Source organism: Caldalkalibacillus uzonensis, assembly GCF_030814135.1.
Classification (GTDB): Bacteria; Bacillota; Bacilli; order Caldalkalibacillales; family Caldalkalibacillaceae; genus Caldalkalibacillus; species Caldalkalibacillus uzonensis.
The window spans coordinates 345,900-403,570 of the sequence record NZ_JAUSUQ010000001.1 but is presented as its reverse complement, the minus strand read 5'-3'; the positions used below and the strand labels follow the sequence as shown (position 1 = coordinate 403,570).

At 48.6% G+C, this 57,671-nt stretch carries 51 protein-coding genes (2 of these 51 cut by a window edge); 43 read left to right on the top strand and 8 right to left on the bottom strand.

Annotation, left to right across the window (positions count from 1 at the left end; genetic code table 11):
- The 8 genes from J2S00_RS02035 to J2S00_RS02000 form a co-directional block, all read left to right on the top strand.
- Nucleotides 1–562: the end of a CCA tRNA nucleotidyltransferase gene (locus J2S00_RS02035; RefSeq protein WP_307334878.1), read on the top strand. It extends 653 nt beyond the left edge of the window; 562 of the gene's 1,215 nt are visible here — the last part of the coding sequence; its start codon lies off the left edge, out of view; it ends in the stop codon at nt 560–562.
- On the top strand, nt 555–1,529 hold the full coding sequence (locus J2S00_RS02030) for a biotin--[acetyl-CoA-carboxylase] ligase (protein WP_307334877.1): 975 nt from the start codon (nt 555–557) through the stop codon (nt 1,527–1,529). Before J2S00_RS02035 ends, J2S00_RS02030 begins: the two co-directional genes overlap by 8 nt.
- Nucleotides 1,530–1,867: 338 nt before the next feature.
- Complete coding sequence (gene panB / locus J2S00_RS02025) at nt 1,868–2,719, top strand: 3-methyl-2-oxobutanoate hydroxymethyltransferase (RefSeq protein WP_307334876.1); 852 nt, start codon at nt 1,868–1,870, stop codon at nt 2,717–2,719.
- Nucleotides 2,716–3,597 carry a pantoate--beta-alanine ligase gene (panC, locus tag J2S00_RS02020; RefSeq protein ID WP_307334874.1) on the top strand — a complete coding sequence of 294 codons (882 nt, stop codon included), beginning with the start codon at nt 2,716–2,718 and terminating at the stop codon, nt 3,595–3,597. Before panB ends, panC begins: the two co-directional genes overlap by 4 nt.
- Nucleotides 3,590–3,973, top strand: coding sequence for an aspartate 1-decarboxylase (panD, locus tag J2S00_RS02015; RefSeq protein WP_307334872.1), 384 nt, complete (start codon nt 3,590–3,592; stop codon nt 3,971–3,973). The genes panC and panD overlap by 8 nt, the downstream gene beginning before the upstream one ends.
- A 102-nt stretch (nt 3,974–4,075) precedes the next feature.
- A complete protein-coding gene (locus J2S00_RS02010; protein WP_307334870.1) occupies nt 4,076–5,260 on the top strand; it encodes a tetratricopeptide repeat protein in 1,185 nt (394 codons plus the stop codon).
- Nucleotides 5,261–5,349: 89 nt separating this feature from the next.
- Nucleotides 5,350–6,147 carry a ComEC/Rec2 family competence protein gene (locus J2S00_RS02005; RefSeq protein ID WP_307334869.1) on the top strand — a complete coding sequence of 266 codons (798 nt, stop codon included), beginning with the start codon at nt 5,350–5,352 and terminating at the stop codon, nt 6,145–6,147.
- A 79-nt stretch (nt 6,148–6,226) separates the two neighbouring features.
- Nucleotides 6,227–7,531 carry an amidohydrolase gene (locus J2S00_RS02000; RefSeq protein WP_307334867.1) on the top strand — a complete coding sequence of 435 codons (1,305 nt, stop codon included), beginning with the start codon at nt 6,227–6,229 and terminating at the stop codon, nt 7,529–7,531.
- Nucleotides 7,532–7,597: 66 nt separating this feature from the next.
- On the opposite strand, the gene J2S00_RS01995 is transcribed toward J2S00_RS02000, so the two are convergent.
- Complete coding sequence (locus J2S00_RS01995; protein WP_307334865.1) at nt 7,598–7,777, bottom strand: hypothetical protein; 180 nt, start codon at nt 7,775–7,777, stop codon at nt 7,598–7,600.
- 223 nt (nt 7,778–8,000) lie between these two features.
- Between J2S00_RS01995 and J2S00_RS01990 the strand changes: the two genes are divergently transcribed.
- The 8 genes from J2S00_RS01990 to nth all read left to right on the top strand — a co-directional run bounded on the left by J2S00_RS01990 (nt 8,001) and on the right by nth (nt 15,468).
- A complete protein-coding gene (locus J2S00_RS01990) occupies nt 8,001–8,771 on the top strand; it encodes a hypothetical protein (RefSeq protein WP_307334863.1) in 771 nt (256 codons plus the stop codon).
- A 17-nt stretch (nt 8,772–8,788) separates the two neighbouring features.
- The gene (locus J2S00_RS01985) at nt 8,789–9,262 is read left to right on the top strand and encodes a hypothetical protein (RefSeq protein ID WP_307334862.1); all 474 of its coding nucleotides are present in this window, start codon (nt 8,789–8,791) and stop codon (nt 9,260–9,262) included.
- Between the two features lie 110 nt (nt 9,263–9,372).
- A complete protein-coding gene (locus J2S00_RS01980; RefSeq protein ID WP_307334860.1) occupies nt 9,373–9,897 on the top strand; it encodes a hypothetical protein in 525 nt (174 codons plus the stop codon).
- A gap of 6 nt (nt 9,898–9,903) precedes the next feature.
- Nucleotides 9,904–11,403, top strand: a complete 1,500-nt coding sequence (locus J2S00_RS01975; RefSeq protein ID WP_307334858.1) for an AAA family ATPase — start codon at nt 9,904–9,906, stop codon at nt 11,401–11,403.
- 72 nt (nt 11,404–11,475) lie between these two features.
- A complete protein-coding gene (locus J2S00_RS01970) occupies nt 11,476–12,651 on the top strand; it encodes a pyridoxal phosphate-dependent aminotransferase (protein ID WP_307334856.1) in 1,176 nt (391 codons plus the stop codon).
- 102 nt (nt 12,652–12,753) lie between these two features.
- Nucleotides 12,754–14,043 (top strand): asparagine--tRNA ligase, encoded by a 1,290-nt coding sequence (gene asnS / locus J2S00_RS01965; RefSeq protein WP_370875810.1) that lies wholly within the window; start codon nt 12,754–12,756, stop codon nt 14,041–14,043.
- A gap of 27 nt (nt 14,044–14,070) precedes the next feature.
- Entirely contained in the window at nt 14,071–14,808 is a 738-nt protein-coding gene (locus tag J2S00_RS01960) for a DnaD domain-containing protein (protein ID WP_307334851.1), read from the top strand.
- Nucleotides 14,809–14,814: 6 nt separating this feature from the next.
- Nucleotides 14,815–15,468 (top strand): endonuclease III, encoded by a 654-nt coding sequence (gene nth, locus J2S00_RS01955; protein ID WP_307334850.1) that lies wholly within the window; start codon nt 14,815–14,817, stop codon nt 15,466–15,468.
- A 95-nt stretch (nt 15,469–15,563) separates the two neighbouring features.
- Here the strand turns inward: nth and J2S00_RS01950 are convergent, their stop codons facing one another.
- The 3 genes from J2S00_RS01950 to J2S00_RS01940 all read right to left on the bottom strand — a co-directional run bounded on the left by J2S00_RS01950 (nt 15,564) and on the right by J2S00_RS01940 (nt 17,724).
- Entirely contained in the window at nt 15,564–15,962 is a 399-nt protein-coding gene (locus J2S00_RS01950; protein ID WP_307334848.1) for a hypothetical protein, read from the bottom strand.
- Between the two features lie 70 nt (nt 15,963–16,032).
- The gene (gene ispG, locus J2S00_RS01945; RefSeq protein ID WP_307334846.1) at nt 16,033–17,127 is read right to left on the bottom strand and encodes a flavodoxin-dependent (E)-4-hydroxy-3-methylbut-2-enyl-diphosphate synthase; all 1,095 of its coding nucleotides are present in this window, start codon (nt 17,125–17,127) and stop codon (nt 16,033–16,035) included.
- A gap of 213 nt (nt 17,128–17,340) precedes the next feature.
- The gene (locus J2S00_RS01940) at nt 17,341–17,724 is read right to left on the bottom strand and encodes a hypothetical protein (RefSeq protein ID WP_307334844.1); all 384 of its coding nucleotides are present in this window, start codon (nt 17,722–17,724) and stop codon (nt 17,341–17,343) included.
- A gap of 301 nt (nt 17,725–18,025) precedes the next feature.
- Here J2S00_RS01940 and parE point away from each other — a divergent pair, with 301 nt between their 5' ends.
- Nucleotides 18,026–20,002 (top strand): DNA topoisomerase IV subunit B, encoded by a 1,977-nt coding sequence (gene parE / locus J2S00_RS01935; protein WP_370875809.1) that lies wholly within the window; start codon nt 18,026–18,028, stop codon nt 20,000–20,002.
- A 1-nt stretch (nt 20,003) separates the two neighbouring features.
- Nucleotides 20,004–22,274, top strand: coding sequence for a DNA topoisomerase IV subunit A (parC, locus tag J2S00_RS01930; RefSeq protein ID WP_307334842.1), 2,271 nt, complete (start codon nt 20,004–20,006; stop codon nt 22,272–22,274).
- 201 nt (nt 22,275–22,475) lie between these two features.
- On the opposite strand, the gene J2S00_RS01925 is transcribed toward parC, so the two are convergent.
- Entirely contained in the window at nt 22,476–24,557 is a 2,082-nt protein-coding gene (locus tag J2S00_RS01925) for a thioredoxin domain-containing protein (RefSeq protein ID WP_307334840.1), read from the bottom strand.
- 282 nt (nt 24,558–24,839) lie between these two features.
- Here J2S00_RS01925 and J2S00_RS01920 point away from each other — a divergent pair, with 282 nt between their 5' ends.
- Nucleotides 24,840–25,877, top strand: a complete 1,038-nt coding sequence (locus J2S00_RS01920; RefSeq protein WP_307334838.1) for a DUF4062 domain-containing protein — start codon at nt 24,840–24,842, stop codon at nt 25,875–25,877.
- 210 nt (nt 25,878–26,087) lie between these two features.
- Here the strand turns inward: J2S00_RS01920 and J2S00_RS01915 are convergent, their stop codons facing one another.
- Nucleotides 26,088–27,290 (bottom strand): GNAT family N-acetyltransferase, encoded by a 1,203-nt coding sequence (locus J2S00_RS01915; protein ID WP_307334836.1) that lies wholly within the window; start codon nt 27,288–27,290, stop codon nt 26,088–26,090.
- A 349-nt stretch (nt 27,291–27,639) separates the two neighbouring features.
- Here J2S00_RS01915 and aceB point away from each other — a divergent pair, with 349 nt between their 5' ends.
- From aceB to spoVAE, 15 genes are all read left to right on the top strand, one after another.
- A complete protein-coding gene (gene aceB / locus J2S00_RS01910) occupies nt 27,640–29,247 on the top strand; it encodes a malate synthase A (protein ID WP_307334835.1) in 1,608 nt (535 codons plus the stop codon).
- A gap of 134 nt (nt 29,248–29,381) precedes the next feature.
- Nucleotides 29,382–30,068 (top strand): FadR/GntR family transcriptional regulator, encoded by a 687-nt coding sequence (locus J2S00_RS01905; RefSeq protein WP_307334834.1) that lies wholly within the window; start codon nt 29,382–29,384, stop codon nt 30,066–30,068.
- A 36-nt stretch (nt 30,069–30,104) separates the two neighbouring features.
- A complete protein-coding gene (locus J2S00_RS01900; protein WP_307334832.1) occupies nt 30,105–31,412 on the top strand; it encodes an FAD-binding oxidoreductase in 1,308 nt (435 codons plus the stop codon).
- Nucleotides 31,413–32,822, top strand: a complete 1,410-nt coding sequence (locus tag J2S00_RS01895; protein WP_307334830.1) for a (Fe-S)-binding protein — start codon at nt 31,413–31,415, stop codon at nt 32,820–32,822. It abuts the gene before it with no gap.
- A 2-nt stretch (nt 32,823–32,824) separates the two neighbouring features.
- Nucleotides 32,825–34,270, top strand: coding sequence for an FAD-binding oxidoreductase (locus J2S00_RS01890; RefSeq protein WP_370875808.1), 1,446 nt, complete (start codon nt 32,825–32,827; stop codon nt 34,268–34,270).
- A 165-nt stretch (nt 34,271–34,435) separates the two neighbouring features.
- Nucleotides 34,436–36,244: an L-lactate permease gene (locus J2S00_RS01885; RefSeq protein ID WP_307334829.1), complete on the top strand. Its 1,809-nt coding sequence runs from the start codon at nt 34,436–34,438 to the stop codon at nt 36,242–36,244.
- A gap of 257 nt (nt 36,245–36,501) precedes the next feature.
- Entirely contained in the window at nt 36,502–38,253 is a 1,752-nt protein-coding gene (locus tag J2S00_RS01880; protein WP_307334827.1) for an ABC transporter transmembrane domain-containing protein, read from the top strand.
- A 3-nt stretch (nt 38,254–38,256) separates the two neighbouring features.
- Nucleotides 38,257–40,074 (top strand): ABC transporter ATP-binding protein, encoded by a 1,818-nt coding sequence (locus J2S00_RS01875; protein ID WP_307334825.1) that lies wholly within the window; start codon nt 38,257–38,259, stop codon nt 40,072–40,074.
- A gap of 128 nt (nt 40,075–40,202) precedes the next feature.
- Entirely contained in the window at nt 40,203–40,412 is a 210-nt protein-coding gene (locus tag J2S00_RS01870) for a DUF1657 domain-containing protein (protein WP_307334823.1), read from the top strand.
- 104 nt (nt 40,413–40,516) lie between these two features.
- Nucleotides 40,517–42,541, top strand: coding sequence for an electron transport protein (locus J2S00_RS01865; protein WP_307334821.1), 2,025 nt, complete (start codon nt 40,517–40,519; stop codon nt 42,539–42,541).
- Between the two features lie 5 nt (nt 42,542–42,546).
- Nucleotides 42,547–42,753, top strand: a complete 207-nt coding sequence (locus J2S00_RS01860) for a DUF1657 domain-containing protein (protein WP_307334819.1) — start codon at nt 42,547–42,549, stop codon at nt 42,751–42,753.
- Between the two features lie 43 nt (nt 42,754–42,796).
- The gene (locus tag J2S00_RS01855; RefSeq protein WP_307334817.1) at nt 42,797–43,657 is read left to right on the top strand and encodes a DUF421 domain-containing protein; all 861 of its coding nucleotides are present in this window, start codon (nt 42,797–42,799) and stop codon (nt 43,655–43,657) included.
- Between the two features lie 13 nt (nt 43,658–43,670).
- Nucleotides 43,671–44,147: a stage V sporulation protein AC gene (gene spoVAC / locus J2S00_RS01850; RefSeq protein ID WP_307334815.1), complete on the top strand. Its 477-nt coding sequence runs from the start codon at nt 43,671–43,673 to the stop codon at nt 44,145–44,147.
- 3 nt (nt 44,148–44,150) lie between these two features.
- Nucleotides 44,151–45,176, top strand: coding sequence for a stage V sporulation protein AD (gene spoVAD, locus J2S00_RS01845; protein ID WP_307334813.1), 1,026 nt, complete (start codon nt 44,151–44,153; stop codon nt 45,174–45,176).
- Between the two features lie 5 nt (nt 45,177–45,181).
- Entirely contained in the window at nt 45,182–45,538 is a 357-nt protein-coding gene (gene spoVAE / locus J2S00_RS01840; protein ID WP_007505546.1) for a stage V sporulation protein AE, read from the top strand.
- A gap of 13 nt (nt 45,539–45,551) precedes the next feature.
- Here spoVAE and J2S00_RS01835 read toward each other — a convergent pair whose 3' ends face one another.
- A complete protein-coding gene (locus J2S00_RS01835) occupies nt 45,552–45,920 on the bottom strand; it encodes a DUF4363 family protein (RefSeq protein ID WP_307334810.1) in 369 nt (122 codons plus the stop codon).
- Between the two features lie 23 nt (nt 45,921–45,943).
- Nucleotides 45,944–46,675, bottom strand: coding sequence for a DUF421 domain-containing protein (locus tag J2S00_RS01830; protein WP_307334808.1), 732 nt, complete (start codon nt 46,673–46,675; stop codon nt 45,944–45,946).
- 186 nt (nt 46,676–46,861) lie between these two features.
- Here J2S00_RS01830 and J2S00_RS01825 point away from each other — a divergent pair, with 186 nt between their 5' ends.
- The 9 genes from J2S00_RS01825 to J2S00_RS01785 form a co-directional block, all read left to right on the top strand.
- Nucleotides 46,862–47,596: a YetF domain-containing protein gene (locus J2S00_RS01825; RefSeq protein ID WP_307334806.1), complete on the top strand. Its 735-nt coding sequence runs from the start codon at nt 46,862–46,864 to the stop codon at nt 47,594–47,596.
- Between the two features lie 277 nt (nt 47,597–47,873).
- On the top strand, nt 47,874–48,419 hold the full coding sequence (gene pyrR / locus J2S00_RS01820; protein ID WP_307334804.1) for a bifunctional pyr operon transcriptional regulator/uracil phosphoribosyltransferase PyrR: 546 nt from the start codon (nt 47,874–47,876) through the stop codon (nt 48,417–48,419).
- Nucleotides 48,420–48,512: 93 nt separating this feature from the next.
- A complete protein-coding gene (locus J2S00_RS01815) occupies nt 48,513–49,763 on the top strand; it encodes a solute carrier family 23 protein (RefSeq protein WP_307335214.1) in 1,251 nt (416 codons plus the stop codon).
- A gap of 310 nt (nt 49,764–50,073) precedes the next feature.
- Nucleotides 50,074–51,048, top strand: a complete 975-nt coding sequence (locus tag J2S00_RS01810) for an aspartate carbamoyltransferase catalytic subunit (RefSeq protein ID WP_370875807.1) — start codon at nt 50,074–50,076, stop codon at nt 51,046–51,048.
- On the top strand, nt 51,014–52,300 hold the full coding sequence (gene pyrC, locus J2S00_RS01805; RefSeq protein ID WP_307334801.1) for a dihydroorotase: 1,287 nt from the start codon (nt 51,014–51,016) through the stop codon (nt 52,298–52,300). The genes J2S00_RS01810 and pyrC overlap by 35 nt, the downstream gene beginning before the upstream one ends.
- Before the next feature lie 35 nt (nt 52,301–52,335).
- Nucleotides 52,336–53,460, top strand: coding sequence for a carbamoyl phosphate synthase small subunit (locus J2S00_RS01800; protein WP_307334799.1), 1,125 nt, complete (start codon nt 52,336–52,338; stop codon nt 53,458–53,460).
- The gene (carB, locus tag J2S00_RS01795; RefSeq protein ID WP_307334797.1) at nt 53,450–56,674 is read left to right on the top strand and encodes a carbamoyl-phosphate synthase large subunit; all 3,225 of its coding nucleotides are present in this window, start codon (nt 53,450–53,452) and stop codon (nt 56,672–56,674) included. The genes J2S00_RS01800 and carB overlap by 11 nt, the downstream gene beginning before the upstream one ends.
- Nucleotides 56,667–57,494 (top strand): dihydroorotate dehydrogenase electron transfer subunit, encoded by an 828-nt coding sequence (locus J2S00_RS01790; protein WP_307334795.1) that lies wholly within the window; start codon nt 56,667–56,669, stop codon nt 57,492–57,494. The genes carB and J2S00_RS01790 overlap by 8 nt, the downstream gene beginning before the upstream one ends.
- Nucleotides 57,491–57,671, top strand: partial view of a dihydroorotate dehydrogenase gene (locus tag J2S00_RS01785; protein ID WP_307334793.1) — the 5' portion only. 764 nt of this gene lie beyond the right edge of the window; only the first 181 of its 945 coding nucleotides appear in the window; it begins with the start codon at nt 57,491–57,493; the stop codon falls past the right edge of the window. Before J2S00_RS01790 ends, J2S00_RS01785 begins: the two co-directional genes overlap by 4 nt.

Here is a 57,671-nt window from a genome sequence, read left to right as displayed (position 1 = left end):
CAGCGGAATAACTCGTGATGTTTCTCCTTTTCATTATCTGCATAAAGGATTAAGGGAAATCTTGAGCTTTTCGATACAGGCCTTAACCGAACGGGAGCGCTGGGTATTGCTTTTATACCATATGGATGAGCAGTACAGGGCTTCCTTTCTGCACGCCTTGCGCCTCCCAAAAGCATTTGTGAAAGAAATCAAGCGGCTTCTGCGCCACCTGGAACACTATGAACACGTCATTGATGTAGAAGACATTCCTGCTTATGACCTGATCCGTCTGGGAGAAGAGGATTTTGTTTCTTTATTAAAGCTAAACCAACTGATGCTCAACCGCTCGGTGGCCACTGACCTGCGACAACAAATCAGAACTGTGCTGGATAACTTGCCCATTCGTCATCCCCAGGAATTGTGTGTCAATGGCAAGGATTTACAGTTGTTTAGGAAACGTTCTCCCGGCCCTTGGATCCAAGAGGAGCTGGACCGTTTGGTTAAAGCCGTCGTCGAAGGTAAAGTGCCCAATGAACGTGAAGCGATCCGGGCTTTTGTGATGGAGGATGAGAAACATGAATGAGATTCGCAAACAACTGCTGCAGGCATTGCTTGCAAGCCGTGGTTTTGTTTCTGGAGAGGAGTTGAGTCAACAGCTCAGTGTCTCCCGTACGGCGATTTGGAAACATATTGAGGAACTGCGTAAAGAAGGATATCAAATCGAAGCCGTACGCAAACAGGGCTACAGGCTGGTAGCAGAACCCAATACATTGTCCCCTTCTGTCATTGCCTCCCATTTGCGTACCAAGTGGCTGGGACACGATCTTCATTACTTTGATGAAGTGGAATCGACCCAGACGATTGCCCACCGTCTGGCCAGGGAAGGGGCTCCTGCTGGAACTGTCGTGCTGGCTGATCATCAGCAGGCAGGAAAAGGAAGATTGGGACGGACATGGTTTTCGCCCAAAGGGACGGGGTTGTGGATGAGTTTGGTCGTCCGGCCCCATATCCCCTTAACCTCGGTTCCCCAACTGACGTTATTGACAGCAGTGGCCGTGCTGAGGGCCGTCAAACAAACCACCTCCATTGCTCTGTCCATTAAATGGCCCAATGATTTGTTATATGGCGGGCAAAAAGTAGCCGGCATCTTGACTGAATTAAACGCAGAAGCAGACAGGGTCAATTATGTGGTCATTGGCGTTGGCCTTAACGTTAATCAAGAGGCGGAAGATTTCCCTCCTGAACTTAGCAGTAAAGCCATCTCATTAAAACTGGCGGCCCAGAAACCAATTTCACGCAAAGACCTGGTTGTTGCCATTCTTCAGGAGTGGGAGAATGTGTATAACTTGTACCAGCAGCATGGTTTTGGTCCGGTCAAAACATTGTGGGAAGCCCATACTTGTTCCTTGGGGCAGCGCATCGTGGCCAGAACTCCCCATGGCCAAGTGGAAGGCGTCGCCAGAGGCATCACCGACGAAGGTGCGTTGCTGCTGGAAGACGGACAGGGCCATGTACACAGAATTTATTCAGCAGATATCGAGACATTATAGTCTGCTTCTGGTATAATAAACCTAAGCCTAAGAGGAATGGTGAAGAGATGGCATCTATCGGGAGCCATACTCATCTTTCAGTGTGACACATGCTGAACAGCATTGGATAAGGTGGATGCAACTGCATATAGTCAAACGAGCTCCGCGATATTCTGCCTTGAACCGTCATGGACAGGGACAGAGGGATCGTTAGGGACATTAACGGAAAGGTTCCGTATGTCTTTTTTGCCTTCTGCACCTGCAGAAGGTTTTTTTGATCGTTTTTAATGAACGATTCCTCCCTGATCCGCAGGTTACCCGTGATCAATGAAATGAAGATAAAAAGGGGAGGATCCTGAATGGGTAAAACAACAACTGCCACTTTACGACAAATGAAAGGCGAAGAACGGCCCATCACCATGATAACGGCCTACGATTATCCTACAGCCAAGCTGGTAGATGAGGCGGGTATTGACGTGATTCTGGTCGGTGATTCACTGGGCATGGTTGTATTGGGCTATGACTCGACCATACCTGTCACGATTGAAGATATGTTGCACCATACGAAAGCGGTTACACGAGGGGCTAAGCACGCGTTAGTGGTGACTGACTTGCCGTTTTTAACCTATCACGGCTCTTTTGACCGCACCCTTGATGCCTGCCGCCGGTTGTTGCAGGAAGGCGGTGCTCAAGCTGTCAAGCTGGAGGGTGGACAGGAAGTGGCTAACCTTGTTCAGCGCTTGACAGATGCTGGTGTGCCGGTTATGGGTCATCTTGGCTTAACACCCCAGTCCGTTTACCAGCTCGGCGGCTATAAGGTTCAGGGCAAGGATGAGTTCACCGCCAAAAAATTGATCGCTGATGCCAAGGCTCTGGAAGAAGCAGGTGTGTTTGCCATTGTTCTGGAATGTGTGCCCGCTGCTCTGGCTAAACAGGTGTCAGCTATGTTAGAGATTCCCACCATCGGCATCGGTGCCGGTGTCCACTGCGATGGACAAGTGCTTGTTTTTCATGACCTGGTTGGTTTCGGCAGTGAGCTTCAGCCCAAATTCGTCAAACAATATGCCCAGGTTGGGTGTGAGGTGGTGGATGCGGTGCGGCAGTATGTGGCTGAAGTGCGGGAGCGCCGCTTTCCCACTGCTGAACACAGCTACAAGATGGATGACAGCGTGTTAGCCAGGCTGTACGGTGGGGAGGTGGATGGCCGGTGAAAACCTTGCGCTCTATTGAGGAGTGGAGAAGAGAATATGTCCGTTTGAAGGAGCAGAATTATCATTGTAAAATTGGCTTGGTGCCTACCATGGGTTATTTGCACGAAGGACACCTCAGCCTGGTGAAACAGGCCAGAGTGGAATGTGACATCGTTGTCATGAGTATATTTGTCAATCCTCTCCAATTCGGAGTGAATGAGGATTTTGATCGTTATCCCCGCGACCTTAAGCGAGATCAAGCTCTGGCGGCTAAACTTGGGGTGGATGTCCTGTTTGTACCGGAGTTAGGTGAAATGTATCCCCAAGAACCGTTAACAGCGGTGACAGTGTCCGGCATCACCGAGGTGATGTGCGGTCAGTCACGGCCTGGACATTTCACAGGAGTGGCCACCGTTGTGACGAAGCTGTTTAATATTATCCGGCCCGATTACGCCTATTTTGGGCTGAAAGATGCCCAGCAGGTTGCTGTCATTCAGCAAATGGTACACGATCTGAATATCCCCGTGATCATTAGACCTTGTCCCATTGTCCGGGAAGAGGACGGGCTGGCCATGAGTTCCCGCAATGTGTATTTGTCAGCTGAAGAGCGCCAGCAGGCCCTCGCTTTAAACAAAAGCCTGCAAGAGGGCAAGGCTTTGATTAAACAGGGAGAACGGGACACAGACAAGATAAAAGAACACATGAAAGCAATGTTGCTCAGCCAGCCTTTGATTGAACTTGATTATATTGACATCCGTTCATTCCCCGGGCTTAAGGCCCTTGAGTCGCTGGATGGGGTCAAGGGACAGGTGATCGTCGCAGTGGCGGTCAAAATCGGCCGTACCCGCCTGATTGATAACGTGATCATTGACATGGGGGAGGAGAGAGTGCATGTTTAGGCACATGATGAAAGCGAAACTTCACAGAGCAACGGTGACGGAGGCCAATCTCAACTATGTAGGCAGCATTACCATTGATGAAGCTTTGTTGGAAGCCGTTGACATTCTGCCTCATGAAAAAGTTCAGGTTGTGAATAATAACAACGGTGCCCGCTTGGAAACCTATGTGATCCCAGGTCCACGAGGGTCTGGCACCATTTGCCTCAACGGAGCGGCTGCCCGGCTGGTCCAGCCTGGTGATACTGTAATTATTATTTCCTATGCCCTGGTTGCCGAGGAAAAGCTGGCTGATTTTAAACCGAAAGTGGCCATTATGGACAAGGATAACCGGATTCAAGATCTAATTGAGCAAGAAATTCATGGGACAGTAAGCTAAGGCTGGCCCGACCTTCCAAGCTGTAGAACCATCCATTATGTGTTGCATACCTAGCCTTGCTGTGAGAAACACTACAAACAAACATAATGGGTGGGTTTTTTTATGGAAATAAAAACGTATTTTGAGCAGCTTCACAAAAGATTGATGGATTTGTCTCATCAATATGCCAAAGGCTTAGTGCCAAAAGAAGTGTATGAGGATGAGCTGGCTGCTTTGCAGAAGGAAAGCGAACTGATCTTGGAAGAGTGGATCAAATTTGAGGAGGCTTTGTCCCAAATTGATTTTGTTCCCGGCGGAACAGACAACATGATGCACGGTCAACCGGGCACTGTCCCGTTAAATTCAGCTGTAACCCAGTCATCTGCTTGGAAACAGGCCAAAGCCTTTTACGATTTAATGATGTTTGAACAAGCCATTCCGCATTTTTGCCATGTCGTGGGCAAACATCCTGATTTTGAGCAGGCCCGTCTGTTTTTGGCCCATGCCTATTTGGCCACCAATCAACTGGAAAAAGCAAAGTATCACTTGCAATTTTTGCTTGACACAACACAAAAAGATGATCTTTATCATTTAGCGGCTCACGGTCTGGCTTGCCTGCAAGGCACCTTAAAGGCCTATGAGCAGGCTCATTATTATTTTGAAAAGATTAATTTAGAGCAGGTCCGTGACGAATGGAAAGGCATTATTACCTTTAATCATGCCCAAACATTATATCAGCTGCAATGGTACACTCAAAGTCTGGAGAAATTTAAGACATACGTTGCCCTGGAACCTCATGACTGGCGCGGCCCTTATATGATCGGTCAAGTGTATCTGCAACTGGGTGATGAGGAGGCAGGATTGGCTTACTGGTTCGAAGCCATGCAAATGGAGGAAAATCCTGAGCTGTTAAAGCGGATGGCCAAGCATTTTGAACAAAAAGCGATGTATCAGATGGCCATTCAGTGCTATCAACGTATATTAAAACACAATGAAAAATGCCTGGATCCCGAAGTGTGGGCCGGATTAGCTTGGAACTATGGTCTGGTCAGAGATATGGAGCACAGCCAGCCCCTGTTCATAAAAGCATTATCCCTTTTTCCCCAAGAGTTGGACATTCAGCTCTCTTATACCTGGATGCTTTTGTTTTGGAATCGGAAACAAAAGGCACAGGAAGCCATTTCCCGTCTTGAACAGCTGGCACACGCTCATCCCCTTGTTGAGGGGTTAAGGGAGCTTTACAACGGTCAATATCCCCAGGTTGTTGACACAGTAGCGTATCAGCATCTCTCACAGGAAGATGAATGACAAGGTGGCGGATGATAATGATCCATTTGACCCGCAGCTGGTACAGGTATTTGTATATATTCCTGGTGGTTACCCTGCTTTGTCTCAGTATGGGAGGACCCTCAAGCGAAGCATTTACTCCCAAAAACTTACGGAAAATGATTCCTGATGAGGGAATGAAAGTATACTTTATTCAACTTAAGAGCGGTGAAGCCACCTTTATTCAACTGGAAAATGGTGAAGGCATGCTGGTCGATACAGGCAGCAAAACGTCACAAAAGGAATTAATCCGCTTTCTAAGTGAACAGCAGATTGAACATATCCATCATTTGGTTATTACCAGCCAACAGGAAGAATTTATGGGAAATTTTGAGCTGATTGCTGACCTATATGAACCTCAACATCTCTATTACCCCTTTTATTTGGACGACCTGTTTACATCTTTGGAACTGACAGCACAAGCTGAGCTGCATCCTTTAATCGAAGGGGATCAAGTTACCCTGGATGAGGCATGTGCAATTAAAGTATTTCATCCCCAGCCCCGCTTGTCCCTTTCTTTGCAGGACAACTCTCTTGTTTTTCAGCTCGTTCATGGTGACCAATGTTTTTTATTTACCGGAACGGTCTCCAAAAAAGTTGAAAAAGAATTAATCAAACGGCATGATTTACGCTCTCACATATTAAAAGTGAGTGACTTTGGCAGCACAAATGCTTCCAGTGAAGCTTTTTTAGAAGAAGTAGATGCCCATGTGGCCATTATTTTTTACCGGTCTGCTGACACGATAGAACCAGAAGTGATGGAGCGGCTGGAATCATCCTGGATGGACGTCTATCCGGTGAAAAAACATGGACACATTCTGGTGGTCAGCCAGAAGGAGGATTACCGGGTATTTGTTTTGCCCAGCTAAGCAGGAATTTAAACCGACGGAAGAGAATAAAGGAAGAGAATAGAAATGAGGAAAAGCATCATAGCAAAGGATGAGCACAATGAAAACACTATTTAAAAATGGTGTCATTATTACGGCCAATGAACAGAACGAGTGGTTTCGGGAAGGCTATCTGCTGGTTGAGGGCAAAACCATTACCGCAGTTGGTTCAGGGCAACCTGACACGGAATCAGAAGCCGAAGCGGATCAGGTGATCAATCTAAAAGGACAATGGTTGATGCCCGGCTGGGTAAATACCCATGGACATGCGGCCATGTCTGTTTTACGAGGCTATGCAGACGATGCCCCCTTAAAAGAATGGCTGGAGGAAAAGATGTGGCCCATGGAAGCCCGCTTTACAGCTGATACAGTACGCTGGGGGACGGCTTTAGCTGTTGTAGAGATGTTGAAATCAGGCACGACTTGTTTTGTGGATATGTATGATCATATGGATACGGTGGCGGAAGTGGTGGAAGAGGCTGGTATCCGGGGGGTGTTGGCCCGCGGCATTATCGGCCTTTGCCCCGAGGAAGAACAGAAAGCCAAACTGAATGAGGCCACAGCGTTTGCCCAAAGATGGCACCAGCAGGCCGGAGGGAGGATCACGACCATGATGTCTCCCCATGCGCCTTACACCTGTCCGCCTGCCTATATTCACCGTATAGTGGAGCGGGCTCAGCAGCTTGATTTGCCTGTGCATATTCATTTATCGGAAACGGCAAAGGAAGTCCGTCAAAATATTCGCCATTACGGCCAGCGTCCGGTGCCCCATTTGCGTGATATAGGGGTTTTTGAGCGGCCCACCCTTGTGGCCCATGCCGTTCATCTGGAAGAAGAGGAAATGGATATCTTACAGGAGTATGATGTCAAAATTTCTCACAATCCGGCCAGCAACCTGAAATTAGGTTCAGGTATTGCCCAGGTTCCCCGTTTGCTGGAAAGGGGCTTCCGCTTGTCCATCGGCACTGACAGCGCCGCCTCCAATAACAATTTGGACATGTTTCAGGAAGTGCGTTTGGCTGCACTTATACACAAAGGGGTTCACCAGGAGCCCACCGTTGTCCCGGCTGAGGCAGCCCTAAAAATGGGGACGAAGTGGGGGGCTGAATGTGCCTTTGTTCCCCATGTAGGCTCTCTGGAAAAAGGTAAGGAAGCAGATTTCATCATCATCAACCCGGGGCAGGCCCATTTGCAGCCGGTACATGATCCAGTCTCCCATATCATTTATGCTGCAAGCGGTTCTGATGTGCGCCATGTTTATGTCCAAGGCAAACAGGTCGTCAAAGATGGCCGCTGCATCACCCTTGATGAGGAAAAAGTGATTTATGAAGCTAACCGGGTCTGGCGGGAACTGAGCCGGAATTAATACGGTTCATGGCTGGTATGTAAGCTCAACCATGACGGTTGAGCCGGTGTAGGGTAGGGGATATTTTTAAATCTGATGCGGGAAAAAAATGTGGCGATAGGCCAGATCGGTAAGACAGTTTTTCTCCACGGCAGCATGCGGGCGATACCACTCTTTTGTTTGTTCAAACAGGATGGGGTTATAGCGGGCATCCCAGGTGCTTGGCAACGAAGATGGCACTGACTTGTCCAGCTGTTCGCTGTGCATGTGACTCGCCCTCCTTCAAGAGCGTACGTTTAGTATGAGTCAAACTGCTCCCGCTATGAGTAACAGTATTTAGCCGGAGGTTATGGATTTGGCACCCCCTCCACTCTTTACGAAGTATATCCCTCAGACATATACGGCTGCAAAAAGGATATACATGTAGTAACAGGGATTAAACTTGGAACGTTAACTGCTTTAGGTTTGTCTTCAAAAGGAGGGGCGGAGTGTGAGTAAAACTCTGGCAGTAACAGCCCTCTTCATCCTGTTGAGCTTAACGCTTTTAACTGCCTGCCAAGGAGAGCAAGTAAGTACGCCTCCATCTCGTTCAGAACCGGCTTTGACAGATGAGGAGAGTAAGCTTAACAAACACAGCACTTGGATGGCAACATGGGAAAAGGCCTATGAGGATACAGAACTGCTCAAAGTGTTGTCTGAAATGTTGACTGCCTGGATGACAGGTGATGGAAAAGAACGGGCTTATGTGATTGAAGAACGCGGTGAAGAGAAGCGGCTGTATACCGTTCGTTACCACAATGTTGATCACTGGGAGCTCAAGGCCGTTGAAAATGACGAACCGCTGTTTATAGTGGAAAATAACAATGAAAATGTGAACTTGAAACATGACGGTAAAAAGCGCCGCTTATCACAGGGAGAAGTGGACTTTTTGCTTCCTGTGTACCATTTTCAACTCTTAAGTGAAGGTGTTAAGCAAAAAACATATGAGCAAGTAGCGTTAATGCCTTCTGACGGAGAGTGGCATGTACAAGTATTGATGCCTGGTGAGACAATAATGGATCTATTTAGTGGCTTTTTAGCCCAGCACGTTCAATCCCTTCGGCAGGTTCCCTTGACTGATTTCAGCCTGATGTATGAGTTATTGATAAAAGAAGATGATGATCGTTGGCGTATCAGCGGTTTTACGTTCCAATTGCAAAAACATGGTGATGTGTTGGAAGAATTGAACTTTGATTTTGAGAAGGAGATCAAATCTGAATAAGCAGAGGAAAGAGACAAATGAAGAAGTGGCTGATTGCAAGTAGTTTGTGTATTGGTCTAATCATATGGCTTATGGTCAATATCGGCCTTTCCCTGAAGCAAGACCAACATGCTGGTTTCGTTGAGGCGAGAGCGGTGGCAGAACAGGAAACAGGCGGAGAGGTGCTAGAGCAGTTCCGTTTTCATGGAGAGCAAACTTATTTTATTTTCACTATAGAAGATGACAGTGAACAGAAGTTTTATGTGGTTGTTGATGAACAGGGACAGCTGAAATCCTTTCCTGCGGCAGAAGCCCGTTTAACTCAAGAAGATGTGGCTCAAATGGTGTCCGCAGAATATGCGGATTGGACAGTAAAAGCGGTCAGGCCTGCTTATGTTAATCAGCAACTGTGCTGGGAAGTGTTGGCCGTTGATGATCAAGGACGTATGATTTATGCCTATTACACGATGGCCGATGGGCAATTTATCAAAAGCTATACCTTGGAACACTAACCTCCGTCTTGGCAGCGGAGGTTTTTGTTTGGCAAGATGTGCCAGGGAAAAGTATATCAAAATGTGATATACTCAATTATGCATTTAATCACGAGGAAGGAAGAGGTTCAATGCAGCAACTAAAATGGAAAACAGTCCTTCTTTCCTGTCTGTTGACCGCCTTAGTGTTATTTGGCGGCTGGTTTATATACCAATATTTAAATACGGAAAAACCAATCCAGGCGTGGTTTGAGCATAAACAGGGCATTGAATTGGTACACATGGAGAATAGCCGGGGTCTGACGGAAGTGACGGTCCGTTTCCATGATCCTAAACAATTTTACCGCTTATATGCTGAATTGGATCGTTTTTTACAAGGAATGGGTCAGCCATACGTGATTGCCATTGCTCGGGAACAAGGAGAATATCACCCCTTATGGCTGAAGCATTCGGCTGAGTTTGCCGAAGCGATTCATCACCGTCAGTTCAGTGCCATTGAACAGCATATTGAAGAGCTGAAAGCACAGCAAGAGGTAGAGGATGGTTATGTGTTAGTCACCAGCCAGGGTGTGTTCATCTATCTTGCGCCTTCCTCTGCTGAAGAGGTGTATCTCCATTTTCCCTTGCCTGACGAGCTGGCAGTGAAAGGAGGGTGAACCGGCATGACTAAAGAATGGCTGATCGGTGCAGTTCCCATTCTGGTTCTGTTTCTGATTTACTTGGGCTATAACGTAGGGCCGATTTTATTCCTGGGCTTGATTGTGTCTGTGGTCGCCTATCTTCTGCACCGGCAAGGGGCTTTGCCTGTGGGCAGAAGCAAGCGGAAGCACGCCCGTGAAGTGAATGAGACGGGGGTCACCTTTGATGATATTGGCGGGCTGGACAAGCCCAAACAGGAGCTGAAAGAAGCGATTGATCTTCTGAAGGAAGATGAGCGGGCTCGGAAGTATGGCATTCGCCCCTTAAAAGGCATTTTGTTAACGGGACCTCCTGGAACAGGGAAAACTTTAATAGCCAAGGCGGCAGCCAATTATGCTGATGCGGCATTTGTGGCCGCTTCAGGCAGTGAGTTTGTTGAGATGTATGTGGGTGTGGGCGCCAGCCGGATCAGGGACTTATTTAAAGAAGTGAAACAGCTGGCAAGGGAAAAAGGCCTTTCCCGCGGCATCATTTTCATTGATGAAATTGATGTGATTGGCGGCAAACGTGACGGCCAGCAGCAAAAAGAATATGACCAAACGCTAAATCAGCTGCTGACGGAAATGGACGGGATCAGCACCACGGATCAGCCACGTATTCTGCTGATTGCGGCCACCAACCGTGTGGACATGCTTGACCCTGCCCTCTTGCGTCCAGGACGTTTTGACCGCCTGATTCGTGTTGATCTGCCTGACAAAAAGGCGCGCAGACATATTCTCCAGCTCCATTTCAGCAGGAAGCCCTTGGCCGACAACGTCAACCTGGACGATGTAGCCAAAGATACGTATGGCTTTTCGGGAGCCCAGTTGGAAAGTGTGGCTAATGAAGCGGCCATTTATGCCTTCCGATCAGGTGACTCATCCATCGACCGCGCACACATTGCCCAGGCCATCGAAAAAGTAATGATGGGTGAACAAACAGATAAGGAGTCAACAGAGGAAGAAAAGCGGCGGGTGGCCTATCATGAGCTGGGGCATGCCATTTGCTCCGAGGTGCTGCGTCCCTACTCTGTCAGTCAAGTGGTGTTGATCCCCAGAGGTGGTGCCCTCGGGTATGTGCGTCAATCTCCCCCTACGGAACGCCATTTATACACCAAATCCTACATTGAAGAACAGATTATGATTTGTCTGGCCGGTGCAGCAGCAGAGGAGATCTATTTCGGGGAACGGAGCACAGGTTCCAAAAATGATTTTGACCAGGCTTTAGGCTATGTGCAGCAAATGATTGAGACTGGTTTGTCCCGCCTGGGAATTGTCTCAGTAGAACATGTACCCAAAGCACGCCTGCAGGAAGAGATGACCTTCATCTTTGACCAATTGTATGAACGAACCAAGCAACTATTGCTGGAGCATAACGACGTTTTCACAAAAGCTTGCGCTATTTTGCTCCAAGAAGAGCGTTTAAGCGGCGATGCCTTTCGCCAATTGTTAACGCAGGAAGGCAAAACAAAAGAAATTTCTTAACCCCCTTTGGAGATGAGGGGGTTTTTTGTATAATAAAAGAATAATGTGATTAAACGAGGAGGACTTAGACGTATGCCGTTAGCAAACCGTGTCTCAAATTTGACACCTTCATCTACACTGGCCATTACAGCTAAAGCCAAAGCACTGCGGGCCGAAGGGCATGATGTGATCGGCTTGGGTGCAGGTGAGCCAGATTTTAACACACCGGAGCATATTATTGAAGCAGCGTACCAAGCGATGAAAGAAGGACATACCAAATATACGCCTGCCGCTGGTATCCCTCAGCTGAGAGAAGCCATTATACATAAGCTGAAACGGGATAATGCTTTGACATACACGGTGGATCAGGTGGTTGTTTGCACCGGAGCCAAACATGCTTTGTATAACATCTTTCAAGTCCTGGTCAATCCCGGAGATGAGGTGATTATTCCAACCCCATATTGGGTTAGCTATCCGGAACAGGTTAAATTGGCGGAAGGAGTTCCGGTGTTTGTGGAAGGCAAGGAAGAAAACCAGTTTAAGATCACTCCGGAACAGCTGGAGGAGGCCATCACACCAAAAACCAAAGCCGTTATTCTTAACTCGCCCAGCAATCCAACCGGCAGCTTGTATCAAGAGCGGGAGCTGGCTGCCCTGGCTGAGGTTTGTCTGCAACATGGTATCTTCATCATATCTGATGAGATTTATGAAAAGCTGATTTACGGCGAAGCTGAGCATGTCAGCATAGCCTCACTTTCCGATGAGGTGTTTGCCAAAACGTTTGTGGTGAATGGTATGTCTAAACCATACTCCATGACCGGATGGAGAATCGGCTATGTGGCCGGCCCCCAGCCCTACATGAAAGCGATTGCCGACCTGGCCAGCCACAGCACATCCAACCCCACTTCGGTGGCCCAGTACGCCGCTTTGGCTGCCTTGGAAGGCACCCAGGAACCATTGGAACAGATGAAGAAGGCCTTTAAAGAACGGCGCGATCAAATTTATGCCCAACTGATTGAATTGCCGGGTGTGAGCTGCGTCAAGCCTGAAGGGGCTTTTTACCTGTTCCCTAATGTGCGGCAAGCCGTGAATCACAGTCCCTATTCAACAGTTGATGAATGGGCCAAAGCCTTACTGGAAGAAGAGAAAGTAGCCTTGGTGCCTGGCAGCGGCTTTGGTGCACCGGACAACATTCGCATTTCTTATGCCACCTCTTTGGAGGCCTTGGAAGAAGCGGTCAAACGGATCAGACGTTTTTTGGAAAAATAAAAGGCCCTTGCTTTTCTCACCGGCCATAACCATGTATAATGTTACGGTGAACCGTTTTACACATGCAGCATAAGACATCAATCATTGCTGGAGGGAATGGCGTTGAAAATCACGATTGCAGAAGTGGGACGATATGTCGGCCAGGAAGTCACCATTGGCACATGGTTATATAACAAGCGGTCCAGTGGTAAAATCCAGTTTCTACAATTGCGCGACGGAACAGGATTTATTCAAGGTGTGATGGTGAAAAAGGAAGTGCCCCCAGAGGTATGGGAGGCAGCCAAGGAATTAACCCAGGAAAGCTCCCTGTATGTGACAGGTGTCGTACGGGAAGATGAACGTGCGCCGAGCGGCTATGAATTATCTGTCACCGACATCGACGTGATTCAAATCGCAGAGAATTATCCCATTACACCCAAAGAGCATGGCACTGAATTCCTGATGGATCACCGTCATTTGTGGATCCGTTCCAAGCGGCAGCATGCCCTGTTAACCATTCGCCATCACATTATTCAGGCCATCCATGACTTTTTCAACAAAGAAAACTTCGTCAAAGTGGACCCGCCGATCTTAACGCCGACGTCGGCAGAAGGAACGACTTCCCTGTTCCATACCAAGTATTTCGACGAAGATGCCTACCTGTCCCAAAGCGGCCAGCTCTACATGGAAGCAGCGGCAATGGCTTTTGGCAAGGTCTATTCGTTCGGGCCCACGTTCCGGGCGGAAAAGTCTAAAACCCGCCGCCACCTGATTGAGTTTTGGATGGTAGAACCGGAGATGGCCTTTGTCGATCACGAGGAGAATCTTCAGATCCAGGAGCGTTTTGTCACGCATATCGTGCAAACGGTACTGAAAAATTGCAGACAGGAACTGGCGGTGCTTGAACGGGATACGACGCTATTGGAAAAGGTGGAAGCCCCGTTTCCGCGCATCACTTATGACCAGGCCATTCAACTCCTGCAAGATAAAGGGCACGACATCAAGTGGGGAGAAGACTTTGGTGCACCTGATGAAACAGCTATTGCCGAAGAGTTTGACAAGCCGGTGTTTATTACCCGTTATCCTACAGAAATTAAAGCTTTCTATATGAAACCGGACCCTGACCGTCCTGAAGTGGTGCTTTGTGCTGATCTGATTGCCCCCGAAGGGTATGGCGAAATTATCGGCGGCAGCCAACGCATTGATGATCCTGTTCTGCTGGAGCAACGTTTTGAACAGCACCAACTCTCGCGGGAGGCTTACCAGTGGTATTTGGATCTGCGTCAGTATGGTACCGTGCCCCATTCAGGATTTGGGCTGGGCCTGGAGCGGACAGTGGCTTGGATTACCGGAACGAAACATGTCCGGGAAACCATTCCGTTCCCGCGTTTATTAAACCGTTTATACCCGTAAACTTTTGAGCCGGGGAGGAGAGAGGCAGTGATTTCAGTACATGAATGGGCAAAATGGATGAACAAAGGTAACGCCTCAATTCCTCATCTGCTGCTGGAAAACTATAAAAAACTGCATTTGTCTGATACCGAAATGATGTTGTTAATCCATATTCACGCTTTTGTGAGTGAGGGTATTTCTTTCCCCAGCATTAAACAGTTGGAGGAGCGGATGACCTGTTCACAGGCGGAATTAACCAGAATGCTGAACCGCTTGCGAAAAGAGAGGTTTCTGGACATTCGCTCAAACCTGGATGAAAACAACCGTGTGGTGGAACATTTCTCCCTTGAACCGTTATGGGAGAAACTGTGCCGGTATTTGACCATCAATGTGGAGGAAGTTGCAGCAGCGAAAGAGCGGGATGTTTGGCCGGCTGAAGTGGAACGTCCTGAAGCGGCGGAGGGGCTCATTTTCAAGCGTTTTGAGCAAGAGTTTGGCCGGCCCCTGAGCCCCATGGAGTGTGAAACCATTACCACTTGGCTGGATGAAGACCAGCTTGATCCACACATTATTTTGCTGGCCTTAAAAGAAGCCGTTATCGCCAACAAACGCTCTCTGCGCTATATTGATAAGATCCTGCTCGACTGGCAAAAAAACGGATTAAGATCCGTGGAAGCGGTACGTGATCATATTAAACAGTTTCGTCGCCAACAAGCATCAAAAACAGGTAAAACAGAGTATAATGAAACGGTTGAGTTTCCGTTTTATAATTGGCTTGAAAGGTGATTAATCTTGCTGACCAAAAAACAAGTTCGCCATGTGCTGGATACTATCGCTGAGATGTTTCCTGATGCACATTGTGAATTAAATCATTCCAATCCGTTTGAATTAACCATTGCGGTGATGCTTTCGGCCCAATGCACAGACCAAATGGTCAATAAAGTGACCAAAGATCTGTTTAAAAAATACCGCACACCGGAAGATTATGTGCGTGTTCCGTTGGAGGAATTGGAACAGGATATCCGCCAAATCGGTTTGTACCGCAATAAGGCCAAAAATATAAAAAAGATGTGCCAAATCCTGATTGAAAAATATAATGGTGAAATCCCCCGTTCCCATGAGGAATTGATGCAATTGCCCGGCATCGGCCGCAAAACCGCCAATGTGATTATGTCCACAGCTTTTGGCTATCCGGCTATCGCCGTGGATACCCATGTGGAACGGGTGACCAAGCGCCTGGGGATTTGCCGCTGGAAAGACAGCCCCTTGCAGGTGGAAAAAACACTGATGAAAAAAGTGCCCAAAGAGGAGTGGGCCATTACTCACCATCGTCTCATTTTTTTTGGGCGGTACCATTGCAAGGCGCAAAATCCCCAATGTGAGGTATGTCCTTTGTTCGATATGTGCCGTGAAGGAAAGAAGCGTTTTAAACAGAAATGTGTCTGAGTGGCTATTATGGAAGGCATAAGAACAGCGGGGAATGCATCCCCGCTTATTGTATACCTGATAGCCCTTGTCTATTGTTTGTCTGCCTGTTCGGTTTAGAAAGGAGCCACAAAGCCGTTGTCCTGCATCATGGTAAACTCTCCGACAAAGTAAACCAGTTCTTCCTCAATGTCTGAGGGCACATCATCCATGAATTCCTGCAGACGGTCACTGATTTTTTTGGCAAAATCGGTGTACAGCATCGGCTCGCTCCACGGCAAACCATCGTTGTGAATGGCGATTTTCTCAAAGCTGCGGATTTCATGAATGATGGCAAACGGACCTAATGAGCCTATATATGTTTCAGTATTTAAGGATGATTTTTCAAATTTTTTTAAGGTGGACAACACATCACCTGCCACATCACTTGGCATGACCACAAGCAAAGGCTGGGGATGATCATGATGAATGTACAAAACGAGCGCATGATATCCGCTTTTTTTTGAAAAAAACATGATTCTCCTCCTGAATCAACTGCTTAAATCCTTCATACAACGATTAAATAGTGAGTTGAGGTACAGCGGGTTATTGGATTTGTTCAGCTTTTTGCTTCTTAAAGTACTCTTCAGCCAGCTTATCCACTTCTTTTTTAAGCTCTTCCACCATGGTTTCTTCCGGCACTTTGCGGATGATTTCACCGTGCCTGAACAAGAGGCCTTCTCCGCGGGCCCCGGCGATACCGATGTCCGCTTCCCTGGCTTCACCCGGTCCATTAACTGCACAGCCCAGAACAGCGACTTTAATCGGAGCCTTGATTTTGGCAATATACTCTTCAATTTCATTGGCAATAGATATCAGGTCGATTTCAATCCGGCCACAAGTGGGGCAGGAGATCAGCGTGGCTGCATTCGCCGCCAAGCCAAAGGTTTTTAACAGTTCACGGGCCACCCGGACCTCTTCAACCGGATCGGCACTTAAAGAGACGCGAATGGTGGAACCGATGCCCTGGGCCAAGAGAGCACCCAATCCAGCTGCACTTTTGACGGTGCCGGCAAACAAGGTGCCAGCTTCAGTAATCCCCAGGTGCAAAGGATAATTAAAGGTTTTGGCTGCCTTTTGATAAGCTTCTATGGCCAGGCGCACGTCGGAAGCTTTCAGTGAAACGACAATGTCATGGAAATCAAGTTCTTCCAGGATGGAAATATGGTATAAGGCACTTTCTACCATGCCGTCTGCCGTCGGATAGCCGTATTTCTCCAGAATGCGCTTTTCCAGGGACCCCGCGTTCACACCGATCCGAATTGGAATGCCCCTTTCCTTGGCCGCTTTGACAACCGCTTCTACTTTTTCCCTTTTTCCAATGTTCCCGGGATTAATGCGAATTTTGTCAATGCCGCCTTCGATGGCTTTTAAGGCCAGTTTATAGTCAAAATGGATATCAGCTACAAGGGGGATGTCAATCCGCTTTTTAATCTCTGGAATGGCTTCAGCCGCACGCATATCCGGGCAGGCAACACGGACTATTTGACATCCGGCCTCTGCCAAGCGGTTAATTTGGGCCACAGTAGCGTCTACATCATGCGTTTTGGTCGTGGTCATGCTTTGGATCACCACTTGGTCATTGCCGCCAATGGTTAAGTTGCCGACGCGAACAGGACGCGTTTGCGTACGATGATACATGCTGATCGCTCCTTTATTTCACCACAAAAGTTAACCTGTTTATGTAAAGAACAGGCTTGACAACACTACTCACCTCATTATAACTCATATGTTTAATAAAGAAAACTCGCCGATTGGCGAGCCCTTTAGGGCGAAGACAGAGGCGTAGTTGCCCTTATACTTTAGTGTAAAGAAAACTCGCCGATTGGCGAGCTTCGTCAGCGGGCTGTACTATTAAAATTGACCTCCGTGTTGCTGGACAATTTGTTTGGCCTGTGCAAACTGATCCTCATTGACCACAACGGTCAGTACCACATCAGTGCCGATGTTGTTATCCCCGCCGCCGTCACTCAGTCCCGATGCACTGGGGTCCGCGTTAACCAAAACACTGCTGTTCAGGTCCATAACGGTATTATACACGGCATTGGCCAGACCTGGAAAATCACCGGTAATAGCATTTTGCGGGTCGGTGTCCAACTCTTCGATGGGGTGTTCACTCATCCTGTTCACACGCATGTCAACAACAGGCAGTTTTTTTAAGGCCTCTAGGGCTTGTTCGGCATCTCTCATGGTTTTAAAACCAGCTATAATGGCTTTTTCATTGTTAGGCATTGTCATCGCTCTATCGCTCCTTTTTACATACTGTCTGTTAAACTGAGCCGCATACTCCCTCCTTAGTATGACTCGTTACCTTTAAACTATGTTGGTTATCACATCTCCAACAACCTGGCCTTTGATCATGGTCCGGGTTCATTAACGTTGGTCCTTCCATTTTGGACGACTGTTGAGTAACATAATGACATGAGATTGTAAAATGACGATAAAGATGGTAGGATGATAAAAAACATATGTTCCCGAAATGTCTCACACCGAAAATATAAGGAGCTAGGAAATAAAGTTTTGAGAGGGGTTCTTGATAGTGGCCAACATTAGCTATGACTATAATGATGATGCCATTCAGGTGCTGGAGGGCCTGGATGCCGTGCGCAAACGGCCGGGTATGTACATTGGCAGCACCGATACAAAAGGTCTTCACCACCTGGTGTATGAAATACTTGATAACGCGGTGGATGAAGCCCTGGCAGGCTACGGTAATCATATCAGAGTGACGCTCCATACAGACGGCAGCGTCAGTGTGGAGGATGAGGGAAGAGGGATTCCCACAGGTATACATAAAATTGGCAAACCGACACCGGAAGTGATTTTTACTGTTTTACATGCCGGAGGAAAATTTGGACAAGGAGGGTATGCGACGTCAGGTGGTTTGCACGGGGTGGGTGCCTCCGTGGTCAACGCTTTGTCCGAATGGCTGGAAGTGACCATTCAGCGCGATGGGAAAGTCTACCGGCAGCGCTTTGAAAATGGTGGCCAGCCGGTGACCGGGCTGGAGGTCACTGGCACCAGCACAAAGACAGGGACCTGTGTGCGCTTTAAGCCGGATGCTTCCATTTTCAGCACAGTGAAGTTCCAATACGATATTTTGGCCGAACGCTGCCGGGAAGCAGCCTTTCTGCTCAGAGGCTTAACCATTGAAGTCAAAGACGAACGTGACAGTGAACAGGTGCGGCAGGACATTTTTCAGTTTGAAAACGGCATCGAGGCTTTTGTAGAATATATCAACGAAGATAAAACCACTTTCCATCCAGTGGTTTTCTTTCAGGGTGAGCAGAATGGCATTGAGATGGAAATTGCTTTCCAATATAATGACGGTGTTTCTGAAAATGTGCTCTCGTTCGTTAATCATGTGCGCACTAAAGACGGTGGCACACATGAAGCGGGCTTTAAAACGGCTATGACCCGCCAGTTTAACGAGTATGCCCGCAAAGCAGGGTTGTTAAAAGAAAAGGATAAAAACCTGGAAGGTTCCGACGTCCGGGAAGGGTTAACGGCCATTGTCTCCATTCGGGTGCCGGAAGAAAAACTGCAGTTTGAGGGCCAAACCAAAGGCAAGTTGGGCACGCCGGAGGCCCGCTCAGCGGTGGACACTTTTGTGGCTGAGCGCCTCTTGATCTACCTGCAGGAAAACCCTGATGTGGCCAGCAGCCTGATTAAAAAAGCAATCCGGGCCGCCCAGGCCAGGGAAGCAGCGAAAAGAGCCCGGGAAGAGTCCCGCTCCGGCAAGAAGGGCAAGAAAAAAGAGGCACTGTTGAGCGGTAAACTGACCCCGGCCCAATCCAAAGATGCCTCACGTAATGAGCTGTTCCTGGTGGAAGGGGATTCAGCAGGCGGTTCAGCCAAGCAGGGACGGGACCGCCGCTTTCAGGCCATCCTTCCTTTGCGGGGGAAAGTGATCAACGCTGAAAAAGCCAAGCTGGAAGACATTCTGAAAAATGAAGAAATCCGCACCATCATACATACGATTGGAGCCGGTGTCGGCGCTGATTTTACCCTGGAAGAGGCCAATTACCACAAAGTGATCATCATGACCGACGCAGATACGGACGGGGCCCATATCCAGGTGTTGCTGCTCACCTTCTTTTACCGCTATATGCGCCCGCTGATTGAAGCCGGGAGAGTGTACATTGCCTTGCCCCCGCTGTATAAGGTAAGCAAAGGGACAGGAAGGAACGAAGTGGTGGTCTATGCCTGGGATGAGCAGGAACTGGCCGCCGCAGTGAAAAAGGTAGGCAAGGGTTACACCATTCAGCGGTATAAAGGTTTGGGCGAGATGAATGCGGACCAGTTGTGGGAAACCACGATGAACCCGGAAACACGCTCCCTGATCCGGGTCACCTTGGATGATGCTGCCCGGGCTGAGCGGCGGGTGTCCATCCTGATGGGTGACAAGGTGGAGCCGCGCCGCAAGTGGATCGAAAGCAACGTGGCCTTTAGCTTGGAAGATGACGAAGAGCTGTTGATGAACCAAAAAATTGTATTGACAGGGGAGGCAAGATAGGTTGTCTTTGTTGGAGAAATTTCTAGATTTACCCTTTGAAGAGATCATCAGCGACCGCTTTGGCCGCTATTCCAAATATATTATTCAGGACCGGGCCTTGCCCGACGTGCGGGACGGGTTGAAGCCGGTGCAACGGCGGATTTTGTACGCCATGTTCAAAGAAGGGAACACGCATGACAAGCCTTTCCGCAAATCAGCTAAAACAGTGGGTACGGTGATCGGCAATTACCACCCTCACGGTGACACATCGGTGTATGATGCGCTGGTGCGCATGTCCCAGGATTGGAAAATGCGCCATATCCTGATTGAAATGCATGGCAACAACGGCAGTATGGATGGCGATCCGCAGGCGGCCATGCGTTATACAGAGGCCCGCTTGTCCAGCATTGCTGCCGAGATGCTGCGGGATATTGACCGGGAGACGGTCGCTTTCGCGCCTAACTTTGATGATACAACCAAAGAGCCTACAGTGTTGCCGGCCCGTTTTCCTAATCTGTTGGTGAACGGCTCGACTGGCATTTCCGCCGGATACGCCACGGAAATCCCGCCCCATCCCCTGGGTGAGGTCATTGACGCCGTGCTGATGCAGCTGGACAACCCTGCTGTGACGGTGGACGAACTGATGACAGTCCTGCGCGGCCCCGATTTCCCCACGGGAGGCATTATCCAGGGTATCGAAGGCATTAAGCAAGCCTATGAGACGGGCAAAGGCAAAATCGTGCTGCGGGCCAAAACATCCTTTGATGTGGTTAAAGGCGGACGGGAGCAAATTGTGATTACTGAGATCCCCTATGAGGTCAATAAAGCCCAGTTGGTCCGCAAAATTGATGAATGTCGCCTTGACCGCAAAGTGGAAGGTATTGCTGAGGTACGCGATGAAACAGACCGCAGCGGCCTGCGCATTGTGATTGAACTGAAAAAGGATGCCGATGCAGAAGGCGTGCTTAATTACCTGTTTAAGCATACCGACTTGCAAATTTCGTACAACTTTAACATGGTGGCCATACATAATAAGGCACCAAAATTGCTTAACCTGAAGCAATTGCTGCAAGCCTATATTGATCATCAGAAAGAAGTGGTCAAAAAGCGCAGCCAGTATGATCTGTCCAAAGCCCGGGAGCGGGAGCACATTGTGCAAGGTTTGATCAAGGCCATCTCTATTTTGGATGACGTGATTGCCACGATCAGGGCTTCCAAAAACAAAGGGGATGCCAAGGAAAATCTGATGGCTCAATTTGGTTTTACGGAACAGCAGGCGGAAGCGATTGTCACTTTGCAGCTGTACCGTTTGACCAATACGGATATTACCCAGCTGGAAGAAGAAGCGCAGGAACTGAAGCGCAAAATTGAAGAGCTGGAAACGATTCTGGGCAGTGAGGCCAGGTTAATTGACGTCATCAAAACAGAGCTGGGGCAAATCAAGGAGAAGTATGCCGACGAACGCCGCACCGAGATTCAGGAAGAAATCGAAGAGTTAAACATTAACCTGGAGGTCATGGTGCCACAGGAAAATGTGATCGTCACGGTGACGCGGGACGGCTATGTGAAACGGACCAGCCTCCGTTCCTATGCCGCCTCTAATGGGGAAGAAGTGGGCATGAAAGAGGAGGACGAACTGCTCTTCCAGTATGAATCCAACACCACCCATACGTTACTGCTCTTTACCAACAAAGGGCGCTATCTCTATCTCCCTGTGCATGAACTGCCTGATATCCGCTGGAAGGAGCTGGGTCAGCACATCAGCAACCTGATCCCCATCGATAAGGATGAACGCATCGTGGCTGCCCACAATGTCATCGATTTCGCTGGTGATGAGCGCAAACTGCTCTTCTTCACCCGGCAGGGCATGGTCAAGAAGACACCCTTGGCTGAGTATGAGGCCCAGCGTTATTCCAAGCCAATGGTAGCTCTCAAACTCAAAGCCGGAGATGAGGTGCTGGCCGTTCACCTCACCACTGGCCATGAAGATATCGTCATAGGCAGCAGGCAGGGCTATTTGCTGTGGTTCAGTGGGGAAGAAGTGAGTGAAGTGGGCCAAAAAGCACAGGGGGTCAAAGGCATTAACTTAAAAGAATATGATGAGGTGGTCAGCGGCTATGTGATCCCTGAAGGAGAGAGACTGGCCCAAATCCAGATTGAAACCGGCCGCGGAGCCATTCGTTCCATTGATCTGGCGCAGGTGGAGAAAATGACCCGTGCCCGCCGTGGGATTGCCCTATTAAAACGCAACAGCCCCACCAAGGTGAAGGAATATCTCATCTTGACGGAGTAGTCAGATCGGATAGACGGAGTAGAAAGATCAGTTTGAAGCACCAAACAGAAAGACAAAGAGAGGTGCCATATAGAAAAATCAAGTCGAGGAACCACATTTAAAGCCCGGACCCACATCTTTGTTTTGGCTCAATTTAAGGTCAGCAGATGAGGTTCGGGCTTATTATTTTATGGTATCCTCCGGATGAAGGTTGAGCCGCCGTTAAGATTGAAGGAGCTGTTCCATCTGTTCCACGGACTGGACCGGCTGCTGGCAGGCAAAGTTCACGCAGTAATAGAAGGTAGATGCACCATCCACTTCCTGTTTATCCTGGTGAGCGGGTGCCAACTCAGGCAAGTGCTGTTCTTCTTCACGGGTTTTATACACAACAACGGCAAAAGGAAGATACGTTTGCTGCACCTTTTCTACCATGCGCTCATACGTGTCCCGGTCTTTGCCTTCCACAATCACCAGCTCAGCGTGTTTTTCAGTGAGCAGTTGCAAGGCCAGCAAAGAAAATGTATGGCCTGAGGGGTAATCGTTAATTTGCTGCCCAAAAGCCTGGAGTAATTGTTCAGCCTTTTCCCGGTAAATGTCTTCACCGCTAATCAGGTAGTGGCGTACCAGATTAAAGGCCATCACGCCGTTGCCTGAAGGTGTGGCACCGTCATAAATCTCCTTTGGATTGGTAATGAGCGTCTCTGCATCGCTGGCCGAGAAGAAAAAGCCCCCGTTGTCCTGATCCCAGAAGCGCTCCAGGGATTGGGCCAGCAAAGCTTTGGCCCGTTCCAAATAAGTGGCCTCACCGCTGGCAAAATACAGCTCATGCAGCGCCCAAATATAAAAGGCATAGTCATCAATATAAGCCAAATACTGTGCTTCGCCGTCCCGATATCGTGCTAGAAGGCGTCCATTGTTGTCCGTCAAGCGGTCTTCAATCATGCGGGCTGCTTTCTTGGCCATCTGCAGGTAGTGCGCCTGGCCAAATGCGGCGGCTGCTTTGGTTAATGCAGCGATCATCAGGGCGTTCCAGGACGTCAGGACCTTGTCATCTTTGTGGGGGTGAACCCGTTTTTCACGCTGTAAAAACAATTTATGCCGGTCTTCGGCCAGTTTCTGCTCAAGCTGCTCCAGGGATAAACCATACTGTTTGGCTTTTTGTTCCAGATCTACATCAATCAGGTGCAAAATATTTTTTCCCTCAAAATTGCCCTGCTGCGTTACGTCGTAGACATCACAGAATATTTCGGCCTCATCTTCCTGCAGGACGTCAAAAATCTCCTTTGGTGTCCATACATAAAATTTGCCTTCTTCCCCTTCGGAATCAGCATCTTCTGCTGAGTAAAACCCTCCTTCAGGTGCGGTCATCACCCGCTCAACATAATCAAAAATGTCTTCCGTCACCTGTTTGTAATATGGATTTCTGGTTGCTTGATAGGTCTCCGTATAGGCATAGGCTAAGAGGGCGTTGTCGTACAGCATTTTTTCAAAGTGGGGTACGAGCCATTTTTCATCCACGGAATAGCGGGCAAACCCGTGGCCCAGGTGGTCATAGATGCCGCCCCGGCGCATGGCCTGCAGGGATTGCTCCGTCATCTCCAGCGCTTTAGGCTCTTTGGTCAGCTGCCAATGGCGCAATAAAAACAGGTAATAGTGGGGCAGGGGGAACTTTGGGGCTTCTCCAAAACCGCCGTAGTCCGGGTCAAAGCTGCGTTCAAAATGGACATAGGCACGATGGAGGGTCTCTTTGCTCAGCTTTCCGCTTTTGGAGCGGTGCTTCATCTCTTGGATGGCTTGGGTAATTTTCTGCCCTGCTTCGTTCAGTTTCTGCCGGTCCTCAACCCATAGCTGTTGAATTTTGTGTAAAACTTCCTTCAAACCGGACCGTCCCCATTTGCCTTCTTTGGGCAGATAAGTGGCTGCAAAAAACGGCTTTTGGTCGGGATGCATGACAATGGTCAGCGGCCAGCCGCCATGGCCGGTCAAAGCTTGGCAGACCGCCATGTAAATCGCATCCACGTCGGGGCGCTCCTCCCGGTCTACCTTAATGGAGACAAAATGGTTGTTCAAAATATCAGCAATCTCTTCATCCTCAAAAGACTCCTTCTCCATGACATGGCACCAGTGACAGGTGGAATAACCGATGCTGAGGAAAACGGGTTTGTCTTCCCGTCTTGCTTTTTCAAAGGCTTCCTCATCCCAAGGGTACCAGTTTACAGGATTGTGGGCATGTTGAAGAAGATAGGGTGACTTTTCGTGTATTAATCGGTTCGTGTATTTTGGGTTATTGGGGTCTGTAACCAATAGAAACACATCCTTTTAAACGTATTGATGTCGCGCTTCCTCACATCGATCGGTGTCGTTCTGAGCCATGATGGTTTATTGGCAAGGAAGAACTTCCCATTATAGCTATTGTAACACATCATCATGATTTGATTCGATGATACAGTGTGTTCTAAGAAGTGCTTAAAGTTCTTGGAAGGATCTTACAATAAGAAAGTCGAAATATGATGTGAAGGGATGTAAATTTATCCTGATTATGTTAAAATAATAAAAAATATTTCGTTTATTTTAGGGGTCGATCAAGTGTTGCGGGTATTCTTAAGCTCCACAATCAAAGATTTGCATTACGTTCGGCATACCCTGGGGGACAAAATTGAAACTTACTTAGGTCATACTGTTGTCATGTCTGAATCCATTAGATTTGATTGGACTAGGGAAGACATAATAAAAAGCTGCCTTCAAGAAGTAGAGAATTCCGATGTATATGTGTTACTCATTGGCAAATACTTTGGTTCACAAGTTAAAGAAGGATTAAGTATCACTCAGGCTGAATATCATCAGGCAAAAGCAAAGAAAAAACCGATATTTATTGTTATATTAAATGAAACGTGGGTATTATATCAACAAGCCCCACAAAAATTGGACCAGGAATTTTATAAGTTCATTTCAGAAGTAAGCTCCAATTTCAGGCATTATGTCAAGACTTTTAGCAATTCTGAAGAAGCATTCAACTACATACGCGCACAATTGTCTCATTTGTTAAAAGGCTATCTGGAACTACAACTACCTGCAAGGGAAATTCATGATATAATAAATAGAGGGAAAAGATTTCAAAGTTATTTTCGGTTTGCCATTTCCCTCATCGAGAACCAAACCGATTACAATCGAATCATTGCAGCTTTTACCCAGGAGTTAGAAAGTGGAGATATCAATAATCAAGACTTTATTCCACAGCCCATAATTAGATTAAGCAAAGCGACAGGCGCAACGCTATATCGTTCAGCGGATCATGGTGAGGAATTGATTAAAGTTGGATCAACCGGAGATGTGGGCGGGAGGACAGCCTACAATCTAAATGATCACTCCAGTTACGTATCTGTCACGTTTCAAAGCCAAGAATCAAAGTTATTTGAAAAAGAGACAGCTGCTGGAGAAAAAGAGAACATTTTATGCATCCCCATAGCAAAACAATTCATTCTTACTCTACATTTCTTAGTGGAACAAGAGTACCAAAAACGTTATGACGAGAACTTGATTCTCGAGGAGATCTACAACAAAAACAAAGTGCTTTTTAATACTTTTAATCTCTTTTTTGCAAAGGGTGAGAACGATGAAGGATAAAAAAAGTCCGGCTAAGAAAGTTCAGGATACACAAAAAGCCTTTCGACAGTACAACTCAGGCCCTTCCATTATTAAGACTCAAGATGTGATACGTGAAGTTGCCTCAAAAAAGATCAGGTTTGAAAACCCGTTAGCCAATTGTTAAAGGAAAAACGTCATATGTGAAATAGGAGGATGTCTCCTCCTATTTTTTAAATTCTCCTAGCTTTTTTAAAAAAAGTCCAACAAGTGCGGGATACGGCGTGGAATCATCCGTTCCAGGCGTTGAACATCCTGGGCATTTCCCTGTAGTTGGCCACAGGCATACCAGGTTTCAGGCCGGCCATATCCAAATAACATTGAGGACAGAACCTGAATGGAGCAGCGTATGCCCCTGTTTGGGGGATGAACACACTGTCCTTTTTCTTTTGGATAAAAAACGCTCACTTTCCGTGTTCCATCCATCCATGACACTTGAAACGTGCCCTGATTCCAAGGAGCATATCTATCCTCTACATGGATAAACAGCGGGGAGCGGATATCCGCGTCCTGTTCCTCAAAAGGATAGCTGGCCAAAATAGCTTCCACATCCACCACGCGGCACATGAAATAAGGCACCACTTCCTGCTTGATACGGGGCTCTGGCAGCAAGAAGGGTAAAGGATCGTCCTGTGGCACATCGCATGTGACCCGGTCAATCATGGAGTCGTGCATGGCGATAAAGTGCCACAAGGAACGGAAAGATTCCCCATCCAGCGCCACCCATTCATGGATCGTCATCTGACGGTCTTTTACCTCATAAAGGACATAACCGGTCTTTGTCCCGCTTACGTTTTCATAAACCGCGATGGTGCCCTGTTTGCGCTTCAGCACCCGTTTTTCCCACCAATCCGGTTTGCGGGCCAGCATGCCATTGTAGCGGCGGGCAAACCGGTCATAAATATCGTATAGCTGATGGCTTTCTCCCCGGTCCAGACGGTGTATCCGTCCTTCAAGGCGGGGAAAACGGGGGATTTCCTCCACTTTCAGTTCATAATGTTTGTATTCGCTCATCTTGCCCCAGCCAAATTGATCATAAAAGCTGTAGCGGAAGGGGGCCAGCAGTGATACGATCTGCCCGTCATCTTTCATTTGTTTTAAGGCCTGTTGCATCAGGAGGCGAACCAGCCCCTGGCGGCGGTATTCTGGCCAAGTGGCCACATCCGCTATTCCCCCCATTGGAAAACGTTCACCATGTAAATAAATGGCCAAAGGGAGAATGGTTAACTTGGAGGCCAGTTGCCCGTCTATAAAGCAGCATAGCGTTTCTGCCGGATTTGCCTCCTTTAATCTTTCAGCCAATTCGTCCTCTGACAGGGTGTATTGAAAAGCAAACTGGGACAGTCGGAAACTTTCATCCATATCAGCTTCTGTTAAACGGCGAATCTCAGCCATACTTGCGCCTCCTATAACTCAGTAACTTTACCAGCAATCCTGTATTTTTTATGATCCTGTCCCTAGATCCTTCGACAGGGAAGAGGTGTTTTCCTTTTTCTACACTCCTTTATCGTCTTTGGATTGTATTCACAGCGAAACTGCACATAGCTGGGTGCTTTTTGTTATTGCACTTTTGATCCACTAAATTTGAGCTCCGGTGATTCCCAAGATAATACATGTCTGAAAATTATATATAACAGAAAATTAATGTTTGACAAAACATAGGTAACTTTACTACAATGTAAGTGGTTATCAGATATCACATATCAGACAACTACAAAAGAATTGAGAAAGGAAGGGATTCGATATGGCTACACAGGCTTACCGGAACATTGACGGTGTGCAAATTAATGCGCCGGTTACATCTGAATTTGCCGAGATTTTGACACCGGAAGCAGTCTCTTTTATGGCCAAGCTGGTCAGAACGTTTGCAGACAGACGGGATGAATTGATGCACAAGCGGGTGGAAAGGCAAAAGGAATTTAATACCGGCCGTTTACCTGACTTTTTGAAGGAAACAGAGCACATCCGCAACGGTGATTGGACCATTGCCCCGTTGCCTAAGGATCTCGAAGACCGCCGTGTAGAGATTACAGGGCCGGCTGGCGTGCGCAAAATGGTGATCAATGCTCTCAATTCAGGCGCTAAAACATTTATGGCGGACTTTGAAGACGCCAATTCACCGACCTGGGAAAATACCATTCAAGGTCAAATTAATCTGCGCGATGCTATTCGCCGTCAAATTGATTTCACCACGCCAGAAGGCAAAGAATATAAACTGAAGGATGAGGTGGCCACCCTGATTGTCCGGCCCCGCGGCTGGCATTTGGATGAGAAGCATGTCTTGGTGGATGGCAAACCTGTGCCTGGCGGTATTTTTGACTTTGCCCTGTATTTCTTCCATAATGCCAAGGCGCTGATCGAACAGGGGTCTGGACCTTACTTCTATCTGCCCAAAATGGAGAGCCACCTGGAGGCCAGATTGTGGAATGATATCTTTGTCATGGCTCAGGAAGAACTGGGCATCCCCCAAGGCACTATCAAAGCCACTGTGCTCATTGAAACCATCCTGGCTGCGTTTGAAATGGATGAGATTTTGTATGAATTGCGTGAGCACTCCGCCGGTCTTAATTGTGGACGCTGGGATTATATTTTCAGTTACATTAAAGTTTTGCGCAATCATCCTGATGTTATTTTACCTGACCGCAATTCGGTCACTATGACCGTTCCCTTTATGCGGGCTTACACCTTGTTGACCATTAAAACATGCCACCGGCGCAATGCGCCTGCGGTTGGCGGCATGGCAGCCCAAATCCCGGTCAAGGATGATCCCCAGGCGAACGAAGAAGCTTTTGCCAAAGTGCGGGCAGACAAGGAGCGAGAGGCAAAGGACGGACACGATGGCACCTGGGTGGCTCACCCCGCACTTGTGCCTGTAGCAATGGAAGTGTTTGATCAATATATGCCGACTCCTAACCAGATTGACAAAAAACGTGACGATGTACAGGTTACAGCAAGTGATCTTTTAGCCGTGCCGGAAGGAAAGATTACCGAAGCCGGCTTGCGTAACAATATCAGCGTTGGCATTCAATACTTAGAAGCATGGCTGAACGGTTCCGGGGCAGTGCCCATTTTCAACCTGATGGAAGATGCGGCAACAGCTGAGATTGCCAGAACCCAGGTATGGCAGTGGATTAAGCATCCCAAAGGGGTACTGGATGACGGACGCAAGGTAACCGTAGAAGTATTTAACCAACTGGTCGATGAGGAACTGCAAAAAATTAAAGAAATGGTGGGTGAAGAACGGTTTAAAGCGGGGAAATATGACTTGGCTGTTGACCTGTTTACCAAAATTTCCACTGCCGAAGAACTGGTCGACTTCTTAACCCTGCCATGCTATGAATACCTTGACTAGCCTGTGATCTGCCAGTGAGGGAACGCTTAGTACGACGAGATATAAAAGCGTTCCCTCTTTCCAAACACAAGCTGTTATATATCAGTTGGAGATGTTGGCAGCATATGTGGGACAGGGGGAAAGGAGGGAGCTTGATGAATGTAGAGAAAATTACCCCCAAAAAGATATCTGAGCAGGTAGCAGAACAGTTGGAACAATGGATTATCTCCCAACACTTGCAGCCGGGTGATAAACTCCCCTCTGTCCGTCAATTGTGTGACATGTTTGATGTGGGGCGCTCGGCGGTGCGGGATGCCATAACCACCTTAAAAGGGAAAGGCATTTTGGAAGTGAAGCAAGGGGAAGGGGCGTTCATCCGTTCGTTTGATTCGGCACAGTTGTTTGAACAACTGTTGCTTCTAGATAAACAGGATCTGACTGATGTGTTTAACGTGCGCAAAATTTTAGAAGTGGGCAGTGCTGAGCTGGCGTCCACAAGCCGTACTGCAGCCCATGTACAGCAGATGGAAAAAGCTTTACAGATGTTAGAAAACTCTGATTCCCTCGAAGATTGGGAGGCAGATTATGCCTTCCATATGGCCATTGCTGAGGCGACGCGCAATAAGGTGATTATCCGTTTGATGGAGACAGTGTCGGTTTTGTTAAAAAAGGCGATTATCAACTGTCACAATATGGCACTCCATTCAGAAGCAGTTTCCTCATCCATCCGGAAGCAGCATGTGGCCATCTATTTGGCGATTAAAGAGCAAAAAGCAGAACAGGCCAGGGAGGCCATGTTTGAACATTTATGTTACGTAGAAGCACTGCTGAACAAGAAATAAAGCGTTACAAAAGAGAGATAAAGGCAGGGGAAAGGTATGCTAATAACTGAATTGCAACAGCATACAGAGCACATTGAGGAGAATGCGCATGATATTGATCCATTTGGCAACTGGGCACCCTATACGGTTTATCCGCAAAGTGAAGATGAGGTGGCCCGCATTTTAAGCTTTGCCAGCCGTAAAGGGTTAAAAGTCATCCCCATGGGAGGAGGCACTAAGCGGGGATTTGGCGGAACTTCTGCCAAAGCAGATTTGTTGCTTAGTTTATCACGCTTAAGAGGGATTGTGGAGCATTCTCCGGGGGATTTGACCATCACCGTCAAGCCTGGAACAACGATTGCCGAAATCAGAGCAGCTTTGGCGGAGCGTGGACAGATGCTGCCTCTTGACCCGTATTGGCCCCAAACGGCTACGATTGGCGGCGTTGTTGCGGCCAATGACAGTGGGCCAAAGCGTTTGAAATACGGTTCTGCGCGGGACCATGTCATTGGGCTCTGCACTGTTTATCCCGACGGCCGAATTATCAGAAGCGGCGGTAAAGTGGTCAAAAATGTAGCCGGTTATGATATGAATAAGTTATTTATCGGTTCCATGGGGACATTGGGCGTGTTGACTGAAATCACCATGAAATTGCGCCCTCTCCCTAAAGATGAACGGCTCGTGTTGCTTACATTTAAGGAGGACAAAACAGATGAAATTCGCCAGTTTGTTATCCAGCTTTTAGATTCGGTACTGGAACCGGTCACCTTGGAACTGCTCAATCCCTTGCTGAACAAACGACTGGCAGAACAGGAGGGGTATGGGCTGGCCATCGCCTTTGAAGACCGGGAAAAGGCAGTCGATTACCAGGTGCAATGGATCAAAAACAACGTTCCACAGGGAACCTATGTGAATATCTTAAAGCAGGACAAGGCAAGAGAATGGTGGCACCGTTTTGCCATACTTCCCCCCAATCCCAGCGAACAATATGAGCAAGCTCAGCGCGAAGTTGCATTAAAAATCGGGAGCAAAAACCTGGATGTGTTGCCCATTGTTGAAGCGTGTCAGCGCTTGGCTGGCCAGCACGGGGTGGCTCTGGAAGCCCATGGTGGAGTGGGCCATGGCTTGTCAACGGTTTATATCAGGGAGAATAGTCCGCAAACTGAGACAGTTGTCAATAAGATTCGTTCTTTTGTAGAGCAAAAAAACGGCTACGTCGTCATACGGCATGCACCGCTCTCGTTCAGGCAAAAAGTGAGTGTCTGGGGGAACAAGCCAGCTTATTTTTCCATCTTGGAAGGCATCCGCAAAACAATCGATCCTCAGCTCACCTTAAACCACAAACGATTTGTAGGGGGGTTATAAATGAGTGTTCCCGGACAGCATCTAAAGATAAGCGGTCGAGCAGCACCTACGTGTCAATCGCCAAGCAATTACTTGTGGGAGGATCCACCGGACGAAGATAAGTTTTCAGTTTGTGTGCACTGCGGGATGTGCTTGGAAGCCTGCCCCACCTATTTGCAGACAGGGCATGAACATCAATCACCACGGGGACGGGTTCATTTGATCAAAGCGGTTGCCCAAGGCAAGATGGAGGTGAACGAGGCCTTTGAAGATCCTGTCTTCACCTGTTTAGATTGCCGGGCCTGTGAGACGGCTTGTCCAGCCGGAGTCCAAGTCGGGGCACTTATTGAGGAAGCGAGAGGACAGATCCGCCAAGCGATGCCTTTAAAGGGCTGGAAAGGATGGCTGCACAACTTTTTTCTCAGGGGCATATTTCCCTACCCGTCCAGACTGCAATTGCTGGGGCAGCTGTTAAAATTTTATCAAAAAAGCGGTTTACAGTGGCTCACTCGCAAATTGGGCTTGCTCAACATTTTACCAGCCCATATGCGGGATATGGAAAATATTATGCCTCCTGTTGCAACTCCTGTTCTTAAACGTTATCCAACTGTGGTACCTGCCCAGGGGGAAACCAAACTGCGTGTCGGACTCTTGACAGGCTGTGTCATGGATGTGATGTTTAGTGACATCAACGAGGCTACCATTCGTGTCCTGTCGCGCAACGGTTATGAAGTGGTGTTACCCAAAAATCAAACATGCTGTGGGGCACTTCATGTTCATGCCGGGGATCGGGAGAAGGGCAAGGAGCTGGCTCGTCAGAATATTGATGCATTTTTGTCGGTTGGCGTCGATAAAATTATCGTAAATGCTGCCGGATGCGGTTGTGCATTAAAGGAGTATGCCGAATTATTGCACCATGATGAGCGCTACAAAGACAAAGCTTACACATTTGCTGCAAAGGTTGAAGATGTATCTAAATTTTTATATGAAAATGGCTATGAGAAACCCAAAGGCACCCTTCAGATGCGCATGACGTATCATGATGCATGCCATCTGGCTCACGGGCAAGGCGTTCGCTTTGAACCACGCCAATTGTTGAAGGAGATCCCCGGTGTTGAACTTGTGGAAATGTCCCATGCGGATACATGTTGCGGCAGTGCAGGAATTTATAATTTGACCAATCCCGAGATGGCCGGCAAAATTTTAACGGAAAAGATGCAGCATGTTCCTCAAGATGTAGAATTGATTTCTATGGGCAACCCGGGCTGTATGCTGCAAATGGCCATGGGTGTTTTGTGCGACGGACGTAACCAGCGTGTGGTTCATACGGTACAGGTACTGGACTGGGCTTACCAGCAAAGCAGTGAGCAGAATGATGAGCTTGATCAAGACACTTTCAAACAAGTAGCCCCCACCAAGGAGGTGCACTAGCGGTGTTTAAAAAGAAGCAGCGGCTCCAATCAGCACAGGATCCTGTTGTTGTCCAGTTACAGTCAATTGTAGGTGAAGAGGACGTCTTGTACCGCTATGAAGATCTTGTTGCTTATGAATGTGATGGGTATACCATCCATAGAGGAATCCCACGGGCAGTTGTCTTCCCTGATTCAACCGCAGAAGTCTCTGCTGTCGTGAAATATCTTCATCAGCAACAGATTCCGTTTATCCCTAGGGGAGCGGGAACGGGACTGAGTGGAGGGGCCATTCCCCAAAACAACGAGGTCATAATTAGCCTGGTACGTATGAAAAAGCTGCTGGAAGTAGATCTTCATAACCGCTACGCTGTGGTTGAACCGGGATTCGTCAATTTGAAACTGACCAACGCCATTGCGGATAAAGGTTATTATTATGCCCCTGACCCCTCCAGTCAATATGCGTGCACCATTGGGGGAAACGTGGCCGAAAATGCAGGGGGGGCCCACTGCCTGAAATACGGAGTGACCACCAATCATGTGCTGGGGATGGAACTGGTCTTGTCCAATGGAGACATCATCGAAGTAGGCGGTGTTCCTGACATGCCAGGCTACGATTTAATGGGCTTGTTGACCGGTTCGGAGGGGACCCTTGCTATTGTGACCAAAATAAAGGTGCGTATCCTCAAAACACCAGAGCAAAAGAAAACCGTCATGGCTTATTTTGATAAAGTGCAAGATGCTTCCCATGCCGTTTCTGATATTATTGCAGCAGGGATTGTGCCTGCTGCACTGGAAATGATGGACAAAGTGGCTATTGAAGCAGTAGAAGCAGCCAATTTTCCAGTGGGACATCCACGGGACATTGAAGCCGTTTTGCTCTTGGCTGTGGATGGCATTTCTGCGGGAATTGATGATCAGATTGCTGAAGTGGTGGAAGTATGCAGAAAGCATCATGTCAGGGAGGTGAAAGTGGCCCAAACGCCTGAAGAGGCTGCAAGATGGTGGGCCAATCGGAAAACAGCCTTTGGTGCCATGGGGGCAATTTCCCCAGATTATCTGGTGCAGGATGGGGTGATTCCCCGTAGCCGTCTGCCCGAAGTCTTGGCCCGTATTAGAGAAATCAGTGAACGTTCCGGATTGCGCATTGCCAATGTATTTCATGCCGGAGATGGCAACTTGCATCCGCTGATTTTGTTTGATTCCCGCAAACCGGGTGAGACGGACTTGGCTGTCAAGGTAGGTTCTGAAGTATTAAAAGTATGCGCTGATGTGGGCGGGTCGATTACAGGTGAACATGGTGTGGGCATTGAGAAAAAAGAAGAGATGCGCTTCGTCTTTACTGATGAAGAGATAGAAGCCCAATTACAGATCAGGGATGTGTTTAACCCCCAGCAATTGCTTAATCCGGACAAATTGTTTCCCACACCCGGCAAATGTGCAGAAGTGAAACAGGCAGCCAACAAGTAGCGATCAACAGTAGGTGTCAGCTGTATTACCATGCTTTTTGATGGCCAATTCTTTTTCATAGGCGGGAGGTGATCAGTTGATCCTTTTGTTTCCTTTCGGCTGATTTTTATCTGAATGTTAAGTGTTATGTGATTATTATCATTTTTTAAGAATGGAGAGGATTACATGAGTACGGGAATGCTAGCTTTTTTGTCATTATTGCCCATTGCCACCGTCCTGGTCTTTCTTGTCATTTTGAAGTGGCCGGCCAGCAGGGCTATGCCGATCTCCTATGTAGTGGTGGTTTTGCTGGCGCTGTTTGTCTGGAAAGTGCCGGGAGCACAGATTGCCGCCGCTACTGTTAACGGGCTCGTCGTGACAGGAACCCTTTTGTACATTATTTTTGGTGCGATTTTGTTGTTAAACACACTGAAGGAAAGTGGTGGGCTTAGAACCATTCGCCAAGGTTTTACAGACATTACCCCAGATCGCCGCATACAAGTGATCATTATCGCCTGGTTATTCGGTTCCTTCATAGAAGGGGCTGCGGGATTTGGTACACCAGCTGCTGTTGCCGTCCCCTTGATGGTGGGCTTAGGCTTTCCGGCTATGGCTGCAGTGGTGTCAGGCATGATTATTCAGTCAACCCCTGTCTCGTTTGGGGCAGTGGGAACTCCCATCTTGGTTGGTGTGAATAGCGGGCTGGGCAGTGGCACAGATGAAGGAGTCACCTCTTATATCACCCAGCTTGGCTATGCAGACTGGAACCTGTTTTTAAATATGATTGGCGCTAAGGTAGCTTTGTTGCACGCTTTGGCAGGAACGCTTGTTCCCTTAATTCTGGTTGCCTTTATGACCGGATTCTTTGGCAAAAACAAATCATTTAGCGAGGGGCTTAAAGTATGGAAGTTTGCCTTGTTCGCCGCCTTTGCCATGACTATTCCGTACCTGATTGTAGCCAATATATTAGGACCTGAATTCCCGTCCATGCTTGGTGGGCTGATTGGTTTGGCCATTGTTGTAACCGCTGCCAAAAAAGGCTTTCTCATGCCTCCAAAAGAGGAATACTGGGATTTTGACGAAAAGGAGAACTGGGATCCGGAATGGATTGGCCGCATTACATTGGAAGACATGGAACACAAAAACGGCAGGATGAGTATGTTTAAGGCTTGGGCCCCTTATATTCTGGTCGGCTTGTTTCTTGTATTGACACGGTTGAAAAGCCTTCCGTTTGAAGACTGGTTGAAAGCATGGACCGTGACGTTTCCCAATATTTTTGGAACAGAAATCACTGCTAGTTTTCAGCCCCTGTTTTTACCTGGAACAATCTTTATTCTTGTCTCCTTAATCACATTCTTCATTCACCAGATGGATGCAGCTTCTTACAGGCGTGCCTGGGCCGGTTCTGGCAAAACGATGATTGCGGCTTCAACGGCACTTATTTTTACCGTGCCCATGGTGCAGGTGTTTATTAACACTCAGGGAGGGGCAGCCGGGTTTGAACGGATGCCCATTGCCCTGGCCGATGGCGTGGCAGCACTAGCGGGATCGGCCTGGCCCTTGTTTGGGGCTTTCATCGGCGGCTTGGGTGCTTTTGTAGCGGGGAGCAATACAGTAAGTAATATGATGTTCTCCTTGTTCCAGTTCGGAGTGGGGGACCGGATTGGTGTTGACCCCGTTTGGATTGTGGCCCTTCAGGCCGTGGGCGGTGCAGCCGGAAACATGATCTGTGTGCATAACGTTGTGGCTGCTTCGGCTGTGGCTGGTTTGATCGGGCGGGAAGGGACAGTGATTCGTAAAACGATGTTGCCCTTTCTCTATTATGCTTTGACGGCAGGTGCCACTGTTTACGCTATTGTTTGGTATGGTGAAAAAGGATGGTTCAATGTGGGCACCCTGATATTACTGGGCATCATTGCTGCCGCCATTTATATTATCAGCACCAATCAAAATCGCCTCAATCATCTTGGGTCCGACAAGCACTTTACGTCTTAAGCGGCTTTTGTTATCTCTCTTTTTATTGCAAGCATCTCTCCTTTTATTAAAGGCCCTGTCTGCAGGTAGGGCTTTTTTTTTGTTTGGTTTTTGCCAGATAGACAGTCAATCGCATTTGACAGTCCTTAAGCACCTTTACAATTCAGGCGGATAACGATATAATTTTTCTGCTCTTCAAAATTTTGATTCGGTTCAGGATTAAACGTTTTCATCGTATACTGATCAGCTTAGTTTATTTAAGGACTGGAGATAAGACGATGAGCATTTTTAAAGATTTATTGTGGTTTTTTAAACGGGAAAAAACAAGTTACCTGTCAGGTGTTATGTTATTAATGCTTGTCTCATTGCTCACTTTGCTGCCGCCCTATGTGGTAGGGCTTATTGTGGACGGCATCGCCGAGGGATCATTAACCCCGGCTGAATTGTGGCGCTGGCTGGGCATATTACTTGGCTCTGGTGTGTTGGTGTACGTGTTTCGTTTTGCCTGGCGGATATTGATTTTTGGGGCTGCCTTACGGTTGGGGCGCTTGTTGCGCAACCGCCTGTATCATCATTTTACCCGGATGAGCCCTGAATTTTTTGAGCAGCGGCGCATCGGAGATTTGATGGCTCATTCCACCAATGATGTGCAAGCCATTGAAGCCACCGCGGGGGAAGGGGTGTTAACCTTTGTTGATTCCCTGACGCTGGGAGGTTTGGTGATTATCATCATGTTTACCGCGATTCATGCTCCGTTAACCTTGATTGTCTTGATTCCCATGCCATTTATGGCCTGGGCCACCAGCTACTATGGCAAACTGCTGCATCAGCGCTTTCATCTGGCTCAAGCGGCTTTTTCAGATTTAAATGATAAAGTACAGGAGAATATCTCCGGCATGCGGGTGATTAAAGCTTTTGGACGGGAAGAAGCGGAAAAAGCCGCTTTTCGGCGACAAACCGATGATGTTGTGCGTAAAAACATTGCCGTGGCCCGCATCGATTCCCTGTTTGATCCCACCATCTCTCTCATTGTGGGTATTTCATTTTTCCTGGCGATTGGCTTTGGCTCCTGGTTTATCGTCCGCGGAGAGATGACAGTGGGGCAGCTGACCACCTTTACCATGTATTTGGGCCTGTTGATTTGGCCTATGTTGGCTTTTGGCTGGCTGTTCAATATTGTGGAAAGAGGGCGTGCCTCTTACGACCGCGTCAATCGTCTGTTAAGTTTAGAGCCTGCTATCAAGGAGGAAAAAGGGGCCCTTGTTAACAAACCCCAGGGTGATATTGAGTTTGATATTCACACTTTCGTCTACCCCCCGGGACAACATCACCCCGCTTTGCAACATATCTGCATCCGGCTGGCTAAAGGCCATACTTTGGGCGTGATCGGCAAAACGGGAGCAGGGAAAACCACCTTAGTTCGGTTAGTGCTGCGGGAATTTGATTGTACCCAGGGAGATATTCAAATTGGCGGCGTCTCCATCTACCGCTATAGGCTGGATGCTTTGCGGGAGAGTATTGCCTATGTGCCGCAAGATCATTTCCTGTTTTCAGCAACGATAAGGGAAAACATTGCCTTTGGAAATCCACAAGCGACGATGGAAGAGATTGAAGAGGCAGCCCGGATCGCCTGTATTCATGACGATATTCTGCATTTTGACCAAGGTTATGAGACGGTTGTGGGTGAAAGAGGGGTCACCTTATCCGGAGGGCAGAAGCAGCGTATTTCCATTGCCAGGGCCCTGCTGATGGATCCTGAAATTCTCATTTTGGATGATGCACTGTCGGCCGTAGATGCCAAAACGGAAGAATCGATCCTACAAGCACTTAAGGCTTTCCGGCGCGACAAGACAACGTTGATCACTTCACACCGCTTAAGCAGTGTGGAGCATGCCGAGGAAATTATTGTGCTTAGCGAAGGCCAAATTGTGGAGCGGGGGACCCATCGGGAGTTGATAGCCCTTGGTGGCTGGTACCGGCTCATGTATGAGCATCAACAACTGGAATCGCTCGTGGAGAAAGGGGGATAAACGGTGAGTCAGTCACTTGCTTCTAGCCACTCGGAACAGCGCGTTGCAGAAGAAAAACTAAGCAGGAAACATGTATTTAAGCGCTTGCTGGGCTATACGCGCCCCCATTGGAGAGGGCTGAGTAGTGCTTTTCTGGTTCTGCTTTTGGCCACGGGAGCCGATCTGGTCGGGCCGATACTGGTACAAACCTTTATTGATGACTATCTTACCCCGGGCTTGTTTGACTGGCAGGCTATTGTTTTTTTGGCCGCATTATATATCTGTTTGCATTTAACATCGGTGGCCCTAACCTATTATCAGTCGTTCTCTTTTCAAAAAATTGCCCAATACATCATCCAGCAGTTAAGGATGGATGTGTTCAGCAAAGTCCAGCATTTAGGTTTGAGCTTCTTTGACCGTACTCCGGGGGGAAGTCTTGTCTCCCGGATCACCAACGATACGGAAGCCATTAAAGAATTGTATATCAGTGTTCTAGCCATTTTCCTTCAAAGCACAGTCTTTCTATTGGGCATTTTTGTGGCTATGTTTTATCTGGACACCCGCTTAGCCTTGTTTTGCCTGGCCCTGCTCCCTTTGATTATCGCGGTGATGAGTCTCTACCGCCGCTTAAGTTCCCAGGCCTATCACATCACCCGTCAAAAGCTGAGCTTGCTTAATGCCAAATTAAACGAATCCTTGCAAGGAATGGGCGTCATCCAAGCTTTCCGTCAGCAGCAGCGTTTGCGGGATGAGTACTACCGCATTACCGATGAGCATTATAAAGCCCACCTAAAAACCGTTCGTTTTAATGGCTTATTGCTGCGGCCAGCCACTGACTTGATTTATCTTGTGGCCATCGTACTTGTGTTAGGTTATTTTGGGCACCAATCCTTTTTAAGCGGCGTGGAAATAGGGGTGGTATGGGCTTTTGTTACTTACCTGGATCGCTTCTTTGAACCTGTCAATATGATGATGATGCGTCTGTCCCAATTGCAGCAAGCTTTGGTTGCCGGAGAACGGGTTTTTGGGCTTTTGGACGAGACTGAGTTGGCTCCCGGTCAGCAAGGCACCGGGAATCCTGTTATCACTTCAGGCCATATTGAGTTCAGAGACGTGACGTTCAGTTATGACGGCAAAGTAAATGTGCTCAAAAATATCTCCTTTGAAGCCAAGCCGGGACAAACAGTGGCTCTGGTCGGCCATACCGGAAGCGGCAAAAGTTCCATTGTTAACCTGCTGCTTCGCTTTTATCCCCTTAAACAAGGACAAATCTTAATCGATGGCGTGCCTCTTGAACATTACAAGGATGAGGAATTGAGAAAGAAAGTGGGCTTGGTGTTACAAGATCCCTTTTTGTTTGTGGGTGATATCCGCTCTAATATTACCTTAAACGATCCATCGTTTTCTGAGCAGGATGTTCAGGCAGCGGCCAGGTTTGTGCAAGCAGATTCGTTTATCGAAAAACTGCCTCGCACCTATCAGGAACCGGTGGGAGAGCGGGGAGCCACATATTCCAGCGGTCAGCGCCAATTAATTTCCTACGCCAGGACAATGGTCAGAAATCCAAAGATATTGGTTTTGGACGAAGCCACAGCCAGTGTGGATACAGAAACAGAGGAAGCAATTCAGGAAGCATTGGCCAACATGCGCCAAGGCCGGACAACGATTGCCATTGCCCACCGGTTATCTACCATTCAGGAGGCAGACCTGATCCTGGTCTTGCACAAAGGTGAAATCATCGAAAGGGGAACCCATCAAGAACTATTGGCCAAAAAAGGACTCTATTATAAGATGTACTTGCTGCAACACGGTATAAATGAGAAGCTATCCGTACAGGGGTAATGTTGACTATCTATATACTTGGATGTATCAAGTTGTGAGGAGGTTGCTCTGAAGAGCAATCTCTTTTTTTTCCATTCATGAAAATAGTGAGGAGGGGACACGTTAATGAAGGGAAGGGAGTGAGACACATGACAGTACAAACCCAATTACAACAAGCCATCTCTTCAGCCAAAAGTGTTGAAGCCAGCTTAGCCCAGTTTGCTTTGGAAACACAAAACCAACAGGCTAAGCAATTGTTTCAACAATTGGCTCAGCAACAAAAAAACATCGTCACCCAACTGGAAGGGCGTTATCAGCAAGTGTTGGATGAAGAGCCCCAATTTAAGCAACAACAATAAAGGACTACAAAAGCGGGAAACCCAAGATGTTCATCTTGGGTTTCCACAGCCTATCGTTTTAATGTTTTTACAAGAGTTTTATCAGGATAAAAGGAGCTTTGCCAATGAAGTGGTTGTTAAGGGGAGCTGTGTTTGTTGTTTTTCTTCTCGGACTGATTGTGATTGTTACCCTCTATGTTGTAGAACCCCGCTATGCCTATATGCCTCCTGAAAACAACATCATAGCTGCACCCGGTCAATATGCCAGTTTGGCAAACGAAGATCGGGGTGTGGATTATGGTTATGATTTGTGGGGACAATTTATCACCCGGGAAGAGTCACAGCAATTATTACAAACAGAGGAAGGACAAGCGTTATTGGCTCCGGAGAACGGCGCGGTTAGAGTGGATGATCAACTAGTCCGCTTAGGCCGGGAAATGTTTTATAAAGAAACGTTTGGCAATGAGGTTTTTTTAACTGATATTTTAGGGCTTCTTGATGGCCCCTTAACCCTGCAAAATATCATGAGAGCAATCATGGAGTTAAAGGGTGAAGGAACGGATAATTTGCAGGTTGAGCTGGCCGAAACGGTCAAGATTGGAGACAAGATTTATCGTAAAGGAACCAAAATCGATACAGGGCTCGATGTCCCCAAAGGGTCTTATACCCCTTTAGGCATGCCGATTACATTATCTGAAGGGCGCGTCCGAGTCGGCATCAGTTGTGCCGCGTGCCATGCTACGGTTGACCGTGAAACAGGAATGGTGGTGGAAGGGGCCCCGAACAGCAATTTAAATGCAGGGCTTCTTTTGGCTTTAGCGTCCAATTCAGCTGCCTATCTGACCAATACGGAGATTGAAGCGTTGCAAAACTACATAAGAGATGAGGGACGGACGGTTGAAACAAGTGCTGGAAAGAAGGTGCCTCTCCCTGATCCTTATGAACTGGAAAAGGCTGTTGATGAGGTCCTGGCCAGCTGGCCGCCAGGCAACTTTGATTCGACAATGGACCTGACAGCCAATCCTGCCCAAATTCCCGACTCATTCACTTGGGGAGATCATCCTTATGGTTGGAGTGGTTTTGCCTTTGCTGGCCCGTTTAACGGTTTGAGCAGTTTAAATAATAATGTTCATGCCCAGAACTCTGATCTTTTGGCACAGTACGAGCAAAGTGAAAGCTTATTTGGCATAGATAAAGAGGTTTATATCGGCACCATTTTGCAAAATGCAGCCAATCCCAAATTTCGTTACCGCCCTGAATCCGGACAAAAACCGTCGGAGTTTTTCAAGGAGATAGATCCAACACCTGGTTTTGTGGGGATCAACGAAAATATAAAGCCGCCTACTTTTCCTAATGTCTCTTTCTTTACTCCCAATGGCACTATCGTTAGTTCTCCCGGTTACCACGTAGGTGAACAAATCAATGCCCTGTCTGCCTATCAGAATGGGTTGAGGGCACCTGAACCTAAGATTAAGTTGGATCGAGATACGGTTCAGAAAGGGCGGGAAGTGTTCCGGCGGGCAGGGTGTATCAGCTGTCATGCCGGTCCTGCTTATACCAATAACCGTGTCATTTCCGCAGGCGAGATCCAGACGGAACCGACGAGGGCAAAAGCTTTTAAAGGGACACAAAAAATCATGAAAAACCCGGTGATCTATCCGCCGAATACCCCGGTCCCCGTGCCTGAAAATGCCTCGGTGTTGGAAGTGCCTATTGACCATGTTGATCCCGAGCAAATTAAACTGGCCTATGCCTATGGCACAGATGGGGGATACAAGGTTAAGGGCTTAGTGGGCTTGTATTGGTCGGCTCCTTACCTGCACGACGGGGGTGTGGCCGTCGGGCCTGATCCGGACCAACAAGTGGGTTTGACCGGAACCTTGCTGAAAGGAATTAAACCGGACCCTGAAAACAGTTTACGTGCCTTGGTGAACCGGTCCCTGAGAGCAAAAGTTATTGAGGCGAACCGCCGTTCACCTCAATTGCAACAGGCCCGTGTCACAGGGAGCGGCCATCACTATTGGGTGGATGAGGAGGCGGGCTTTACACCCGAAGAGCAAGAAGCCTTGATCCAATATTTAATTTCTTTAAATGAACCGGAAGCCCAACTGTCAGCCACTGAAAACGCTAGGCCTCTAGAGGAGGAATGATGTTCATGACCGTCGCTTCAAAGTTAAAACAAACCATAGCTTCTTTAAAAGGGGCGGCAGCGACCATGGAGACATATGCCGCCCACCATCCTGACCAACAGGTTAAAGAAACATTTAAAACATGCAGGCAGCAAGCGGAACAGATCATAGCCGAGCTGGATCAGCGTTTGCAGGAAATGGAATTTGAAGAGCCGCAATACAAAGGCTTTTAACATCGTGAGTGCAGGCAAATGAAAGAAAGGGTGAATGTGGAATATGCAGGAATGGTTAATCATTGTTTTGCGGACGGCGGGGCTGTTCGCACTCCTTCTGCTTGCCGTGCCGCTCTTAGGACGCAAACCTGTCTCGGGCATGACTTGGTTTGACTATATCGTGGGTTTGGTTACAGCGGTCATGATCGCCTTGATCGCCTTGAATGTCGTTCAAAATCTGGCTTATGGCCTGATTGGGCTGTTCATTTGGTTTCTCGCTGTGCTGCTCGTTCAGTATTTGGTGCAAAAGTCCAAATGGGCCCATGACCATTTCTATGGCAAGGAAATTGTGGTCATTAAAAACGGTAAAGTGTTGGAAGAAAATCTGCAATCGGCCAGATTGACGGGTGAAGAGCTGTTATCCCAGCTCAGACGCAAAAACATTTTCCAGGTGGCCGATGTAGAATTTGCCGTGATGGAGGCCAACGGAGATATCACAGCCTTGCCTAAACGGGAAAAACAGCCGCTTACTCCGCAAGACATGCGCTTAAACGTCAGTCAGGCCCGGGAGCCGCAAACCGTGATTTTAGATGGAAAAATAATGGATGAGCCCCTGACCAGCCTGGGTTTAAATCGTGAATGGTTATTTACCGAGTTGAAAAAAATAGGAGTAAATCCCGAAAATGTGTTTATTGGCCAGGTGGATTCAATGGGGGAACTGTATCTCGATCTGTTTGATGATGCCATTCAGCTTCCGCAACCCAAGGCCAAAGCTTTGTTACTGGCTACATTGAAAAAAGTGGAAGCTGATCTGCTAAGCCATGCATTGGAGACCCAAAATCAGGAATGGAAACGGAAATACCACCAGTTTGCCAAGGAGCTTAAAGAGCTAACGGAACAATTGGAGCCTCATCTTACAACCTAGGAGTGAAGTAATCATGTCAGATAAAAAGAAAAAAACATTGACCCCTACTCAGAAGGAATACCAGCTTTTTGCCAAGGTACGGGAGCCCAAACGCCCTCTCTTGATGAATTGTTTGCGCGCGTTTTTAGCAGGGGGTGCTATTTGTGCGCTGGGACAGGCCATCACCTTGTTCTATACGACCTTTTTTGACTTTACCGAGCGGAAGGCAGGGGATCCGACAGTGGCGACCCTTATTCTCATTGCAGCATTGTTGACGGGATTTGGGGTGTATGACCGTATCGCCCAGTGGGCCGGTGCAGGGACAGCGGTACCTGTGACTGGCTTTGCCAATGCGATTGCTTCAGCGGCTATTGAGCATCGCAGCGAGGGTTTTGTCTTAGGTGTCGGGAGCAACATGTTCAAACTGGCCGGTCCCGTCATTGTCTTTGGTGTGGTAGCCGCTTTCTTTATTGGCATTATCCACTATCTCATCACGAATTTAGGAGGATAATCAATGCTGCAAGGTCATCAGACATGGATTTTTCCCAGTCAGCCTGTTATTGCTTCGGCTGCGAGCGTGGTTGGTCCTTTTGAAGGAAAAGGGCCGTTAGCCCGTGATTTTGATTTGATCCATGGTGATACCTGGATAGGACAGGACAGTTGGGAAAAGGCAGAAAAGCGACTGCTGGAAGATGCTTGTGAAAAAGCGATCGAAAAAGCAGGGCTGGAAAAAGAACAGATCCAATTTTTTATCGGCGGGGATCTCATGTCTCAGCTGATTTCCAGCAATTTTGCGGCACGGACACTTGCAGTTCCTTTTTTAGGCGTCTTTGGTGCTTGCTCCACTTCGATGGAAGGGCTGGCTTTAGCGGCCCAATTGGTGGACAGTGGTAATGCCCATACCGTTTTATGCGGCACAAGCAGCCATAATTCCTCAGCTGAAAAAACGTTCCGCTATCCGACGGAATACGGGGGACAAAAACCCCCTACGGCCCAATGGACGGTCACTGGAGCGGGAGCAGCCATTATTCAGTCCGGCCAAAAAGCGGTCTCCAACACAGGGCTCCATATTACATCTTGTACGATAGGAAGAGTTGTAGATATGGGCATCACCGACCCGTTCAATATGGGGGGAGCTATGGCCCCTGCGGCAGTTGATACCATTGAAGCCCATTTCAGGGACTTGAGGGTCTCTTTTGCCGATTACGATTTGATTGTGACTGGGGACTTGGGACGTGTCGGGTATCGCATCGCTTATGACCTCATGAAAAAACACGGTCTTGATGTCTCAGAGGACAAGTTTCAAGATTGCGGCATCTTAATGTATGGCGACCATCCTGAAGTTTTGGCCGGGGGTAGCGGAGCGGCTTGTTCAGCTGCGGTCACCTATGGTCATCTGTTTAAAGGCATGATGGAGGGGAGATGGCGCAAAATTATGGTGGCAGCTACTGGGGCCTTGTTATCTCCCATTACGGTTCAGCAAAAGGAAAGCATTCCTTGCATTTGCCATGCTGTCGTCATTGAAAGCAGAGGAGGATGAGGCAGATGATTGCCAGCTTCTTTTGGGCGTTTGTTGTAGGAGGGCTTATTTGCGTGATTGGACAGATCATGCTGGATTTCTTTAAGCTGACCCCCGCCCATACTTTAACCATACTGGTGGTGAGTGGGGCAGTTCTGGATGGATTGGGACTGTATGAACCACTGATCGATTTTGCTGGTGCGGGCGCCACCGTTCCGATTACCAGTTTCGGTAACGCACTGGTTCATGGGGCTTTGGCTGAAGCAGAAAAAAACGGTCTCGTTGGCATCGTGACCGGTATTTTTGAAGTCACTAGTGCCGGTATCTCTTCAGCCATTATATTTGGATTTTTGGCCGCACTGATTTTTAAACCAAAGGGGTAAGAACGGAAGCGAATCAAGAGCCAAGGCTGTCCCACAGCTCGTAGAAATAATAAATGTCCACCAGAAGTGCTTGGTCATCTTCCGCTTCCACACTTCCTTTCATCCTGGCCAGTGCTCCGCTTATTTCAAACACCGTTTCCCGCTCAACACTGAACTGAATCCGGTTGACCACTTTTTGCCATGCTTTGCTGGCATAATCGATGCGTTCCCGGGCTTGTTCCCAGTCCTTGTTCTTGGCAAGGGTTTCCAGCTGTTGAATTGCTTCATACACTTTGTCATCCTCACCAAAGGGCTGCTTTAAATATTTGCCTCCAGCCATCACGGAGATACTGAGTGCAAGAAACAGGGTGGGAACGATGTATAACAGCCATTTGCGCCACATGACCTTTCACCTCACCAACATTTTTAGAAGGGTCCTTTGTAATCGCTGATATCTGCCTTGTTGCTGACCCGGTCCTCAAACTTGTCCACATATAATAACCCGTTAGGAAGAATGGCAGCGAAAGAGACTTCTTTGGGGTCCTGGATCCCTTGTGCTTTTAGTTGAAGTCTAAGCCAAGCCATATCCTTGCTTCTTTGTTCCAGATTTTGTTTTAAAACAACACCGTCATGGATCACTTCTGTCATCATTTCAGCCGGTTGGACCGGTATATTGAGATCTTTGGGAGTAACCGGTTGATGCGCTGCTTTGGGGAGAACCGAAAAATTGCCGTCAGGTTCCAAGATGGCATATTGGACTTGCGTGATATCAAACATATTTTTCTGGCGCAGCTGCATGAATAACTCATCCCGGGTGACACGGGCAGTTTTGAGGTTGTTCTCCAATATCTTTCCATTTTGTATGACCACCACCGGTTCTGAATCGACCACTTTCGATAAATAGCGGTTTTTGAGATCTGTGTATTGGAGAAGACCAACAACCGAAACAAAAACGGTTAAGCCCAGCCAATGTACCCATGCTTCTGTGGACAAATCTGTGGCCAGGGTTCCCGCCATGGAGCCAATGGTAATCCCATTAATATAGTCAAAATAGGTCAGGTTGCCCATTTGCTGTTTACCTAACAAGCGGGTATAAATGAGCAGTGTGAAAAAAGAGATCAGGGCCCGCACAATCACCACAAGGGATTCTTCAATCATGGATAGTTCCTCCTGCTGATAGTACAGATGGGAAAGGTAATATTTGCTAAACTATCGCTAGTATTTAATTTTTTAGGCAAAATTATGTGTCTCTATTTGCAATTTGGCTATGTATATTGAGCAATGTTCAACACATGATAAAAAGCAAGCAGGTCTTTAAATCACGATTAATGGGGGTTAGCTGTCATGTTTGAGTTTTGGACAGGCTCGGAACAGTTGCCTGTTTGGGGCTTTCTGGTCAGAGCCCTGATTGTCTATGTGTACACGTTTGTTATCCTGAAAATCTTGGGTCAACGGTCGATTGGTACCATCCATCCCCTTGACTTTTTATTTGGCGTGATTATCGGGGATGTGCTTGGTGAGCCGTTGTCTACCGGTAATGTGCCCTTGGGAGGCCCTTTAGCGGCTGCCTCACTGATTGCAGGTCTCCATCTGTTCTTGTCTTATATTGCCCTTCATGCTCCTAAATTCCGCCGGGTCGTCGAGGATGAACCGATTATCTTAATTGAACATGGCAAAATTTTGCCTGAACAGCTAAAGAAAACCAAAATCACCGTTGAATCTTTGTTAATGGACTTGCGCTTGCGGAACGCGATTGATCTGACTGAGGTGGACTACGCCATCCTGGAATCCAACGGGGAGATCAGCGTGATTAAAAAGAGTGAATACCAGTCAGCGACTGTCAGCGATGTGAAGCCAGTCCCTCTGCCACCTAAAGGCTATCCTACAGTGTTAATTCTAGATGGGAAAATTGTCCATCCCAACCTGAAGAAGGTGGGAAATGAAACTTGGCTTGTGGATCAGCTAAGACAAAGGGGTTATCAGCATCCGGAAGAGGTGTTCCTGATGACCATGGATGAAGGAGGAAAAATTTATATCAGTCCCAAACACATCAAAAGGGGCCAAGTCGCATTGACATAATCAAGGGAGTGTGCCATAATAACTTAATAATAAAGCCGCATATCTATTCGACCTTTAATTCAGTCCCGAGAGGCTGGAAAGGTGACAGGGGACAGTGCCGTTTCACTGTCCAAGGTGTGGTCATCATATCCGCTGTTTAACCCCCCTAATCATGGATGATCGTGAATACAAAGTGGCCGGATATGATGTCAATATACCGCTTCTATGCCTTTCTAAGTCTCTTGTGATGCACAAGAGACTTTTTTAATGCCTGCAGAATGACAAGGAGGATTGGAAGATGTCCAAAGCACGGGTGCTTATGGATAAAGATGCGATTCGCCGGGCGCTGACCCGCATAGCCCATGAAATTATTGAGCGCAATAAGGGCGTGAACGATTGTATCTTGGTGGGCATCAAGACAAGAGGGGTTCATCTGGCTCAGCGTTTGGCAGAAAAGATTGAGCAGATTGAGCAAGTTCAGGTACCGGTAGGTGAATTGGACATTACCCTTTACCGGGACGACTTGAGCTACAAAAGTGAAGATGAACAACCTTTGTACAAAGGAAGCAACCTGCCAGGGGATATTACGGGAAAAATCGTTATTTTGGTTGATGATGTGCTCTATACGGGGCGGACGGTGCGCGCCGCACTGGATGCCCTGATCGACCAGGGGCGTCCTGACCGTATTCAGCTGGCCGTATTGGTTGACCGGGGCCACAGAGAACTGCCCATCCGTCCCGATTTTGTAGGTAAAAACGTACCGACATCTAAAGAGGAGCTCATCGCGGTTCAAGTTGAGGAAGTGGATGAAGTGGATCAAGTTCAAATCAGGCAAGAATCATAAAGGAGCTACAGGCGACGGAACTTCAACTTATACCGTTCATAACGCTGCGTGAAAGGGAAAGGAGTTACCACATTGGAAGAGAGTAAACAGACAATGGTCATGGATGTGCATGATGTACCGCCGGGCCACCGGTGGCTGATGCTTAGTTTACAGCATTTATTTGCTATGTTTGGCGCTACGATTCTGGTTCCTTACTTAATCGACGGGATAGAGCCTGCCGTCGCTTTGATGACCAGCGGGCTGGGAACATTAGCTTACCTCTTGATTACCCGTGGACAAATACCGGCTTACTTAGGGTCTTCCTTTGCCTTTATCGCCCCGCTTATTGCCGTCATTGGTGCTGACGGGCCCGAAGCGGCCATGTTTGGCAGCTTTCTGGCAGGGGTGGTCTACGGGCTTGTGGCCTTGTTTATTCACTACCTGGGGGTGGATTGGCTGAAGCGGATGCTGCCTCCGGTTGTCGTGGGACCGGTCATTATTGTAATCGGTTTAGGGCTGGCCAGCGTGGCCATTGACATGGCCATGACCATTCCCGGAACAGACGGAGAGTACAGCACCGTTCATTTCAGTGTTGCTTTGGTCACGTTGGCTGCGACTATCTTGGCCACCATCTTCTTTAGAGGGTTCTTTGGACTGATTCCCATTTTGATCGGCATTATCGTTGGTTATGTCTATGCTTTTGCCCTGGGCATGATCGATTTACAGTCCGTTCGAGATGCTAAATGGCTGGGAGTGCCGGATGGTCTTTTGATCCCCTTTGTCACCTATGATCCGGTCATTTCCTGGCTGGCCGTTGTAGTGATTGTCCCGGTTGCCTTTGTCACTTTGGCCGAACATATAGGAGACCAAATGGTGTTAAGCAAATTGATGGAACGGGATATTTTGAAGAAACCCGGTCTGCACCGCTCGATTCTCGGTGACGGCGTGGCCACCATGATAGCGTCTCTGCTTGGAGGACCGCCGAACACCACCTATGGAGAAAATATTGGTGTGCTGACTATCACCCGAGTATTCAGTTCTTTTGTGATCGGCGGGGCGGCCGTACTGGCCATCATGTTCGGCTTCAGTCCCAAAGTGAGTGAACTGATCAAATCGATTCCCACCAATGTGATGGGAGGCGTGGCCATCCTGCTGTTTGGGGTGATTGCCCTGCAAGGGATCCGCATGCTGGTTGACCAGCGCATTGATTTTGGCCAAAAACGAAACCTGGCCATTGCTTCTGTGATTCTCATTACAGGAGTCGGCGGTGCTTTTATCAACATCACCGCAAATGTGCAAGTGGCCGGCATGGCGCTGGCTGCCATCGTGGGTATTATTCTCAATCTCCTGTTGCCCGAATCATAAGGGAAAAAGAATAGAGACAGTACCTTTAAGAACAGTCCCGTGAGGCTGTTAAGGTGCGATTCTGATATCAGCTGGACAGAGAGCCGCAGGAGCATGTGCTGTGTGGCCGCATCCAGGCATAACAAGGGATGTCTGGGAGCAGCCAAGGTACGTCTGCACGTGCCCACTGAAGAGCGGTGTAGCTGAATCTGGTTGTATGAGCATCTTACTCCTCAAGGGTAAGATGCTTTTTTTAGTATAGATGCTTGTGACTAAAGGGTTTTCGATTACACTCTCAAAATTAGCCTTCAACAGGGGGAGGGGGCCAACAATGAATCATTTAACAGGGATTCAACACCTGGATAGTAGCCAACTGAATATGCTGTTGGACACGGCACAGCGGATGAAGGAAAGCGGTGAGGACTATGCAGGCAGCTTAGAAGGACAATGTGTAGCTAACCTGTTTTTTGAACCCAGTACCCGCACCCGTTTTTCATTCGAGGTGGCCGAAAAACGTTTAGGGGCCCATGTGCTTAATTTTCAAGAATCGGCATCGAGCAGGCAAAAGGGAGAGTCAATGTATGACACGTTGAAAACATTGGCAGCCATCGGTGTAAAAGCAGCAGTCATCCGCCATTCCCAAAACGGACTGATGGATGACTTGCAGGAACGGACCGGCTTGGCACTGATCAACGCCGGAACAGGCAATGAGGAACATCCGACACAGTGTTTGCTTGATCTGTTGACGATCAAACAAGAGTTTGGCTGCTTGCGGGGCTTGAAGGTCGCCATCGTGGGGGATATTCACCACAGCCGCGTGGCCCGCTCCAATTATTACGGCTTGACCAAGCTGGGTGCCAAAGTGTATTTTGCTGGCCCTGCTTGTCTCAATCAGACAGGTGCGGGCTGGGTGCCCCGTGGATGCTGGTATGATTTCGACGAGCTGCTGGAGGAGATGGATGTGATCATGATGCTCAGAATCCAGCATGAGCGTCATGAACAAACCTTGGCGATGAGCAAGGATGAATATCACCAGCAATATGGTCTGACAGAAGAAAGAGCACGGCGGATGAAAAGAGGGGCAATTATCATGCATCCTGCTCCTGTCAACCGGGATGTGGAACTGGCTTCAACCCTGGTGGAAGCACCCCAATCCCGCATTTTTAAGCAGATGGAAAATGGCGTCTACGTGCGCATGGCTGTGTTGTACCACTTGTTGTGTCCAGCAGCCCAGCGTCAAGAACAGCCGGTCAATAAAGGAGGAGAGCGACATGGGACTTTTGTTAAAGCAGGCTTATATGCTTAATCACAGCGGAGAGCAGATTGTTGGTGACATTCTCGTTGAAAACGGCAAAATAACCGCCCTTGAGGAGCAGATTGCCGATCGGGGGCATCGGGAGATCAATTGCCGCAACAAGTGGGTGTTTCCCGGTTTCATCGATGTTCATGTGCACTTAAGGGAGCCGGGATTTGAAGCAAAGGAAACAATCGAGTCGGGCACGCGTGCGGCAGCCAGAGGGGGGTTTACCACTATTTTTTGCATGCCCAATACCAACCCTCCTTTGGACCAGCCTGAATTAATCAAACAGGTGTTGAACACGGCCGTCAGAGAGGGTGTAGTCCATGTCCATCCCATTGCCGCTATCACCAAGCACCAACAGGGAGAGGAGCTGACAGACTTCTTTGCTTTGAAGGAAGCAGGTGCGGCGGCCTTGTCTGACGACGGGGTGGGCGTTCAGTCCAGCCATATGATGAAACAGGCAATGATCAAAGCCAAATTGCTAGGTTTGCCTATTGTGGCCCATTGTGAAGATGACACCCTGGCCGCAGGCGGCGTTGTTCATGAGGGCGCCTTCAGCCAGCGGCACGGTTTGCCAGGGATTCCCTCCGACTCTGAATACATTCATGTCGGCCGCGACATTTTGCTGGCTGAGGAAACAGGAGCCCGGTACCATGTCTGTCACATCAGCGCCAAAGAATCAGTCCGTCTGGTTCGGGAAGGCAAGCAGCGAGGGGTCAAAGTAACGGCTGAAGTGGCCCCCCACCACCTCTTGTTGTGCGATGAGGATATCCCTGGTCCGGATCCTAACTTTAAAATGAATCCCCCCTTGCGTTCCAAAACGGACCAGCAAGCTGTAGTGAAGGGACTGGTTGACGGAACCATTGACGTGATCGCTACTGATCACGCCCCGCATACAGAGGAGGAAAAAGCCCAGGGGATGCTCAAAGCCCCCTTTGGCATTGTTGGCTTGGAAACGGCATTCCCCCTTTTGTATACCCATCTGGTTAAAACAGGCATATTGTCCCTGGCCCAGCTGGTTGAGAAAATGACGGTTAAACCCGCCGAAATCTTCGGGTTGAACAAAGGCAGGCTGGGGATTGGAGCTGATGCCGATTTGACCGTTGTTGACCTGGACTTGGAGCAGCCGATCCGGCCGGAACATTTTCTGTCCAAAGGGCGCAACACACCCTTTGCCGGTTGGATCTGCCATGGATGGCCTATCGCCACCATCGTTAACGGAACAGTGGTGTGGCAAGCACAGGCAAGCATGGTTTAACTGCGATTCAGGAGATGAGGAGAGGAGTTCAGCTTATGACCCAAAACAAACCGGCTTATTTGCTGCTTGAAGATGGAACGGAGTTTGCAGGCCAAAGTTTTGGCGCAGAAAAGGAAGTGGTTGGCGAGGTTGTATTTAATACAGGAATGACCGGTTACCAGGAAGTTTTGTCTGATCCCTCCTATTGTGGGCAGATGATCACCTTTACCTACCCTTTAATCGGTAATTACGGCATTAACCGGGATGATTTTGAGGCGCTCAATCCACATCTGGAAGCTCTGATTGTGAAAGAGCATTGTACCGCTCCCAGTCACTGGCGCCAAGCGTTAACCCTGGATGAACTGTTGAAGGAGAAAAATATTCCGGGGATCTACGGGGTGGATACCCGGGCTTTAACCAGACGCCTGCGCATGTTTGGCACCATGAAAGGGATGCTGATCATCGGCCGGGAGCCTAGAGCGGAAGATCATACCCGTCTGGGGCAGCTGATCTTGCCCCGGGACCAGGTGGCCCGTGTCTCCACGCCAAACCCATACCATTGTCCGGGAAGCGGGAAGCGGGTCGTTGTGCTTGACTTTGGTGTCAAGGCGGGGATTCTGCGGGAGTTGACCAAGCGGCAGTGTGACATCCGGGTCGTGCCGTATGATGCCACAGCTGAAGACATCTTGCGTTTAAAACCGGATGGGGTTCTGCTCTCCAATGGGCCTGGAGATCCCCAGGATGTCCGTCAGGCTCCGCACACGATTAAGGCCCTTCTTGGCCAGGTGCCCATTTTCGGCATTTGTCTCGGTCATCAGCTGTTAGCCTTGGCCTGCGGTGCCACCACTGAAAAAATGGTGTTCGGGCACCGGGGAAGCAACCATCCTGTCCAACATGCCGAGAGCAAACAAACCTTCATATCCGCCCAAAATCACGGCTATACTGTTGCAGCTGAATCGTTAGCAGGGACAGGATTAAAAGTGACTTTCATCAATGTGAACGACCGGACCGTTGAAGGACTGGCCCACGACTCCCTGCCCGCTTTCTCGGTCCAATTCCATCCCGAAGCGTCGCCAGGGCCCTATGACACCCGCTATTTATTCGATCAGTTTATGGAGATGATGGAGGCATTTAAGGTCAGCAAGAACAGCAAGAAGGGGGCAATCAGTTATGCCACGTAGCGAAGATATCAAGAAAATCATGGTGATCGGTTCCGGGCCGATTGTGATTGGCCAAGCCGCAGAATTTGACTACGCCGGTACCCAAGCCTGTCAAGCGTTAAAAGAAGAAGGTTACGAGGTGGTTCTGGTTAACAGTAACCCGGCCACGATTATGACGGATACCAACATGGTTGACAAAGTTTATATTGAACCGCTCACCCTGGAATTTGTCTCCCGTATCATCCGCCAAGAGAAGCCGGATGGCTTGCTACCCACACTGGGAGGACAGACAGGTTTAAATCTGGCTGTGGAACTGGCCCAATCCGGCGTGTTGGAAGAGGCAGACGTAAAGCTGCTGGGAACCAATTTGGCAGCGATACAGCAGGCCGAAGACCGGGAACAATTCAGAGCCCTGATGCAAAAAATTGGTGAGCCCATCCCGGAAAGTGCCATTATCCACTCCCTGGAAGAAGCGGAAGCGTTTGTGCAAGAAATCGGCTATCCAGTGATTATCCGGCCGGCTTACACCCTGGGTGGAACGGGAGGAGGCATTGCTCAAGACGATGCCAGTTTGATGGAGATTGTTTCCAGTGGTCTGAAATACTCGCCGGTTGGCCAATGCCTGATTGAGAAGAGCATCGCCGGCTATAAGGAGATCGAATATGAAGTGATGCGCGATGCTTCAGGCACTTGCGTTACGGTCTGTAACATGGAAAACATTGATCCGGTAGGGATTCATACGGGAGACAGTATTGTCGTAGCGCCCAGCCAGACGCTGTCTGACCGGGATTACCAAATGCTACGCAGCTCTGCCTTGAATATTATTTCCGCCTTAAAAATTGAAGGGGGCTGCAACGTTCAGTTTGCCCTTGATCCGCACAGTGATCAATATTACGTGATTGAAGTGAATCCCCGGGTCAGCCGCTCCTCTGCCTTGGCTTCCAAAGCGACCGGCTATCCCATTGCCAAACTGGCGGCCAAAATTGCAGTCGGATACCGCCTGCATGAATTGAAAAATCCGGTGACAGGACAAACATTTGCCAGTTTTGAACCGGCTCTTGACTATGTGGTCACTAAGATTCCCCGCTGGCCTTTCGACAAATTTGCTTCTGCCAACCGCAAGCTGGGCACCCAGATGAAAGCCACTGGGGAAGTGATGGCCATCGGCCGCACCCTTGAAGAATCCCTGTTAAAAGCCGTGCGCTCCTTGGAAATCGGGGCTTATCATCTGGAACTGGACACGCTGAAAACAGCCAGTGTGGACGAGCTGGAAGAAAAGTGCCGCCGGGCGGATGATGAGCGGATTTTTGCCGTAGCAGAAGCTTTCCGCCGCCAGATTGAGTTGGAAACGGTGGGGGAATGGACACAGATTGACCCCTTCTTCCTGTCCAAAATCAAGCAGCTGGTGGAGCTGGAACACCGTTTGCAGTACCAGCCTTTTGACCTTCCCCTGTTGCAGGAAGCCAAGCAAAAAGGGGTAACAGACCGTAAAATTGCCGAATTGTGGGGCAGTACGGAGCAAGAGGTGCGCCTGTTCAGACAACAAGCCGGCCTGAAGCCGGTCTATAAAATGGTGGATACTTGTGCGGCCGAGTTCGAGTCCGCTACACCTTACTACTACTCCACCTATGAGCAAGAGAACGAAGTGCCCAAGACGACAGGCAAGAAAATTGTGGTGCTTGGTTCAGGCCCGATCTGCATCGGCCAAGGCATTGAATTTGACTACTCCAGTGTTCATGCGGTGTGGGCCATTAAAGAAGCGGGCTATGAAGCGGTCATTATTAATAACAATCCGGAAACGGTCTCTACGGACTTTAATACTTCAGACAAATTGTATTTTGAACCCCTGTATGCGGAAGATGTGCTGCATGTCATTGAACAGGAGCAACCGGAAGGTGTCATTGTCCAGTTTGGGGGACAGACGGCCATCAACTTAGCTGAAGCGTTGGTTGAAGCCGGGGTGCGCATCTTGGGCACGGAGATGGAACAGATTGATACGGCAGAAGACCGGGAGAAGTTTGAACAGCTGTTGGAACGGCTCAATATCCCCCAACCGCCAGGGAAAACGGTCACCTCGGTTGAGGCAGCCGTTTCGGCAGCCGAGGAGCTGGGCTATCCGGTGCTGGTCCGCCCCTCCTATGTACTGGGCGGACGGGCGATGGAAATTGTCTATAATCAGGAAGAGCTGCTTACCTATATGGAAGAAGCGGTCAAAGTGACCCGCGATCACCCTGTCCTGATTGACCGCTACCTGTTGGGTAAAGAGGTGGAGGTGGATGCTGTCAGTGACGGACAGCATGTGCTCATACCCGGTATCATGGAACATATTGAACGGGCTGGTGTCCATTCTGGGGACTCCATTGCTGTCTACCCGCCCCAATCCCTGTCTGAAGAAACGAAACAGACGATTGTAGAAATGACCACCCAGCTGGCCAGGGGGCTGAAGATCAAAGGGATGCTGAACATCCAGTTTGTCTTGCATGAGGGGCAGGTTTATGTCCTGGAGGTCAATCCCCGGGCATCCCGCACCGTGCCCTTCCTGAGCAAAATCACCGGTGTGCCCATGGCTAACCTGGCTACCAAGGTGATTCTGGGTGCCACCTTACCCGAGCTGGGCTATGAGGGAGGTTACTGGCCTGAGGATCAGCTGGTCTCGGTCAAAGTGCCTGTCTTCTCCTTTGCCAAGTTGCGCCAGGTAGATATTCACCTTGGTCCGGAAATGAAATCCACAGGAGAAGTAATGGGCCGGGATGTTAACCTGGAAAAAGCCTTGTATAAAGGATTGTTGGCCGCAGGGATGGCCATCCCCTCCCAAGGTTCGGTCCTGTTCACTGTCGCTGATAAAGATAAAGATGAAGCCGTGACGCTGGCCCGCCGCTTCTCTCGCCTGGGCTTTGACCTGTTGGCCACAGAAGGAACGGCCCGACGCCTGCTGCAAGACGGGCTGCCTGTGACCATGGTCAATAAAGTGAATGAAGAAGGGCCTACTCTCTTGGACCGCATCCGCAAGGGTGAAGCCAGCTTCATCATCAATACCCTGACCAAGGGCAAACAGCCGGCACGGGATGGTTTCCGCATCAGACGGGAAGCGGTGGAAAACGGCGTGGTGGTGTTTACTTCCCTGGATACGGCGACAGCGATGCTGCAAGTGTTGGAATCGATCACCTTTTCCACCTTGCCCATGCCAGGTCTCAATCTATCCCAGCCTGAGAAAGAGGGCGTTATCCATGTCTGAAACTTTTACTCAACCGATGATGAACCGGCCCGGGGTTCCACAAGTGTCCTTATTGACCGTGACCTCCAACAGCCCCGTTGCCCGGCAAGTGTATCGGATGACACTTAAGGGAGACGGAGTGCAAGCGATGGTTGAGCCCGGCCAATTTGTGCATATCAAATGCGGCTCATCTGCTTCCCCTCTCTTAAGACGGCCGCTCAGCATTTGTGATGTGGACAGGAAAAAAAGGGAACTGACGATTATTTACCGGGTGGAAGGAGAGGGAACCAGGTATTTGTCCACCTTGCAGTCGGAGGATATGGTTGATGTACTCGGCCCGTTGGGAAACGGATTTCCACTGGGCAACAGAGATAAAGCTGACCGGGTTCTGATTGTGGGCGGGGGTGTAGGAGTCCCTCCTCTCTACTACCTGTCAAAGTGTCTCTCTAAGCGAGGCGCCCGGGTCACTCATATCCTTGGTTTCAACAGTCAGGAGGACAGTTTTTTGACTGATGATTTTCATCAGCTGGGGGAGACCTATGTCACCACCATGGATGGTAGTTTGGGACACAAAGGGATCGTGACCGACATCATGGCGCACTGGCCACCAGAGAGTTGGCAGGCGGTCTATGCCTGCGGCCCGCTGCCCATGCTTAAGGCCATTGAACAGCATATGGCAGGCGCTTATCAAACAGAAGTGTATCTCTCCTTGGAAAGACGCATGGGCTGCGGGATAGGTGCTTGCCTGGCTTGTGTCTGTCACACGCCGGACTCGGCAATATCCTACAAAAAAGTGTGCACGGACGGCCCCGTGTTTAAGTTAGGAGAGGTGATTTTATGACCACATCAGCTAAGCGACGTTTAGAGGTGCAGCTGGGCCCGGTTCGTTTAAAAAACCCGGTCATGCCTGCTTCCGGCTGCTTCGGGTTTGGACGGGAATACAGCCGGTTTTATGCCCTGGACCGCTTGGGGGCCATCGCTATAAAGGCGACCACAAAAGAGCCCAGATTCGGCAATC

Coding starts and splice junctions, on each gene's coding strand:
- J2S00_RS01830 (WP_307334808.1), bottom strand. CDS start 46,675: ATGATTGAAGAATCCCTTGTGGTGATTGTGCGGGCCCTGATCTCTTTT.
- J2S00_RS01880 (WP_307334827.1), top strand. CDS start 36,502: ATGAGCATTTTTAAAGATTTATTGTGGTTTTTTAAACGGGAAAAAACA.
- ispG (WP_307334846.1), bottom strand. CDS start 17,127: ATGTATCATCGTACGCAAACGCGTCCTGTTCGCGTCGGCAACTTAACC.
- J2S00_RS01800 (WP_307334799.1), top strand. CDS start 52,336: ATGACCCAAAACAAACCGGCTTATTTGCTGCTTGAAGATGGAACGGAG.
- J2S00_RS01905 (WP_307334834.1), top strand. CDS start 29,382: ATGAATGTAGAGAAAATTACCCCCAAAAAGATATCTGAGCAGGTAGCA.
- J2S00_RS01835 (WP_307334810.1), bottom strand. CDS start 45,920: ATGTGGCGCAAATGGCTGTTATACATCGTTCCCACCCTGTTTCTTGCA.
- aceB (WP_307334835.1), top strand. CDS start 27,640: ATGGCTACACAGGCTTACCGGAACATTGACGGTGTGCAAATTAATGCG.
- J2S00_RS01870 (WP_307334823.1), top strand. CDS start 40,203: ATGACAGTACAAACCCAATTACAACAAGCCATCTCTTCAGCCAAAAGT.
- pyrC (WP_307334801.1), top strand. CDS start 51,014: ATGGGACTTTTGTTAAAGCAGGCTTATATGCTTAATCACAGCGGAGAG.
- spoVAE (WP_007505546.1), top strand. CDS start 45,182: ATGATTGCCAGCTTCTTTTGGGCGTTTGTTGTAGGAGGGCTTATTTGC.
- J2S00_RS01810 (WP_370875807.1), top strand. CDS start 50,074: ATGAATCATTTAACAGGGATTCAACACCTGGATAGTAGCCAACTGAAT.
- J2S00_RS01995 (WP_307334865.1), bottom strand. CDS start 7,777: ATGCACAGCGAACAGCTGGACAAGTCAGTGCCATCTTCGTTGCCAAGC.
- J2S00_RS01855 (WP_307334817.1), top strand. CDS start 42,797: ATGCAGGAATGGTTAATCATTGTTTTGCGGACGGCGGGGCTGTTCGCA.
- carB (WP_307334797.1), top strand. CDS start 53,450: ATGCCACGTAGCGAAGATATCAAGAAAATCATGGTGATCGGTTCCGGG.
- J2S00_RS01940 (WP_307334844.1), bottom strand. CDS start 17,724: ATGACAATGCCTAACAATGAAAAAGCCATTATAGCTGGTTTTAAAACC.
- J2S00_RS01970 (WP_307334856.1), top strand. CDS start 11,476: ATGCCGTTAGCAAACCGTGTCTCAAATTTGACACCTTCATCTACACTG.
- panD (WP_307334872.1), top strand. CDS start 3,590: ATGTTTAGGCACATGATGAAAGCGAAACTTCACAGAGCAACGGTGACG.
- J2S00_RS02000 (WP_307334867.1), top strand. CDS start 6,227: ATGAAAACACTATTTAAAAATGGTGTCATTATTACGGCCAATGAACAG.
- J2S00_RS01985 (WP_307334862.1), top strand. CDS start 8,789: ATGAAGAAGTGGCTGATTGCAAGTAGTTTGTGTATTGGTCTAATCATA.
- J2S00_RS02030 (WP_307334877.1), top strand. CDS start 555: ATGAATGAGATTCGCAAACAACTGCTGCAGGCATTGCTTGCAAGCCGT.
- J2S00_RS01975 (WP_307334858.1), top strand. CDS start 9,904: ATGACTAAAGAATGGCTGATCGGTGCAGTTCCCATTCTGGTTCTGTTT.
- J2S00_RS02010 (WP_307334870.1), top strand. CDS start 4,076: ATGGAAATAAAAACGTATTTTGAGCAGCTTCACAAAAGATTGATGGAT.
- J2S00_RS01980 (WP_307334860.1), top strand. CDS start 9,373: ATGCAGCAACTAAAATGGAAAACAGTCCTTCTTTCCTGTCTGTTGACC.
- J2S00_RS02005 (WP_307334869.1), top strand. CDS start 5,350: ATGGGAGGACCCTCAAGCGAAGCATTTACTCCCAAAAACTTACGGAAA.
- panB (WP_307334876.1), top strand. CDS start 1,868: ATGGGTAAAACAACAACTGCCACTTTACGACAAATGAAAGGCGAAGAA.
- pyrR (WP_307334804.1), top strand. CDS start 47,874: ATGTCCAAAGCACGGGTGCTTATGGATAAAGATGCGATTCGCCGGGCG.
- J2S00_RS01790 (WP_307334795.1), top strand. CDS start 56,667: ATGTCTGAAACTTTTACTCAACCGATGATGAACCGGCCCGGGGTTCCA.
- spoVAC (WP_307334815.1), top strand. CDS start 43,671: ATGTCAGATAAAAAGAAAAAAACATTGACCCCTACTCAGAAGGAATAC.
- spoVAD (WP_307334813.1), top strand. CDS start 44,151: ATGCTGCAAGGTCATCAGACATGGATTTTTCCCAGTCAGCCTGTTATT.
- J2S00_RS01865 (WP_307334821.1), top strand. CDS start 40,517: ATGAAGTGGTTGTTAAGGGGAGCTGTGTTTGTTGTTTTTCTTCTCGGA.
- J2S00_RS01885 (WP_307334829.1), top strand. CDS start 34,436: ATGAGTACGGGAATGCTAGCTTTTTTGTCATTATTGCCCATTGCCACC.
- J2S00_RS01825 (WP_307334806.1), top strand. CDS start 46,862: ATGTTTGAGTTTTGGACAGGCTCGGAACAGTTGCCTGTTTGGGGCTTT.
- J2S00_RS01860 (WP_307334819.1), top strand. CDS start 42,547: ATGACCGTCGCTTCAAAGTTAAAACAAACCATAGCTTCTTTAAAAGGG.
- J2S00_RS01915 (WP_307334836.1), bottom strand. CDS start 27,290: ATGGCTGAGATTCGCCGTTTAACAGAAGCTGATATGGATGAAAGTTTC.
- J2S00_RS01950 (WP_307334848.1), bottom strand. CDS start 15,962: ATGTTTTTTTCAAAAAAAAGCGGATATCATGCGCTCGTTTTGTACATT.
- J2S00_RS01900 (WP_307334832.1), top strand. CDS start 30,105: ATGCTAATAACTGAATTGCAACAGCATACAGAGCACATTGAGGAGAAT.
- J2S00_RS01895 (WP_307334830.1), top strand. CDS start 31,413: ATGAGTGTTCCCGGACAGCATCTAAAGATAAGCGGTCGAGCAGCACCT.
- J2S00_RS01815 (WP_307335214.1), top strand. CDS start 48,513: ATGGTCATGGATGTGCATGATGTACCGCCGGGCCACCGGTGGCTGATG.